Annotated in this window: 45 protein-coding genes and 2 pseudogenes; 26 read left to right on the top strand and 21 right to left on the bottom strand. The window is 66.0% G+C overall.

The genetic code is table 11. The annotated features are described in order from the left end of the window. The first annotated feature begins 82 nt into the window (after positions 1-82). On the top strand, positions 83-1,351 hold the full coding sequence (locus tag KDB67_RS00300; RefSeq protein WP_291010912.1) for a DUF4143 domain-containing protein: 1,269 nt from the start codon (positions 83-85) through the stop codon (positions 1,349-1,351). A gap of 160 nt (positions 1,352-1,511) precedes the next feature. Here KDB67_RS00300 and KDB67_RS00295 read toward each other — a convergent pair whose 3' ends face one another. The 7 genes from KDB67_RS00295 to KDB67_RS00265 all read right to left on the bottom strand — a co-directional run bounded on the left by KDB67_RS00295 (position 1,512) and on the right by KDB67_RS00265 (position 9,110). Beyond that, positions 1,512-2,282, bottom strand: coding sequence for a TetR/AcrR family transcriptional regulator C-terminal domain-containing protein (locus KDB67_RS00295; RefSeq protein ID WP_291010910.1), 771 nt, complete (start codon positions 2,280-2,282; stop codon positions 1,512-1,514). Between the two features lie 96 nt (positions 2,283-2,378). After that, the gene (locus tag KDB67_RS00290) at positions 2,379-2,744 is read right to left on the bottom strand and encodes a DUF952 domain-containing protein (protein WP_291010908.1); all 366 of its coding nucleotides are present in this window, start codon (positions 2,742-2,744) and stop codon (positions 2,379-2,381) included. A 50-nt stretch (positions 2,745-2,794) separates the two neighbouring features. Continuing rightward, positions 2,795-4,564: a TerD family protein gene (locus KDB67_RS00285; RefSeq protein ID WP_291010906.1), complete on the bottom strand. Its 1,770-nt coding sequence runs from the start codon at positions 4,562-4,564 to the stop codon at positions 2,795-2,797. Positions 4,565-4,680: 116 nt separating this feature from the next. Next, the gene (locus KDB67_RS00280) at positions 4,681-4,992 is read right to left on the bottom strand and encodes a hypothetical protein (RefSeq protein WP_291010904.1); all 312 of its coding nucleotides are present in this window, start codon (positions 4,990-4,992) and stop codon (positions 4,681-4,683) included. Between the two features lie 97 nt (positions 4,993-5,089). Beyond that, positions 5,090-6,580, bottom strand: a complete 1,491-nt coding sequence (locus tag KDB67_RS00275) for a long-chain-fatty-acid--CoA ligase (protein ID WP_291010902.1) — start codon at positions 6,578-6,580, stop codon at positions 5,090-5,092. After that, positions 6,577-7,647, bottom strand: a complete 1,071-nt coding sequence (locus tag KDB67_RS00270) for an acyl-CoA dehydrogenase family protein (protein WP_291010900.1) — start codon at positions 7,645-7,647, stop codon at positions 6,577-6,579. The genes KDB67_RS00275 and KDB67_RS00270 overlap by 4 nt, the downstream gene beginning before the upstream one ends. 248 nt (positions 7,648-7,895) lie before the next feature. Then, positions 7,896-9,110 (bottom strand): acyl-CoA dehydrogenase family protein, encoded by a 1,215-nt coding sequence (locus tag KDB67_RS00265; RefSeq protein ID WP_291010897.1) that lies wholly within the window; start codon positions 9,108-9,110, stop codon positions 7,896-7,898. A 91-nt stretch (positions 9,111-9,201) separates the two neighbouring features. On the opposite strand from KDB67_RS00265, the gene KDB67_RS00260 reads away from it, so the two are divergent. From KDB67_RS00260 to KDB67_RS00200, 13 genes are all read left to right on the top strand, one after another. Next, complete coding sequence (locus KDB67_RS00260; protein ID WP_291010895.1) at positions 9,202-9,393, top strand: ferredoxin; 192 nt, start codon at positions 9,202-9,204, stop codon at positions 9,391-9,393. A gap of 97 nt (positions 9,394-9,490) precedes the next feature. Continuing rightward, positions 9,491-10,384 (top strand): 3-oxoacyl-ACP reductase, encoded by an 894-nt coding sequence (locus KDB67_RS00255; RefSeq protein ID WP_291010938.1) that lies wholly within the window; start codon positions 9,491-9,493, stop codon positions 10,382-10,384. 82 nt (positions 10,385-10,466) lie between these two features. Continuing rightward, positions 10,467-11,234 carry an ABC transporter permease gene (locus KDB67_RS00250; RefSeq protein ID WP_040514235.1) on the top strand — a complete coding sequence of 256 codons (768 nt, stop codon included), beginning with the start codon at positions 10,467-10,469 and terminating at the stop codon, positions 11,232-11,234. A gap of 3 nt (positions 11,235-11,237) precedes the next feature. Then, entirely contained in the window at positions 11,238-12,098 is an 861-nt protein-coding gene (locus KDB67_RS00245) for an ABC transporter permease (protein WP_291010893.1), read from the top strand. Between the two features lie 61 nt (positions 12,099-12,159). Next, entirely contained in the window at positions 12,160-13,290 is a 1,131-nt protein-coding gene (locus KDB67_RS00240) for an MCE family protein (protein ID WP_291010933.1), read from the top strand. Continuing rightward, a complete protein-coding gene (locus tag KDB67_RS00235) occupies positions 13,283-14,371 on the top strand; it encodes an MCE family protein (RefSeq protein WP_291010891.1) in 1,089 nt (362 codons plus the stop codon). Before KDB67_RS00240 ends, KDB67_RS00235 begins: the two co-directional genes overlap by 8 nt. Further along, entirely contained in the window at positions 14,368-15,666 is a 1,299-nt protein-coding gene (locus tag KDB67_RS00230; RefSeq protein WP_291010888.1) for an MCE family protein, read from the top strand. The genes KDB67_RS00235 and KDB67_RS00230 overlap by 4 nt, the downstream gene beginning before the upstream one ends. Positions 15,667-15,670: 4 nt before the next feature. After that, entirely contained in the window at positions 15,671-16,966 is a 1,296-nt protein-coding gene (locus KDB67_RS00225; protein WP_291010886.1) for an MCE family protein, read from the top strand. Positions 16,967-16,977: 11 nt separating this feature from the next. Further along, positions 16,978-18,294, top strand: coding sequence for an MCE family protein (locus tag KDB67_RS00220; RefSeq protein ID WP_291010884.1), 1,317 nt, complete (start codon positions 16,978-16,980; stop codon positions 18,292-18,294). Beyond that, positions 18,294-19,814 carry an MlaD family protein gene (locus KDB67_RS00215; protein WP_291010882.1) on the top strand — a complete coding sequence of 507 codons (1,521 nt, stop codon included), beginning with the start codon at positions 18,294-18,296 and terminating at the stop codon, positions 19,812-19,814. The genes KDB67_RS00220 and KDB67_RS00215 overlap by 1 nt, the downstream gene beginning before the upstream one ends. A gap of 32 nt (positions 19,815-19,846) precedes the next feature. After that, positions 19,847-20,686, top strand: a complete 840-nt coding sequence (locus tag KDB67_RS00210; RefSeq protein ID WP_291010880.1) for a hypothetical protein — start codon at positions 19,847-19,849, stop codon at positions 20,684-20,686. Continuing rightward, positions 20,674-21,393 (top strand): hypothetical protein, encoded by a 720-nt coding sequence (locus KDB67_RS00205; protein WP_291010878.1) that lies wholly within the window; start codon positions 20,674-20,676, stop codon positions 21,391-21,393. The genes KDB67_RS00210 and KDB67_RS00205 overlap by 13 nt, the downstream gene beginning before the upstream one ends. Positions 21,394-21,458: 65 nt before the next feature. Further along, on the top strand, positions 21,459-22,088 hold the full coding sequence (locus KDB67_RS00200; RefSeq protein ID WP_291010876.1) for a TetR/AcrR family transcriptional regulator: 630 nt from the start codon (positions 21,459-21,461) through the stop codon (positions 22,086-22,088). 254 nt (positions 22,089-22,342) lie between these two features. Here the strand turns inward: KDB67_RS00200 and KDB67_RS00195 are convergent, their stop codons facing one another. Together KDB67_RS00195 and KDB67_RS00190 are read right to left on the bottom strand one after the other, a co-directional pair. After that, positions 22,343-23,758: a VWA domain-containing protein gene (locus tag KDB67_RS00195; RefSeq protein WP_291010874.1), complete on the bottom strand. Its 1,416-nt coding sequence runs from the start codon at positions 23,756-23,758 to the stop codon at positions 22,343-22,345. A gap of 55 nt (positions 23,759-23,813) precedes the next feature. Beyond that, positions 23,814-27,053 carry an Ig-like domain-containing protein gene (locus tag KDB67_RS00190; RefSeq protein ID WP_291010871.1) on the bottom strand — a complete coding sequence of 1,080 codons (3,240 nt, stop codon included), beginning with the start codon at positions 27,051-27,053 and terminating at the stop codon, positions 23,814-23,816. A gap of 251 nt (positions 27,054-27,304) precedes the next feature. Here KDB67_RS00190 and pucL point away from each other — a divergent pair, with 251 nt between their 5' ends. Continuing rightward, on the top strand, positions 27,305-28,228 hold the full coding sequence (pucL, locus tag KDB67_RS00185) for a factor-independent urate hydroxylase (protein WP_291010869.1): 924 nt from the start codon (positions 27,305-27,307) through the stop codon (positions 28,226-28,228). Positions 28,229-28,273: 45 nt separating this feature from the next. Here the strand turns inward: pucL and KDB67_RS00180 are convergent, their stop codons facing one another. From KDB67_RS00180 to KDB67_RS00160, 5 genes and pseudogenes are all read right to left on the bottom strand, one after another. Further along, positions 28,274-29,146, bottom strand: coding sequence for a hypothetical protein (locus tag KDB67_RS00180; protein WP_291010867.1), 873 nt, complete (start codon positions 29,144-29,146; stop codon positions 28,274-28,276). Between the two features lie 221 nt (positions 29,147-29,367). Beyond that, on the bottom strand, positions 29,368-32,133 hold the full coding sequence (locus KDB67_RS00175; protein ID WP_291010865.1) for a LuxR family transcriptional regulator: 2,766 nt from the start codon (positions 32,131-32,133) through the stop codon (positions 29,368-29,370). Positions 32,134-32,226: 93 nt separating this feature from the next. Further along, positions 32,227-33,512: pseudogene (locus KDB67_RS00170) on the bottom strand (MFS transporter). Between the two features lie 106 nt (positions 33,513-33,618). Then, positions 33,619-34,476, bottom strand: coding sequence for an SDR family oxidoreductase (locus tag KDB67_RS00165; RefSeq protein ID WP_291010863.1), 858 nt, complete (start codon positions 34,474-34,476; stop codon positions 33,619-33,621). Positions 34,477-34,546: 70 nt separating this feature from the next. After that, positions 34,547-34,918 (bottom strand): DoxX family protein, encoded by a 372-nt coding sequence (locus KDB67_RS00160; RefSeq protein WP_291010861.1) that lies wholly within the window; start codon positions 34,916-34,918, stop codon positions 34,547-34,549. A 79-nt stretch (positions 34,919-34,997) separates the two neighbouring features. Here KDB67_RS00160 and KDB67_RS00155 point away from each other — a divergent pair, with 79 nt between their 5' ends. Further along, positions 34,998-35,477 (top strand): MarR family transcriptional regulator, encoded by a 480-nt coding sequence (locus tag KDB67_RS00155; protein WP_291010859.1) that lies wholly within the window; start codon positions 34,998-35,000, stop codon positions 35,475-35,477. Positions 35,478-35,613: 136 nt separating this feature from the next. Here KDB67_RS00155 and KDB67_RS00150 read toward each other — a convergent pair whose 3' ends face one another. Then, positions 35,614-36,219 carry a hypothetical protein gene (locus KDB67_RS00150; RefSeq protein ID WP_291010857.1) on the bottom strand — a complete coding sequence of 202 codons (606 nt, stop codon included), beginning with the start codon at positions 36,217-36,219 and terminating at the stop codon, positions 35,614-35,616. A gap of 69 nt (positions 36,220-36,288) precedes the next feature. Here KDB67_RS00150 and KDB67_RS00145 point away from each other — a divergent pair, with 69 nt between their 5' ends. Beyond that, positions 36,289-37,170: an MBL fold metallo-hydrolase gene (locus tag KDB67_RS00145; RefSeq protein WP_291010855.1), complete on the top strand. Its 882-nt coding sequence runs from the start codon at positions 36,289-36,291 to the stop codon at positions 37,168-37,170. Between the two features lie 12 nt (positions 37,171-37,182). Here the strand turns inward: KDB67_RS00145 and KDB67_RS00140 are convergent, their stop codons facing one another. Continuing rightward, on the bottom strand, positions 37,183-38,376 hold the full coding sequence (locus KDB67_RS00140; RefSeq protein WP_291010853.1) for an MFS transporter: 1,194 nt from the start codon (positions 38,374-38,376) through the stop codon (positions 37,183-37,185). A 117-nt stretch (positions 38,377-38,493) separates the two neighbouring features. Between KDB67_RS00140 and KDB67_RS00135 the strand changes: the two genes are divergently transcribed. Continuing rightward, on the top strand, positions 38,494-39,252 hold the full coding sequence (locus tag KDB67_RS00135; protein ID WP_291010851.1) for a MerR family transcriptional regulator: 759 nt from the start codon (positions 38,494-38,496) through the stop codon (positions 39,250-39,252). Positions 39,253-39,738: 486 nt separating this feature from the next. Here the strand turns inward: KDB67_RS00135 and KDB67_RS00130 are convergent, their stop codons facing one another. Further along, on the bottom strand, positions 39,739-40,830 hold the full coding sequence (locus KDB67_RS00130) for a hypothetical protein (RefSeq protein ID WP_291010849.1): 1,092 nt from the start codon (positions 40,828-40,830) through the stop codon (positions 39,739-39,741). A gap of 99 nt (positions 40,831-40,929) precedes the next feature. On the opposite strand from KDB67_RS00130, the gene KDB67_RS00125 reads away from it, so the two are divergent. Then, positions 40,930-41,061 (top strand): hypothetical protein, encoded by a 132-nt coding sequence (locus tag KDB67_RS00125; RefSeq protein ID WP_291010847.1) that lies wholly within the window; start codon positions 40,930-40,932, stop codon positions 41,059-41,061. 705 nt (positions 41,062-41,766) lie between these two features. On the opposite strand, the gene KDB67_RS00120 is transcribed toward KDB67_RS00125, so the two are convergent. After that, positions 41,767-43,065: a Fic family protein gene (locus KDB67_RS00120; RefSeq protein ID WP_291010845.1), complete on the bottom strand. Its 1,299-nt coding sequence runs from the start codon at positions 43,063-43,065 to the stop codon at positions 41,767-41,769. A gap of 198 nt (positions 43,066-43,263) precedes the next feature. On the opposite strand from KDB67_RS00120, the gene clpB reads away from it, so the two are divergent. From clpB to KDB67_RS00105, 3 genes are all read left to right on the top strand, one after another. Continuing rightward, positions 43,264-45,816: an ATP-dependent chaperone ClpB gene (gene clpB / locus KDB67_RS00115; RefSeq protein WP_291010843.1), complete on the top strand. Its 2,553-nt coding sequence runs from the start codon at positions 43,264-43,266 to the stop codon at positions 45,814-45,816. A gap of 247 nt (positions 45,817-46,063) precedes the next feature. Next, the gene (locus KDB67_RS00110; RefSeq protein ID WP_291010841.1) at positions 46,064-46,453 is read left to right on the top strand and encodes a PPOX class F420-dependent oxidoreductase; all 390 of its coding nucleotides are present in this window, start codon (positions 46,064-46,066) and stop codon (positions 46,451-46,453) included. 38 nt (positions 46,454-46,491) lie between these two features. Continuing rightward, the gene (locus tag KDB67_RS00105; protein ID WP_333716644.1) at positions 46,492-49,863 is read left to right on the top strand and encodes a DEAD/DEAH box helicase; all 3,372 of its coding nucleotides are present in this window, start codon (positions 46,492-46,494) and stop codon (positions 49,861-49,863) included. Positions 49,864-49,870: 7 nt separating this feature from the next. On the opposite strand, the gene KDB67_RS00100 is transcribed toward KDB67_RS00105, so the two are convergent. Next, positions 49,871-51,070: a M20 family metallopeptidase gene (locus tag KDB67_RS00100; RefSeq protein WP_291010928.1), complete on the bottom strand. Its 1,200-nt coding sequence runs from the start codon at positions 51,068-51,070 to the stop codon at positions 49,871-49,873. A gap of 235 nt (positions 51,071-51,305) precedes the next feature. Between KDB67_RS00100 and KDB67_RS00095 the strand changes: the two are divergent. From KDB67_RS00095 to KDB67_RS00085, 3 genes and pseudogenes are all read left to right on the top strand, one after another. Beyond that, a pseudogene (locus KDB67_RS00095) lies at positions 51,306-52,037 on the top strand (hypothetical protein); the annotation flags it as partial. A 431-nt stretch (positions 52,038-52,468) separates the two neighbouring features. Next, complete coding sequence (gene pyrE, locus KDB67_RS00090) at positions 52,469-53,014, top strand: orotate phosphoribosyltransferase (RefSeq protein WP_291010839.1); 546 nt, start codon at positions 52,469-52,471, stop codon at positions 53,012-53,014. A gap of 174 nt (positions 53,015-53,188) precedes the next feature. Continuing rightward, complete coding sequence (locus tag KDB67_RS00085) at positions 53,189-53,830, top strand: TrmH family RNA methyltransferase (RefSeq protein WP_291010837.1); 642 nt, start codon at positions 53,189-53,191, stop codon at positions 53,828-53,830. A 7-nt stretch (positions 53,831-53,837) separates the two neighbouring features. Here KDB67_RS00085 and KDB67_RS00080 read toward each other — a convergent pair whose 3' ends face one another. Continuing rightward, a complete protein-coding gene (locus tag KDB67_RS00080; RefSeq protein WP_291010835.1) occupies positions 53,838-54,554 on the bottom strand; it encodes a VTT domain-containing protein in 717 nt (238 codons plus the stop codon). Positions 54,555-54,789: 235 nt separating this feature from the next. Here KDB67_RS00080 and fbaA point away from each other — a divergent pair, with 235 nt between their 5' ends. Continuing rightward, entirely contained in the window at positions 54,790-55,824 is a 1,035-nt protein-coding gene (gene fbaA, locus KDB67_RS00075) for a class II fructose-bisphosphate aldolase (RefSeq protein ID WP_291010833.1), read from the top strand. Positions 55,825-55,891: 67 nt separating this feature from the next. Here fbaA and KDB67_RS00070 read toward each other — a convergent pair. Further along, positions 55,892-57,671, bottom strand: a 1,780-nt coding sequence (locus KDB67_RS00070; protein WP_291010831.1) for a DUF4878 domain-containing protein, incomplete at its 5' end; no start/stop codon positions are given.

Below are 57,671 nucleotides of genomic sequence, written 5' to 3'. Positions count from 1 at the left end.
GGCAAGTTCATATCCTGCTGTATGCACAATCCATATCCTGCTATCTGTAATATAGAGTCTCTGCCAGATGTAAGATTCGAGCGTGGACTATCAGCGGCGCGCGATCGACGATGAACTCGACCTGATGCTATCGGCGCTGCCGGCGATTGCCATCGATGGCGCCAAGGCCGTGGGTAAGACCTCGACTACGCAGGCCCGGGCCGCGAGCGTCCTGCGACTCGACTCGCGATCAGTACGTGAGGTCGTCGGAGCGGACCCGGAGTCCATCCTGCTCCGCACGCGTCCCCTATTGATCGACGAATGGCAACACGTGGCCGATGTCTGGGACGTCGTACGCCGGGCAGTCGACGAGGACCGTACGCCGGGCCAGTTTCTGCTGACCGGGAGCGCGACCCCACGGGACGGCGCAACCGCGCACTCGGGCGCCGGTCGGATCACTCGTCTGCGAATGCGGCCACTCGCGTTCAGTGAGCGGGGCATCACAATTCCATCTGTGAGCCTCGAAGGGCTCCTGGCCGGAACAGCCGAGGTAGAAGGTCACACCGACATCCGGTTGTCGCATTACGTCGAAGAGATCATGGCGTCCGGCTTTCCCGGACTTCGCGGGCTGCCACCGCGTCTCTTGCGAGGTGAGCTCGACAGCTATGTGCGCAACGCCGTAGACCGCGACATCCCGGAGCTGGGACTCTCCGTACGTAAACCAGCCGTGTTGCTCGATTGGTTACGAGCCTATGCGGCAGCCAGTTCAGGAACCGCAAGCTACACAGAAATACTCGACGCATCTACTGCGGGCATTGCTGAGAAACCGGCCCGCGCAACGACGGCAGCATATCGTGACGCGCTACAACAGCTGTGGCTGCTCGACCCGCTACCGGCGTGGGCGCCGATCGGTAAGGAATTCGCTCGGCTGAGCCAGACGCCGACACATCACCTTGCCGACCCCGCGCTCGCCGCACGGCTACTGGGACTCACTCATCAGTCGCTGCTGGATGGAGCCGGAACACCACTGGGTCCACAACAGGGCACAGTACTCGGAAGACTGTTCGAATCGCTGGTCACACTCAGCGTCCGGGTGCTTGCACAGCGCGCCGAAGCCGAAGTCACTCACCTGCGCACCCGCAACGGTGACCACGAGATCGACCTGATGCTCACCGACCCGGAAGGCCGGGTGCTCGCGGTAGAAGTGAAGCTCACCAACACCGTCGCCGACCACGACGTGAAGCACCTCATGTGGCTGTCGAATGTCTACGGAGACCAGATCATCGACCGAGTCATCATCAACACCGGCCCGGCGGCCCACCGCCGTCCTGACGGTATCGCCGTCATTCCCCTCGCCCTGCTCGGGCCATGAGGCCACGCAGTCCCCGAGCGCGGCTTCGCCGACCGTACCGGGCAGGCAGATCGACGTTCCCGCGTCACCGATTTCGTCGTGCGTATCGGTTGTCGCGATATCCGATACGCGGGGCGCAGTTCAAGTCGCGGCCTTATTCGTCGCTGACGCCCCTCATGCGTCAACCGGCGAAGGGGCCCGACTTCGGTGTGCGCATGGTGAGCCGGCCGCGGTTGCCGCTATCACCGGCCGGGCCGTAGTGGTGGGTGATCGCGGCGTTCATCGTCGCGATGCCGGTGAGGATCACGTCGAAGCCGAACTCGTGGGCCGGAGCCTTGCCCGCCTGCGCCGTCACCATCCGTGCTGCGATCGGAAAGCGTTCGGCCGCACCTAGTTCGGCGAGTTTCTCCGGTAGCTGCGCGGCGTGCTCGTAGGCGGTCGTCGCGGCCGTGTGGGACCGGGTCCGGGCGAAGTCCAGTGCCAGCGTCAGGACCGCGTCCTTGGCGATGTCGGAAAACGGCAGCGATTCGACGGCCGTCAGCTCTCGCTCGTACTTGGCGAGCGCACCCGGACCCGCGACCGCGTGTATGACGGCCAGGTCGGTGAGCCAGGGATGCTCGGCGAACAGTGCAAGATTGTCGGCGACGACCGCCGACAACATGGTCTGCCAGTCGTCGCCCGGCCCGATCGAGGTGATGTCGGTGTAGGCCATGTCGAGGTATACCTGATCGACCATCAGCGCGATCAGTTGTTCGCGGCCGTCGACGTACGAGTACAGCGACATGACCGGAATCCCTACCGCCGCCGCCACATCCCGCACGGTGAACTCGGCGCCCTTCTCGTCGGCGACGGTGATGGCGGTGCTCACGATCTGATCGGTCGTGTACTTCGGGGGCCTGCCGCGACGGAGCTGCGGAGCCTCCTTGCGCCACAACAGATCGATCGTGTCCATGGTCCTCGCCGGTCGCCGGATAGATAAGCGTACCCAGTACGAATACCAGTGCCGGTGTGCGGTCCGTACAGTGGGGTCCGTTTCCGGCCGGGGCGCTCAGCCCGCGTCGGACAGCGGCGCGAACGCTCCTTCGCTGTCGGGAAGATACGGTTCGGCAGCGACGATCGCGGCGACCGGAAGTTCGCCGTACAGATGCGGGAACAGCATGCTCTCCGGGTCGGTCGGGACACCCGGTTCCCAGCGGATCTCCGCCGTCACCAGCGCCGGATCCACGTGCAGCGCCAGCAGGTCGGTGCGGGCCGCGAACAGGCGGTTGGCGGGCAGATGCACCTGATACGGCGCCGACAGGTGGATGAAGCCGACCTCGGTCAGGGACGGGGCGTCGACGTGGCCGAGGGTCTGTGCCCGCGACCATTCGGCCTCGGTGCACAGGTGAAGCAGGGGGCCGGTGGGAGAGGTCATCGGGTTATCGTGCCCGTGCTCGCGTCAGCCGTCCACTTCCACCCCAGGCGTCAGCCGTCTACTTCTACACCGTGCCGGACGGCGAACGCGGCGAGATCGTCGTCGTATCCCTGCCCGAGAATCCGCAGCCGCCACACATCGCGCCGGCGGTAGACCTCGGCGACGATCATCGACCGTTCCGAGGTGGCGGCGTCGAGGACCGCGGTGGCGATGGTGGTGGTGCCACTGTCGACCGTCACCGACAGCGGTCCGAGGTCACCGAACGTCGCCCGCTCGATCGCCGCGCCGACGCTGACGCGTGCGATGTCCTCGGGGACGGAACCGAGCTGCACCGTGATGCCTTGCTCACGATCGCCGTCGATGCTCAGCGACACCGAGCCGTCGGGGGAGGCGGGCTGGTTGAAGAATACGAACTCGTCGTCGGAGGGCACCCGGTCGGTGGTGTCGAGTTCGAATGCGACGACGTCGACCTCCGGCGCGGCGATGGCGGCGGCGCTCCATGCGACGTTGACCGAGACGCTGTGCAGGCCCGTCGGCAGGTCGATGACCATGCCGGGGGTCATCGTCACCGGTTCAGGCATGGGCGCGACCTCCGTCTCTGCATCCGGTTCGGTATCGACTTCGGTGTCGATCTTAGGGACGGCCAGGCCGAGTGCGGCGTCGACGTCGGCCATCGCGAGCAGCGTGAGCTTGCGGTTGATGATCTTGGTCATCCGCGGGTCGCCCTCGCCGCCGGACAACACCAGCACCTGGGTGACCCGTGAGGTGAGGTTGATGGCCGGAACGCCGCCCAATTGGACTATGCGCGAACGCATCACGGTGGCTTCGAGATGTGACCCACCGAGGACGAGGGTCCGCCGGCCGGCCCACGGCCCGGCCGGTTTCGGGGGCCTCGCCGGTGTGGAGATGACGTCGATGACCTCGATCTCGGCCGGCGCGGACTTGGGTACGCCCGCAACGGGATCTGCGGCCAGCCGCAGCACCGTGGCCTCGTCGACGATCGGGGTGCCGAACTCGCCCGCCCGCTCCAGTTTCCGGCTGTGCGGTGCACCTGCATTGACCACCAGCAGCCCGGTCTTCCGGCTGATACCGCTCATCACGTCCATACCGGCGTCGGCGAGCCGGTGGGCGAGTTCGGTGCGGGACACATTCGTCGGGCCGGTGATGACGATCTTGGTGCCCTGAACGAGCCCGATCGCCGGGTCGTACCTACCTGCCTCCCGCCACGGGCAGGGCACCCGGGTGACCTTGTCCGGGTAGGCACGTGACGATGCACCGCACGCGACGATGGGCAACCCGAGCCCGAGCGAGTCGGCCAGGTCGACGCTGCGCCGGAACACGTGCGTCAGCGTGCGGGCATCGTCGAGAGCATCGTGGGCGTTGTCCTGCCGGATCCCCCAATGGCGCGCCAGCGTCCCGAGTTTCACATCGGGAACGTCAAGTTGGAGTCTGCGGGCCAGGGTGACCGTGCACAACCGTTGCGCAGTAGGAAGTTTCGCACCCGCCCTGCGTGCCTCCTCGACGAGGAACCCGTGATCGAAGGCCGCATTGTGCGCGACCAGTGTGCGCCCGTCCAGCAGCTGCGTGAGCGGTTCGACGATGGTGTCGAACGTCGGTGCGCCGCGCAGCCGTTCACGGGTCAACCGGTGGATATGCACCGGACCGGGATCGCAGCCCGGATTCAGCAACGTCGAGAACTCCTCCTCGACCCGGCCCGAGGAGTCCATCGTGATCGCAGCGACGCTCAGCACCCGATGCTCGCGGGCCCGCAGCCCCGACGTCTCCACATCCACCAGTGCCCAACCCGACTCGACAGTCACCTCGCATTTCCTTTCGTTCCGACGGATTGTGCCAGAGCCGTCCGACAACGGGTGGATGGAGGGAGAACTCGGTAGGCGGTAGCCCAGGCGATCGTCGGGGCGGTTTCCGGGGAACGTCAGCGCTTGGGCGCACGATCTGTGTCCCGGCAACCCGGATGGCGGTTGATGGTTTCGGCGATGGCGAGTATCTGCGGATATTCTTCTGACAAAGGAGCATAACCGCTGTGGTGATGAGACCGGACCAGCCAGAACGCCCAACCCCGGAGAAGCTCCACCCCTGCCCATTCCGGGATCCTGCGGCTCTGCTCAAATTCCCGCTCAAGAGGCTCAATGAGCGTGGCGAGTCCCGATGGTCCTCCCGCGAGACGCTCATATCCATTGTAAGTGCGAGCCCACTCGCTTAAGCGCTGATCGTAGTCGTCCTGCATCGAATAAGTGTCCCAGAACGCTGCGTTCCCGCGCAGGCGCTTCCTTCACCGCTAAGCAGATCCGTTTAGCGGCCAAGGAAACCAATGCGCGGGAACGTTAGGTGTAGTGGTGGTTGGTGAGGGTCCAGGTGGGGGATGAGGCTTGGGGGCGCAGGGTTGTCTTGACGGTTTTGAAGGTGGCGGTTTGGGGGAGGGTGTCGAGGAGGAGGACGCGGTGGGGCCATTGTTTGGGGCCGAGATCGGGTTGGGTGGCCAGGAAGTCGGTGAGGGCTTCGGCGGTGAGGTCGTCGGCGACGAGGGCGGCGACGATCTCGTCGCCGATCTCTACCGGGATGCCGAAGACGGCGGCGTGGTGAATCCGGGGATGGCGCAGGAGGATGTGTTCGATGGGTTGGGTGCCGAGGTTTTCGCCGTCGACGCGCAGCCAGTCTCCGGTGCGGCCGGCGAAGTGGATGTAGCCGGCGTCGTCGACCCAGCCGAGGTCGCCGGTGTGGTAAATGCCGCCGCGCAGGCGGTCTTCGGTGGCTTCGGGGTCGTTGTAGTAGCCGCTGAAAAGGCCTGGGCCGGAGGCATTCACGATCTCGCCGACGGTGCCGGGTGGGACCGGCGTACCGGTGTCGGGGTCGACGATGGCGTTAGGTTCGCGGAGGGGGCCGAGGGCGTCGTCGGGGGTGTCGGGGGTGCGGGTGATCGCGACTCCGCTTTCGGTGGAGCCGAAACCGTCGACGACCCGGCAACCGAAGCGTTCGGCGAATGCGGTGCGGTCTGCAGCCGAGGCCTCGTTGCCGTACATGATCCGCAGTGGCGACGACGCGTCGTCGGGGTGGGGCTCGGTGGCCAGGATGTAGCGCATCGGGGTGCCGACGTAGTTGGCGAACGTGATGCCGTAGCGGTGCACGTCGTCGGCGAATCCGCGGGCGGAGAATCTGCGGCGCAACGCTATCGACGCGCCACCGGCCACCGCGATGGACCAGCCGGCGATGAGTGCGTTGGAATGGAACATCGGCATCGCGATGTAGGCGACGTCTTCGGGCCCGATCGAAAAGCGTTCGGCAAGCATCATTCCCGGGTCGGCGAACTTGCGCTGATTGCAGCGCACCGCCTTCGGATCGCCGGTCGTGCCGGAGGTGAAGATCAACATCAGCAGATCGTCGGGGGCGGCTGCGGATGCCGAATCGTCAGAGGGGGCGTCCGCGAGCAGTTCCGCCCACTCTGGACGATCGATATTGATAACGCGCACACCCGAGTCCGCCGCGTACAGGTGTTCGGTGGCGTCGGAGACCAGTATCACCTGGCAGTCGGAACGTTCGACGTCGGCGGCGAGCGCCTGGCCCCGGCGGGTGGTATTGAGGCCGACGAGCACGAATCCGCCCAGGGCTGCCGCGCCGAACAGATAGCTGAACTCAGGGACGTTCTCCAGCAGCACGCCCACATGGGGTGGTCGGCTCGGATCGAGAAGCGGCCCAAGCACATCGACCCGTTGTCGAGACAGGGTGACATGGTCACGCCAGGAGACGAAGTCGTCCTCGAAGTACAGACCGCGGTCGTCGACGTCGGCGAGGGCCAGTAGTAATTCCGCGACGGTCATGCCGGTTCGGCGGCAAGTGATTCACCGATGTCGAGCAGCGTTGCCGATGCGGAACCGGCGGTGAACTCGTTCTGCTTGGCGCGCAAGAAGTATCGGTGCACCGGGTGGGAGGTGTCCAGGCCGACACCGCCGTGGATATGCACGGTACTGTGTCCGATCCGGTGCCCCGCCTCGGCGGCCCAGAACTTGGCCGTCGCGATCGCGGTCGGGGCGGATGGATCATCTTGTGCGAGTAGCCAAGCCGCCTGCTGGGTGGTTACGGCCAACGCCTGCGCGTCGATGTAGCCGTCGGCCAGGCGCTGCGACACGGCCTGGAAAGATCCGATCGGACGGTCGAATTGTTGGCGTTCACAGGCATATTCGGCCGTCAGGCGGAGCGCCTGGGCGACGACTCCGGTCTGCTCAGCGGCCACGGCCAGACGTGTGCGTGCGATGATCGCGTCGACAGCTCCGGGTCGCAGGATGCGGTCCGGTTCCACGACCACACCGTCGAAGGTGACCTGTGCGGTGGGGATCAGGCCGGTGACCGGGGTGTCGGTGATGGTGACACCGTCATCGGCGGTGCCGACCAGCGCCGCGACCGGTCCGTCGGGGCCGATTGCCGTGACCAGCAACAGGGTTGCGGCCGACGCGTAGGGGACATTCACCTTGGTGCCGGACAGGGTGAATGTTGGTTCCGTTGTGGCGGTGAGTGTTCCGGATGCAAGATCGTCCTCGGCCGCGACGCTCACGATGATGGAACCGTCGGCGATGCCCGGTAGCAGAGTGTCGGGGCCGAACGCGTCGATCACCGGACCGGCGACGACGGCGTGCGGGCCGAACGGGACCCGGGCCAGGTGCCGGCCCAATTCGGTTGCCACGGCGATGTTGTCGACTGCGGTGAGGCCGTCGCAGGATTGTTCTAGGCCCAGCAGCCCGGCCTTCGCCAGTTGTTGCCACAGATTGGCGTCCAAAGGTGCTGCGGCGGCTTCGAGTTCGGCGACACGTTCGGGGGTGCTGATCGACGAGGCGATTTCGGCGGTGAGGGCGGTCAGGTCCGCGGTTGATTCGTCGGGGGTGAAGTCCATTGGGTGTCCTGTGGGGTTATGGCTGTGGTTGCGGAATGCTGTTGTGTCGCCGGACCCTTCGTGACCCTCGCTCCTTCGTCGCTTCGGCCTCAGGGATCAAGATGTGGGTCGGGTCTTGGGCAAGATGGGGGTTGGGTGTTGGGCAAGATGGGGGTTGGGTGTTGGGCAAGATGGGGGTCGGGTGTTGGGCGAGATGTGGGTCGGCCTCAGGGATCAAGATGGGGGTCGAGTTGGGGTGGTGTCCGTGTTCAGCGGCGGGAGTAGGGGAGTTTGAGGGCGGTCATGGCGATGATGTCGCGCTGGACCTCGTTGGTGCCACCGCCGAAGGTGAGAATCAGTGAGGTGCGCTGGAAGCGTTCGAGGCGACCGGCCAGGTGGGCGCCGGTGCTGCCCTGGCGCAGGGTGGCGGCGGGGCCGACGATCTCCATCAGTAGGCGGTAGGCCTCGGTGGCGAATTCGGTGCCGAATACCTTGGTGGCGGAGGCGTCGGCGGGGGACGGGGCGCTGCCCGAGCCGACGGCCGAGGCGATCTTCCAGTTGATGAGCTTGAGGAACTCGACCTTGGCGTGCACGCGGGCCAGGTTGGTGCGCACCCATTGCTGTTCGATCAAGCCGGACTCGCGGGCCCAGGCGATCGTCTCGCCGAGTGCGATCTGGATCGGGGCGGCGCTGCACAAGGCGACCCGCTCGTTGTTGAGCTGATTGGTGACCAGCGCCCAGCCGCGGCCCTCCTCACCGACGAGTGAACTGCGCGGCACCCGGACGTCGGAGTAGTAGGTGGCTGACGTGTCGACCCCCGACATCGTGTGCACCACGGTGTAGTCGAAGCCGGGAGCCGTCGTCGGGACGGTGAGCACAGAGATTCCGCGATGCTTCTTGGCGCCGTCCGCGAGCCCGGACTGGTCGGTGCGGCAGGCCAGCCAGATGTAGTCGGCGTACGGGACCAGGCTGGTCCACATCTTCTGGCCGTTGATCACGTACTCGTCGCCGTCGGTGACGGCGGTGGTGCGCAGATTCGCCAGATCGGTGCCGGCGCCCGGCTCGGAATACCCGATGGAGAAATGCAGATCGCCTGCCGCGATCTTCGGTAGAAAGTACGCCTTCTGCTCGTCGGTGCCGTAGTGCATGATCGTCGGCGCCACCGAGTTGATGGTCAGAAACGGCACCGGTGCGCCCGCGATGGCGGCCTCGTCGGTGAAGATCAGCTGATCCATCATCGACCGGTTCTGGCCGCCGTATTCGGTGGGCCAGCCCAGGGCCAGCCAACCGTCCTTACCCATGCGCGACACGACGTCCCGGTACGCGTCCCCGTACTCGCCGGTGTCCATCCCCCGTCGCTTCGCTCGCCCCGCTTCGGTTCCCCCGACGAGCGCGGCCCGGCGTTCGGGGGTCATCAGGTCGCTGAAGTACGCCCGCAGCTCGCGCTGCAGGGCTTGCTGTTCGTCGGTGTAGGCGATGCGCACTCGGGGCTCCCACTCGTCATGTTCTGAAACACGTTCTAACGTGGATGTGTACAGCCCGTCAACTGATCCGCACCCGCGGAAGGAGTTCGAAATGCGAGTCAAGGCCGACTTCGACCTATGTGAGTCCAACGCCGTCTGTGTGGGGCTGGCCCCCGACATCTTCGACCTCGACGACGATGACTACCTGCAGATTCTTCACGAAGACGTGCCAGCCGAACATGAATCGGCGGTGCGGCAGGCGGTCGCCGGATGCCCCAAGGCGGCCCTGTCGATCGAGGAATGACCGAGCTGATTCGATGAAACCCCGAACACCCGACTGCGCTACTGTGCTAGAACAAGTTCTAGTTTGTGAGCGAGAGGGTGTTGCGGTGAGTACATCGCTGGGAAGCACGTCACTGGACGGCCGCGTCGCCGTCGTCACCGGAGCCGGTGGCGGCCTCGGCCGGGCCGAGGCAATCGGCCTGGCCGAGCGCGGCGCGACGGTCATCGTCAACGATCTCGGATCGTCGCTGGAACGCAGCGACGTGATCGACGTGGTCACGGCTGCGGGCGGCCGTGCGGTACCCGTCGCCGGCGACATCTCCGATTCGGCCACGGCCACCGAGATCGTGCGTACCGCCGTCGACGATCTCGGCTCGCTCGACATCGTCGTCAACAACGCCGGCATTACCCGCGACAAGATGCTGTTCAACCTCACCGACGAGGACTGGGATCTGGTCATAGCAGTGCACCTGCGCGGACACTTCCTGCTCACCCGCAACGCGGCCGCACACTGGCGCGCACTGTCCAAGCAGACCGGCGAGCCGGTCAACGGCTCGATCATCAACACCGCCTCGGAGGCGGCGCTGCTCGGACCGGCCGCGCAGGCCAACTACGGGGCCGCCAAGGCGGGCATCACCGCACTGACCGTCTCCGCGGCCCGCGGACTAGGGCGCATCGGGGTGCGCGCCAACGCGATCTGCCCGCGCGCCCGAACCCCGATGACCGCCGAGGTCTTCGGCGAGGCACCCGACGGCGCGGTGGACCCGCTGGCGCCCGAGCATGTGGTGCGGCTGGTTAATTTCCTCGCATCGGACGACGCCGAGAAGGTCTCGGGACAGGTCTTCGTGGTCTACGGTCCACAGGTGATGCTGATGGCGCCACCGACCGTCGAGGAGGTATTCGCGGCGGACGGGGACGCCTGGGATGCCGACGACCTGGCGAAGACGCTCGGTGAGCATTTTGCGGATCGTGACCCGGGCCGGATATTCTCAGCCCTCGACCTGATCAAGTGACCCAGACTGAGTGACCCACATCACGTCACAAGTGATAGGTTTCCTCTGATGTTCGTGGGGTGAAGGAGTACAGGTGGCTACTTTGTCGGTAGCGAAGCTAACGACACCGCTCGCGGGGGTGGGTGACTTCGTCGCCCTGGGGGTCGATTCGTTCCGTGAACTGTTCCGTCGTCCGTTCCAGTGGCGCGAGACCATCGAACAGTCGTGGGCGATCGCCCGCGTGTCGATGGTCCCCACCCTGCTGGTGGCGATTCCGTTCACCGTGCTGGTCAGCTTCACGCTGAACATCCTGCTGCGCGAGATAGGCGCCCAGGATCTGTCGGGCGCCGGCGCGGCCCTGGGCACCATCACCCAGATCGGTCCCATCGTCACCGTGCTGATCGTCGCCGGTGCCGGCGCGACCGCGATCTGCGCCGACCTAGGCGCCCGCACGATCCGCGAAGAGATCGACGCCATGAAGGTGCTCGGTATCAACCCGGTCCACCGACTCGTCGTGCCGCGTGTCATCGCCTCGACCGGCGTGGCGCTGCTGCTCAACAGCCTGGTGTGCACCATCGGCATCGGTGGCGGCTTCGTGTTCTCGGTGTTCCTGCAAGATGTGAACCCGGGTGCCTTCCTGGCCAACCTGACCCTGCTCACCGGCTTCGGCGAACTCATGATCTCGATGGTCAAGGCCGCCCTGTTCGGCCTGTTCGCCGGGCTCGTCGGCTGCTACCGCGGCCTGCATGTCAAAGGCGGCGCCAAGGGTGTCGGCGACGCGGTCAACGAGACCGTCGTCTACTCGTTCATGGCGCTGTTCGTCGTCAACGTCGTGGTCACCGCGGTGGGCCTGAAAGCAACCGCCGGCTGACCGATGGCAGACGCACAATTTCCCTACACCACCCGGCTCCGTGAGGCCCGCGTCGCGGCCAAACGCGCGGGCGAGGACTGGAACCAGATCGGTGACCAGGCGCTGTTCTACTGGGACGCGATCATCTCCATCCCCCGGGCGCTGCGCCTGTACAAGAAGGAGACTCTGCGGCTGATCGCCGAGATCTCGATGGGCACCGGCGCGCTGGCCATGATCGGCGGCACCGTTGTGGTGGTGGGGTTCCTGACCCTGTTCACCGGCGGCACCATCGCCGTGCAGGGCTATAGTTCCCTGGCCAACATCGGTGTCGAGGCGCTCACCGGCTTCTTCTCCGCGTTCATCAACGTGCGCATCGCGGTCCCGGTGATCTCCGGTATCGCCCTGGCCGCCACGATCGGCGCGGGTGCGACCGCGCAGCTCGGCGCGATGCGGGTCAGCGAGGAGATCGACGCTCTCGAGGTGATGGCGATCTCGTCGATCCCGTTCCTGGTGTCAACGCGGATCGTCGCCGGTCTGGTCGCGATCATCCCGCTGTACTCGCTGGCCTCCCTCGCCTCGTTCCTGGCCAGCCGGTTCGCCACCGTCTTCGTGTACGGCCAGTCGCCCGGCGTGTACGACCACTACTTCGACACCTTCCTGATCCCGTCGGACATCCTGTGGTCGTTCGTGCAGGCCATCGCGATGGCCGTCGCCGTGATGCTCATCCATACCTACTACGGCTTCAACGCCTCGGGCGGTCCGGTCGGTGTGGGTGTGGCTGTGGGTAATGCGGTGCGTGCGTCGCTGGTGGTGGTCGTGGTGATCACGCTGCTGACGTCGCTGGCGATCTACGGTTCCGACGGCCATTTCAACCTCGCCGGGTGATGCGAAGGTGAGTAACAAGCAGGTGCGTAGCAACGCCGTTCGCAAGACCGCGGCGCTGATCATGGTCGGCGGGCTGACCGCCCTCATCGTCGGTGCGGCCGGACAGTTCATGGGGTCGTTCAAGTCCACCGAGCAGGTCACCCTGCATTCGCCGCGGGCCGGACTGGTCATGAACTCCGACGCGAAGGTGAAACTGCGCGGGGTGACCGTCGGGCGCGTCAAGTCGGTCGGCGAGAGCGACGGTCAGGCGATCCTGAAGCTGGATATGGACTCCGACCAGATGTCGTCGATCCCGGCCAACGTGACGGCCGAGATCAAATCCAACACCATCTTCGGTGCGAAGGCGGTCAACCTGACGGTTCCCGAGGAAGGGCCCCAGGGCACACTGCGCCGCGGTCAGGTGATCGCCGCCGATCATGTGGTCGTCGAGCTCAACACCGTGTACCAGCAACTGGTCACCGTGCTCGCCGACCTGCAGCCGGACAAACTCAACGCCACCCTCGGCGCCGTCGACACCGCCCTGTCGGGGCGCGGCGACAAGGTCGGCAAATCGCTGATACAGCTCACCTCGCTGCTCGGCAAGACCAACAAGCATCTTCCGGAACTGAACCGGATGTTCACCGAGGCGGCCGCCGTCACCAACGTGTACGCCGATGTCACCAACGACTTGATGCGTACGGTCGACAATTTCACCGTCATCGGCAACAACCTCGTCGACAACTCGGCCAATCTCGACGCACTGCTCATCAATGCCACCGGCATGGCCAATACCGTCAACGGCGTCGTCGCGCCGAGCGTCGACACGCTGATCCGGTCGCTGCACGACCTGAATCCGGTGGCGCGACTGCTGGGCTATCAGTCGCCGGGCATCAAGTGCTTCATCAGCACCGCGGCGTCGGCCGGCGAGCTGGCCAGACCGTACATGGGCGACGACAAGCAGTTCCCGTTCCTCAAACTGGACGCGAGCATCATGCCGGGCAAGGACCCGTACCAGTACCCGTACGACCTGCCGCAGGTCCGCGGCGACGGACCGCCGACCTGTGAGACCGGTCTGAGCAATCCGTCGTCGACCGAGCACATGAAGTTCTACGTCACCGACAACGCCAACTACCCGTACCAACCGCGCACCAAACCGAAGGCCGATTCGACCAAGTTGTTCCAGCTCATGTTCGGGGAGCCGCCACGTGGCTGACTCAACCCGCAAGAACGATCCCGGTGCCAAGCGCGCCCGTGCCTTCCGCGCCACGATCATCAAACTCGGATCGTTCGTCGTGGTGATGGTGCTGGTGTTCGTCGCCCTGGTGGTGGTGTTCAGCAAGTACCGGTCGGGCTCGACACGCGAGTACACGGCCGTGTTCACCAGCGCGTCGGCGCTCAAGTCCGGCTCGTCGGTGGAGATCGCCGGCGTCGAGGTGGGCACGGTGTCGGATGTGTCGCTCAACCGCGACAATCAGGCCGTCCTCAAGTTCACCGTCGCCGACAAGTACAGCGTCCCCAAGTCGGTGAAGGCACTGATCCGGTACGAGAACCTCACCGGCGACCGCTACCTGGAACTGCGCCGCGAACCCGGTGCGGCCGGGCCGCGCCTGGCCGACGGCGCGCGGATTCCGGTGGAGCAGACGCAGCCCGCGCTCGATCTGGACAACCTCGTCGGCGGGTTCAAGCCGTTGCTGCGCAGTCTGAACCCGGACGAGGCCAACCAGCTCACCGCGTCGCTGATCGAGGTGTTCCAGGGTCAGGGACCCGCGCTCACCCACCTGCTCAAGAGCACCGCCCAGTTCACCGATTCGCTGGCCGACCGCGATCAGCTGATCGGCGACGTGATCGACAACCTGAACACGATGATCGGCACCGTCGAGGACGACAAGAAGGGCTTTGACTCCAGCGTCGACCTGCTGCAGCAATTGGTGACCGGACTCGCGTCGCAGCGTGATGTGATCGGTACTGCGCTTACCCAGACGTCCCAGCTCACCAACGGGATGGCCGACCTGCTCAGCACCACCCGGCCCGACCTGCAGAAGGTCGTGCACAACACCGGACGGGTCTCCGAGGAAGTACTCAAGGCCGAACCGTTCCTGCGGAACCTGCTGTCGCGGCTGCCCGAGGACTACAAGAAGCTGGCCAACCTGGGCAGCTACGGTGCGTGGCTGCAGATCTATTTCTGCCGCATCCGGCTGCTCATCGGCGGCCCGGGCAACACGCAGGTGTTCTACACCGCGATCGATGTGACCGGCGACAAGACGCAGGCGCAGGGGAGGTGCGCGCCGCAGTGAGCGAACACGAGACATCCGGGGAACACCAGGCACGGGGCGAGGGCCTGTTCACGGCAGCTCGCACCGAGTCCGACGAGGCCGACGTCGCGCGCACCACCAAGCGTGGCGGCCGCAGCCGTGCCGCTGTCGGCATGATCGGCATCGTCGTCGTGACGCTGGTGGTGGTCTCTGCGCTGCAGATGGACAAACTGCCGTACCTGTCGCCCGTCAGCACCTACAGTGCCTACTTCGACGACGCCGGCGGCCTGAGCACCGGCGACGTGGTGATGGTGTCGGGGGTACAGGTCGGCGCGGTCGAGGGCGTCAAGCTGGCCAAAACACCCGACGGAACCAAGGTCAAGGTGTCGTTCCGGATGAAGGACGACGTGGTCCTCGGCAATCAGTCGCAGGCGGCGATCAAGACCGAGACCGTGCTCGGGCGGCGCAACCTGACGCTCATCCCGCACGGCGGCGAACTGCTGCGGCCGGGCGACGAGATCCCGGCCGCACAGACCTCGGAACCGTACTCGCTGCAGGATGCGCTCGACACGACCGCGCACAAGCTCAAGGACACCGACACCGACCAGCTCAACGAGGCTCTGCGCACCCTCACCGACACGTTCGCCGAAACACCGTCGCAGGTGCGGGGCGCGGTCGACGGGGTGACGCGGCTGTCCAAGGCGGTCAACGATCGCGACGTCGCCCTGCGGCACCTGCTCGGCAGGGCCGACAGCGTGTCGTCGGTGGTGGCCAAGCGCAGCGAGCAGATCAACACCCTGCTGATCGACGCCAACAGCCTCGTCGGTGAGGTGCAGACGCGCCGGGCCGCGCTCGCCAAGCTGATCACCGGCGTCCGCGACCTCACCAAGCAGCTCAGCGGATTCATCTCCGACAACAACGAGCAGCTCAAGCCTGTACAGGAGAAGCTGCAGCGAGTGCTGACGGTGCTCACCGACAAGGAGCAGGACCTCAAGAAGACGATCGACCGGCTCGGACCGTTCGCCAACTCGCTCGGCGAGGCCGTCGCATCGGGACCGAACTTCGATTCGCTGGTGGGAATCCCCACGTTCGGCGACTACACGTCCTCGTTCATGAAGGTGCTGGCGCGCAAGTATCCGCAGGCCTTCGAGAGCTTCATCAAGTACACGCAGTTCCCGCCGCTGCCGTCGAACTGGGAGCTGGCACCGCCTGCGGGCTCCGACCCGAAGCGGCCGGCCGCGCCGTCGCCCACCTATCCGAAACCGGCACCGCCGACGAACACCAAGACGGTCGAACCGCCGGCGGCGACGCTGAGCCCGGCACGGCAGGGGGGCTGAGGGCATGGTGAGCATCAACAAACGCGGCGCCACCAAAACGGTGGTGATCGCGGTGGCGCTGGCCGCGCTCGCGGTGATCGCGCTCGGCGGCTACCGGTGGTTCAAAGCCGCCACCACCAACACCTACACCGCGTTTTTCCCGGTGGCGGCCAGCCTATACAAGGGCGATCCGGTGCGCGTGCTGGGCGTGAACGTCGGCACCGTCGACTCGATCACCCCGCGTAAGGGTGATGTGAAGGTCGTGCTGCGCGTCGACAAGGACGTCGACATCCCCGCCGACGCGAAGGCGGTGATCGTCGCCCAGAGCCTGGTGACGGGCCGATTCGTACAGCTCACGCCGGTGTTCTCCAGCGGCGAGAAGCTCGCGAACAATGCGACGATTCCGATGGAACGCACCGCCGTCCCGATGGAGTGGGACGACATCAAGGCGCAGCTGAGCAAACTCAGCGAGTCGCTCGGCCCGGAGACCGATGGCAAGGGCAGCGACATCGTCGACAGGGGCGCGGCCGCCGAGGCCGTCGACGTGCTGAACCGGAATCTGGACGGCAACGGCGAGGCCATCCGGCGCTCGGTCACCGAGATGTCCGACCTGATGGGCACGCTGTCGGCGAACCGCGGTGACCTGTTCGGCACCGTGCGCAACCTGCAGAAACTCACCGAGGCGCTGTCGCAGAGTCATGAGGAGCTGGTGCAGTTCAACGGCCGGATCGCGTCGGTGAGCCAGGTGCTCTCGGACAACGCCACCGAGCTCGGCGACGCGCTGGAGGGCCTGAGTTCGGCGGTGACCGATGTGAAGTCGTTCATCGACCGCAACGGCGCCGAACTCACCGAATCCGTCGGCAAGCTCGCCGATGCCACCAAGATCGTCGCCGACAAGGACGAACAACTGCGCGGGCTGCTGCATTCGGCGCCCAACCAGCTGGCCAACTTCCAGAACATCTACAACCCGCTGACCGGATCGCTGTCGGGTGTGTTCGGTCTCGGGATGGGCACCAACCTGATCACGCTGCTGTGCGGCACCATGGACTCGACCGCCCGCCCCGGAACCACCAAGGCCGACATCGACCACTGCGTCGACGTGCTGGCGCCGGTCGTGTCATCGATTTCGATGAACTATCCGCCGTTCCTGACCAATCCGGTGTCGGCGGCCACGGCCAAGCCGAGCCAGATCATCTACCAGAACGCCGACGTGAAGGCTCGGGCCCAGGCCGGTGTGGCCCGGATGGATGAGCAGACACGCAAACACAACAGGGGCAGCCCGCTGGAAAGCCTGCTCGTACCGTTCGGGGCTGCAGGATGACGCGCGGGAGCATGACTGCGCGCAGGAAACTCGCCGCTGCGGCTGCCGCGCTGGCCATGACGGTGACCGCAGCCGGCTGCACGTTCGACGGCGTCAACTCGCTGCCGGTGCCGGGTGCCCAGGGCACTGACGACGGCGCCTACACCATCAGCGCCCTGGTGCCGTCGGCGGCGGGGCTGGTCAACAACGCCCCGGTGCTGCTGGACGACTCGACCGTCGGCAGCGTCGGCGAGATGAAGGTCGCCGACGACTGGAACGCCGCGCTGACGATCCGGCTCAACCGCGGGGTGAAGGTCCCGCGGGGTTCGCACGTGATGGTCGCGATGACCAGCGCACTCGGGTCGTCGCATCTGGCGATCGTGCAGCCGGACAAACCCGAAGGCGGGTATCTGAGGGCGGGCGACCGGATCCCGCTTGCCGCGTGTCCCGAGCAGGCCAACATCGTCACCGATCCGTCGGTGCCGCAGGTTCCCGACGTCAACGCCGCCCAGCAGGTGGCGCTGTGCACCTATCCGACGACCGAGCAGGTGCTCAGTTCGCTGTCGGTGGTGCTCAACGGCGGCGGGCTGAGCCAGCTCGGCGACATCGTGCACGAGATGAGCGACATGCTCGGCGACCGCGGTAAGACGCTGAGCAAACTAATCCCGCGTCTCGACGACCTCGTGGGCGAGCTGAACGGACAGCGCGACAACATCATCGCCGCCACCGAAGGCCTCGACAGGCTTGCTGCCGCGGTCAACGATCAGCAGCCCACGCTGCGGCAGGCGCTGAAAGACAGTCCCGAGATCCTGCGGCTGCTCACCGATCAGCGCAAGAACTTCACCGATACGCTCGGGGCGATGTCGACGCTGTCGGAGACGGTCAACAAGGTGCTCAAGGCCAACAGCGACGACATCGAGACGATCGTGGCCAACCTCGAGCCGGCCATCGACCAGCTGCAACAGACCGGTCCGGCGCTGACCCAATCGCTGAACATCCTGCTGACGTTCCCGTTCTACGAGCCGACGATCCCCAAGATGATCAAGGGCGACTACGTCAACTCCGATCTCGTGCTGGACCTGACCCCGTCGCGACTGAGCAGGTCGATGTTCGTGACGGCCCGGTTCACCGGTCCCGAAGGAGTCGTCGGCAAGCCCGCCGCGGGTGCCAAACGCGGCCTCAACCCGTTCACCGCGCCCCTGGACGGCGGTGAGGTGCCCGACTCCCGCACCGGAGAATCCAAGAGGAGCGAGTCCCAGAAGACGACCACACAGAAGACGACCGCACAGAAGACCACCACGCAGAAGACCACCACGCAGAAGACCACGCCGCAGGGAGGTGAGCGCTGATGAGGATCACGCGATTCGTCCGCACCCAGTTGATCATCTTCGGTGTCATCACCGTGATCGCGGTGATCTCGATGGCGGTCTACTACATCCGTATCCCGTCGATGTTCGGGATCGGCAGCTACAAGGTCACCCTCAACCTCCCCAGCACGGGCGGGCTGTACCAGAACGCCAATGTCTCCTTCCGCGGCGTCAACGTCGGCAAGGTGACGTCGGTCCGGCTGACCGGTGACGGTGTCGCGGCGACCCTGGTCATCGACAGCGGCACCAAGATCCCGGCGTCGATGCCCGCGGCGGTGCGCAGCGTGTCGGCGATCGGTGAGCAGTACGTCGAGTTCGCGCCGGTCCGCGACCTGTCCGGCAACCGCGACAACCTCGACGACAGGGACGGGGACGGCAGGGACGGGGACGGCAGGGACGGAGACCGGGACGAGCAGGACACCGATACCAAGTCGGGTGCGGTTCTGCGCGACGGGTCCGTGGTGAGCAGCGACAACGTGCCGATGGAGATCGCGACGATGCTCGATCAGGCCGAGGCGCTGCTCGACAACATCGGCAGCAGCGGCCTGCGGACGCTGGTCGACGAGGCGTTCACCGCATTCAACGGCACCGGCGAACAGCTGCAACGTCTCCTCGATTCGATGGCGCTGTTCGTCGACGAGGCCGACAAGAACTCGCAACCGTTCGTCGACCTCATCGACCAGACGGGTCCGCTGCTGGCGACCCAGTCCCGTACGACCGGTCAGATCCGCGCGTGGACCCGCAACGTCACCAAGGTCACCGACCAGTTGCGCGCCAACCGGCCGGAGATCACCGACATCCTGCGCCGCGGGCCAGGCGTCGCGGAGCAGAGCCGGCAGCTGTTCGCCTCGCTCGACCAGTCTTATCCGCTGCTGGTGTCCAACCTCGGCGTGATCGCCCGCACTCAGGCGGTGTATCTGCCCAACATGCGGCAGATCGTGACCATCTATCCGCGGCTGATCGGGTCACTGATCACCGCGCTGAACACCGGGTCGGTGCGGTACGGCGCCAACGTGACGTTCGCGCTCGGCATCAACGACCGCGCACCGTGCAGTATCGGCTATCTGCCGAAGGACGAGTGGCGGTGGCCGTCGGAGCAGAACGCCCGTGAACTGCCGTCGGGCATGCTGTGCCGGGTGCCGCAGAACTCCAACATCGCGGTCCGCGGCGCACGCAACTATCCTTGCGTCGAGTTCCCCGGCCGGCGTGCCCCCACCCCGGCCGAATGCCGGACCGGGTACAAACCCGATCCCGGCACCAACGACGCGTTCCGCACCAGCGACGTCAAGATCGGACCGGCGTCCGTCCGTGGCGAGGTCGTTCCGGGAACACCGTCGAACGCGACCGATGAGCCGTCCGTGTACAGCACCACCTACGATCCGGTGTCGGGGGATTTCATCGGACCGGACGGTAAAACGTACAACGCGGGTACCGGTCAGCAGAAGCCAGGAGGAAGCGCCACTACATGGCAGAGCCTGATCAGCCGGACAGTGAATCCGTGACCTCTTCGGAGTCCGCGAATTCTACGGAATCCGTGACTTCGTCGGAGTCCGGGACTTCTGCGGAATCCGGGACGCCGTCGGCGGCCACGCCGGTGCGTCCCGTGCGCAGTGCACCGCTGCGCCGGGGCACCAAGAAACAGCCGTCGACGCCGGACTCGGATACGGCAGCCGAAACCACAGAGGACACCGCGGAAGCAGAGGCAGATGCCGCGGAAGCGGACGCCGCGGAAGCCGATACAGGTGAGGCCGATACAGGGGACCAGGAGAAGGGACCGGACCCATCCGAGCTTGAGCGCTCGCGCGGGTACCGTGACCGTCGGCTGCCCCGGACCAGATCGGCAGACACATCCAAGGACTCGGCCGTCGCCTATCGCGGCAGGTCGGTCGTGCCGCTGCGGGCGATCGTCCTCGCGGTAAGCGTCGTGGTGATCGTCGCCTGTACCGTCGTGGCCGTGCTGGCCGCCGTCGGCATCGCCAGGCACGACACGAAGGACCGGTTGCGGGCCGAGTATTCGGACTTCGCCTCGCAGGTCATCGTCAACTTGACCAGCTTCAGCCCGAAGACCACCGACAACGCGCTCAAGACGCTGGAGCAGCAGACCAGTGGCCGCGCCAGGACGCAGATCTCCGATTCGATCGAGCAGGTTACAAGTCTGGTCAAGTCCACCAATGTGGAGACCAAGACGACTGTGCTGTCGTCGGCGGTCACCAACGCGACCGCCGACGAGGGTTCGGTGATCATGGTGTACGGCTGGGAACAGCGTTCCCTCGACGGCAAGGCCGCGCCGGAGTATCAGACGTTCCGCTGGCGCGTCGACATGACCCGGATCAACGGCCAACTCAAGATGACGAACTTCGAGTGGGTGACCTAGTGCCGGCGGGAAATGCCCAGACAGAGACGACACTGCCTGAGAAGCTCGGCATCGTCAGCCGTCGGGGACGGCTGACGGCGGCCGTACTGGCCGTGCTGCTGGTGGCCTCGGCCGCCTCGGCCATCGTGCTCGGCGTGCGTTACCTCGGTGCCCGTGCCGACGAGCAGGCCCGTGACTCGGCGCTGTCGTCTGCCCGTGACTACGTGACGACGATGTTCGGATACACGCCGAAAAACGTTGCCGCACATGTCGAACGGTCCAGAAAGGTGGTGACCGGCGACGCGAAGGCGCAGTACGACAAGATCATCTCCGACACCAACCTGGTGGCCGAGGTGGGCAAGCAGAAGATCATCTCGGAGGTGATCATCCAGGATGCGGGCGTGGTCACGAGCACCCGCGACACCGCCACCGTGCTGCTGTTCATCAACCAGTCGGTGACCCGGGGTGGCAACGAGCTGGTCCAGATCAATCCGAGCCGCCTCACCTACTCGATGACCAAGGACGACGGCCGGTGGCTGATCAACTCGATCGACGTCATCACCGACGACTCATTCCGCGGCAAGGTGGAGGTGACCACCTCGGTGCCGTCCGGTGCGAAGCCGATTCCAGGACTGGGCCGCGATCCCGCTTCCAATAGTGCTCCGGCACCGACCCCGTCGGCCACACCGACGACACCGTCGGGGGAGGTTCCGGTACCCACGCCGTAGGCGGTATTAGCGCGCGGCCGTAGGCGGCATTCGCACGTGGGTGCCGACCCTACTACGATGACCGGATGCCGCCTCGACAACGCCTGACTCCCGAGGAACGTCGAGCGGAGTTGCTCGACGTCGGGGAGCGGGTGTTCAGCGAACGGCCGTTCGAGGAGACCTCGATGGAAGACATCGCATTGGCGGCGGGGGTGTCGCGGCGCCTGCTGTACCACTACTTTCCCACCAGGGCCGAGTACTTCGGGGCCATCTGGCAGCGGGTGCACGTGCAGCTGCGGCAGGTGGTGGTCACCGCGGAGGCGCCGACGGTGCGTGATCGGGTGGAGGCCGCGCTGGTCGCCTACATCGACTTTTTCCGGACGTGTCTGCCACTGGTGCTGATCTCCAACCGCAGTTCGATCTCGGCCGATCCCGCGGTGCGTGGTCCGGTCAACGAGAACATGGAAGCCCTGTGTGCCGGATTTCTCGACGCCGCCGGTGTGCACGGGCCGGTTCGGGCGCCGGCCGAGGTCGGATTCGCCGGCTGGATCACCTTCGTCCGCGAGGCCGCGCTCGCCGCGCTGGTCGATGAACGGATCTCCCTGGAGACCTGCCACGACATGTGCATGCACGTGCTCGACGCCGCGGTCGGCTCTCAGGTGGACCTGCGGGTGCCGCCGGTCGACAACCCGGTCCCGGCGTCCGTCGGCGAGTAGTCGGCCGACGTCGAGGCCGCGCTTGCGGCATTGCCGTGAGGTGGTCGCGTCAGGCGCGGAAGGTCACCGGACCCTTCGCGACCCTCGCGACTTCGTCGCTTCGGCCTCAGGGATCAAGATGGTGGTCCCTTGCTCTTTTGTCGCTTTGGCCTCAGGGATCAAGATGGTGGTCCCTTGCTCTTTTGCCGCTTTGGCCTCAGGGATCAAGATGGGTGGTCGCGGCTTTGTGACGTCGTGATTCAGCGACGTCCCGATCAGCGCAGGATGCCGGCGGCGCGGGCGGCCTTGATCCAGGACGGGAACTCTTGCAGCACCCGGTCGTACAGTTCCTGATCGCTGATGCGGTCGATATCGTCGACGGCGAAGAATCCGACGTTGTCGACGCGGCGGCCGGCCATTTCGTCGAACCGTTGCAGCACACCGTAGTTGGCGTTGCCGAGTCCGATGAACTGCCAGAAGACGGGTTGTTCGACGGCATCTCGCAACTGTCGTTCGATCTCGTCGTTGCGGTACACACCGCCGTCGGAGAAGAACAGGACGAGGGTGGGATGCGGAATCGGGTTGCACGCCACGTAATCCCGGATCTCGCCGATCACCTTCTGTTCCTCGTTGCCGAAACCCACCTTCGACATGTCGATCTGTCCGGCGGCCATTTCCTTCTGGCGCTTCTTCTTCCGGAAGCCGCCGAACATGGTGCCGAGCCGCACGTGCAGCGGAATCCATTGCGGCAGATCGCCGAGCTGGACGTCGGGTAGCCGGGCGGGATTGGTGGCGAAGGTCCACGCCTGCATGGTGGCGTCGTCGTCGAGGACAGCGGACACCGCGGCGACGCGTTCGACGCAGGTGGCGACGGTGCCACCGGAGTACAGACCGGCCATCGACCCGGACGCGTCCAGGACCAGGATCACCCGGGCCACGATCGGTTCGGTGGCGCCGGCTTTGCGTAGGGAGACCGCGATCTGCTCTTTGCGCAGGCTGAGCCGCTTACGCATGTCGACGGGCAGCCGTTCCTCGCCTTTGGAGAAGTTGATCTGCGACGGTGCCTGGTTCGCGGCGGCCGGTGGGGGTGGAACGGCCACAGCCGGCTGATGCGTAGCCGGAACAGCCTGCCGGGGTGGAATCGGCGCAGCCGCGGGGGCCGGTTCGTCGTCGATGCTGATGCCGAAATCCGTTGCCAGTCCGTCCAGTCCGGAATCGTAGCCCTGCCCGACGGCCCGGAACTTCCACTGCCCCCCACGCCGGTAGAGCTCGCCGCCGACGAATGCGGTTTCGGTGGTGGCGGTCATCGGGAAGCGCGCGACCTCCCGGCCGGTGGCGTCGACGAGCGTCAGGCACAGGTCCGGGACCTGCCCGAAGGTGCCGCCGTCGGCCGATGCGGCGAGCACGATCCGATCGATCGCCGGTTCGATGCGGGCGAGGTCGATGTCGATCACATCGAAGCATCCCGATTGGACCGCCCCGGACTTGCCGACATGCCGCACCGCACCGGAGGCGTGGTGCGGTTGGTTGTAGAACACGAAGTCGGCATCGTCACGGACCGAGCCTGCCGCAGTGAGCAGGAGTGCCGACGCGTCGACGTCGGGACAGCCCGGTCCGGGCCGCCAGCCCAGCGCCGCGCGGACCTGCAGGACGTCGAGGCTGATGTTGGCGCCTTTGCTGAGGGTCGTCACCGCTCACATCTTGCCAGGTACGGGCCACGCCGGGTACGTACGAATGACGGACTTGTCACAGCCGGACGCCGCTGAAGACGACCTCGCGAGTGATGCCGCCGGTCTCGACGGTCTGCGTGACGGTGCCGTCGGGAGCGATGTGGACGCCGGTGGTGGGCCGGCCGTCGAAGGTGAAGTGGTAGATGAAGAGATTCCCGTTGTAGGCGATGACCGTGGTCCGGTAGATGCCGGCATCGGTGTCGTATCGCACCACGGTCTGGTACTTGGTGCCGTCCGCGCCGATGACCGGCGTGCCCACCGGGATTCCGTCGACGGTGTAGGAACCCTGGGGACCGAGCGCGATGTTGATCCGGCGGATATAGGTCTTCCCCGTGGACTCGTCGCCCTCGGTTGTCGTCACCCACAGGTATGTGTCGTCACCGACGACCTGGCTGGTGGCGGTTCCGCCGACCTGATAGACATCGGAACCGTTGAGCCGGCGGACAATGGTGTTCGTCCCGGTGATCACCTGATACAGATTGCCGTCGGCCGCCAGGACGGGGCCGCCGATAGGTTCGCCCGGGATGACGACGGTGCTGCTGGGCGGAAACGCGTCGAAATTGACCGAGTGGATGTGGGTCACGTAGGTGCCGGGGGTGGCGCCGTCGGTCCTGGTGACGAAGTACCCCTGGTTGGTTCCGGGAAGAAAGACCACATCGCCTGACGGCGTGCCTTCGACGTCGAAGTAGCCGACATAGCCCCAGTCGTAATTGAATCTGTTGATCTGCGTGTTGCCGTTGTCCAGCCTGGTGAGGATATAGACGGTGCCATCATCATCGAAATAGGCTCCACCGTAAGGGCTTCCGTCGGCATCGAGGTCATCCGGCGAGGTCAGCGTGGCCGAGTAGCGGTACAGCGTCGTCTCGTCGGTGTTCGCTATGTAGCCGACCTGGTACACCGACCCGTCGGGGCCGACATACACCGTCCCTACCGGAACCCCCGCTGCGTTGACGGCCTTGACCACACCGGCGGCCGGGTCGAGGATCGACACTCGGGTCTTCATGTTGCCGGCCACCACCCGTTCGGTGGTGAGGTAGATCTTTCCGTTCGGTCCGATCACGACGGGACCGACCGGCTTTTCGTTGGTGATGGAGTGGAGCCTGCCGATGCCGTCGGCGCCGATCACGTAGACGGCGGTGTCGTTGGCGGCGGACATTACTTGGTAGGCATTGCCGGTCGAGTCGAACCGCAGGTTCCCCACCGGGGTGTGGCCGGCGCGATAGTAGTAGTACGGCATGACCTCGGTGAGTGGCCCGCCGAAGCTGGTGATGTAGGTCCGGCCCGCGTTGTCGGTGCTGGTCTGGTAGGCGACTCCGTTGGGGCCCAACTGAATCCCGCCGAGCGGGCTGCCGGCGACGACGTTCGTGGTGGTGGCCCGGGTCACCGGATCGATGTAGGTGACATATGTTGTGCCCGTTGCCAAATCACGGGTGGTGAAGTAAGTGCGGCCGTTGGTGGAGGTGGCCGCCTGTCCGACGGGTTCGCCGGGGACGGCGATCGGGGCGATACCGATGGTGACGGTCTGGGTGTCGGTGCCGCCGTTGCCATCGTCGACGGTGATGCTGAGCGTTTCGGCATGTGTGGCCGGGTCCTCGCCGGCGAACGACGCGTTCCACCGGGCCGCCGCAGTGGGGGTGAAGGTGTACGTGCCGTCGCCGTTGAGGGTGAAGGTGCCCCTGTCGGTGGTGAAAGTGTTTGCAGTGCTGGTATTTCCGTTGACGGTGTAGGTGAGCGGATCGTTGTCGGGGTCGGTGGCGGAGATGGTGCCGGTGGCGATTCCGGTGATCGGGTTGACCGTGGTGGGCGGATTGACCGTGAGCGTCGGGGCGTCGTTGGTGTGGACGGCATCGACGACCACCGAGACGGTGGTGGTCGTGGTGTGCCCGGTCTGCCCGAGCCAGAACGGAATGGCGAAATGATGGTGATGTGGCCCGGTCGCATCGGAGACGGTGACGGTGAATGTGTCCGTCCCACCGTTGTCGAGGAGTCCCTGGCCGGGGGTGTAGACGAAGGTGCCGTCGGCGTTGACGACGACGCCGCCCGCGGTCGGGCCTGTGGTGACCTGGTAGCTGATCGGATCGCCCTCGTGGTCGGTGGCGTTGAGATTGCCTGTGACCACGCCTGTTTCGGGATCGGAGGTGGTGACGACGGGTGCGGCGACCGGCGCCTGGTTGTGCCAGTGCTCCTGATGCCGCCGGATGATCCACAGCAGCGTCCAGGCGATCGGATTGCTGGGTGCCGGGGAGTTGCCGCCACTGAGCAGCGGAAGGCCGAACAATGTCAGGAGACCGAGTGCGGAACTGAGCGGGGCGCTACTCAGTGATGGTGAGACCGGTGCCATCGGCATGCTTGATGGCGACGAAAATGATTGCGGTGCAACGGGTAAAGATGACACCGTTGCCAACGGTGGGGTGATCGCAGTGATCTTCCCGTTGTCGGCGCCCTCTGCACCGGGGCCACCGGGGCCTGGGTTGTCGGATAGCAGTGCGTCATCGGTCAACTGGGCATCATCGGTCAACTGGGCACCATCGGGCGAAGACTTTGCATCCCGTGATGTGGTGGATCCGGAATCGACCGGTTCATCGGCGGCGCCGCCGGTCACCGGTGGCTGCCACAGCGGTGTCGAAGGTCCGTCAACGGCGCCGACGGACGGCGCAGCCGGATTCTGCGGTGCTTCCGGCTTTGTGGCGGGCGTCAGCGGGGTGTCGGTGCCTCCGGTGTTGGTGCCTCTGGTGTCCGCGTCGCCGGAATCGCCTGCGTCAGAACCTTGTTCTTGTTCACTCTCGCCGGAAATGGCACCGTCGACGGTCTGCCCGGTGGCGTCGGTGGAGCCGGGGTTCGTGGAGCCGGGGTCGGTGTCATCTGATTCGCCGCCCGCAGTCCCCGAATCCCCGGATTCCGAGCCCCCGGAGGCGGGCTCGCTGCCACCCGAGCCGGTGCCTCCCGAATCGCCTGTACCGGAACCGTCACTGCCGGAACCGGATTCAGCGGATGCGGATTCGCCGGACGATGGTGCGCCGGACGTGGCGGATTCGCCGGACGATGGTGCGCCGGACGTGGCGGATTCGCCGGACGACGGTGCGCCGGACGAGGCGGATTCGCCGGAATCCGTCACCGACGTGCTGGTGGACGTGGCGCCCGTCGACTCGCCGGAGCCGTCGGAGTCGGCCCGGGCGGTGCCGTTGCCGCCGAGCAGGACGATGCTCACGCCCGCCGCTGCTGCGATCAGTCGGGTTCGGTGGCTGTAGGTTCTCATGGCTGGGGACCTTCTGATCGGGGCCTTCGTATCTGGGGACCTGGCGCGTTCGGAGATCTGGCGCATTGGGTAAGGCTGCACGTTCACTGTCCGCCTCCGCGCCGTCGCGGTCGTCTGTGTCATGACGGAGATCGCAGCGCCAAACAGGTTCGGTGTTGTTCCATCCCGCTAACGACCAGGACACATCCGTTTAACGGGTGCGGTCTGATATGGATACCGAACTTGGGGACACCACAGAGAGGTCGTGACCGATGTCCGAAAGCCTGTCCGGAAAGATCGTCCTGTCCGGAAACCAGTACGGCAAGGCCGAGAATCGGGTGGTCCGGATCGTCCGCGACACCGCTCGCCACGAGATCCGGGATCTGAACGTATCATCTTGTCTGCGTGGTGATTTCACCGACGCCTATCTGACCGGTGATCAGAGCAAGGTGCTGCCGACCGACACGCAGAAACAGACCGCGTACGCCTACGCCAAGAAGGTCGGCATCAGTTCGCCCGAGGAGTACGCGCTGGCGCTGGCCACGCACTACGTCGACGACATCGAACCGGTCGACGAGGCGCTGATCGAGGTGGAGGAGTTCGCGTGGGAGCGGGCGATCGTCGACGGCGAGGAACATCCGCATACGTTCGTGAAGGCGTCGGCAGAGGTGCGCACCGTGGCCGTCACCCACAACAAGGAGCACACCTGGGTCGTCTCGGGTGTGAAGGACTTCGTGCTCCTCAAATCCACGGGCAGCGAGTTCAAGGGCTTCTTCGTCGATCCGTACACGATCCTGGAGGAGACCGACGACCGCGTGATGGCGACGTCGCTGGTGATGCAGTGGCGGCTGGTGGGTACCGATCCAGGTGAACTCGGCTTCGACGGTCTGTTCGCCCGGATCCGCGACATCGCGATCGCCAAGTTCGCGACCGTCCACTCACTCGCCCTGCAGCAGACGCTGCACCGCATCGGCGAGGCGATCCTGGAGGAGTTTCCGCTGGTCGCGGAGGTGCGGATGTCGGCACCCAACAAACACCACTTCGTCTACGACTTCTCCGCGTTCGACGACGTCGAGAACAACAAGGAGGTGTTCCACGCCGACGACCGCCCGTACGGCCTCATCCAGGCCGCGGTCTCCCGCGAGGACGCTCCCGACGCCGGCCCGGCCTGGGTCACTTACCGCAACTGGCTATAGATTCGTGGAAGTTCGTCGGCCGGGCACCGGAGTTCTGGATCGAGGTCAGATCCGGTTTCCGTCGAGGATTACGTAACGGGTGATTCCGTCGGCGTGGACGACCTGGATGATCGTGCCGTCGGATAGCCGTTGCGGCGGGCCGGTGTGTTTGCCGGGAATGGAACGGACGTCGAGCAGATGATCGCCGTAGCGCACGACGTTGGTGGTGTACCGGTCGGTGCCGGGGTCATAGCGCAGCAGGGTGAGGTAGTACGTGCCGTCGGCACGGGTCACCAATGTGGGAGTACCACTGCCGGAGGATATCTGGGGTACGCCGAACTGAAGGTCGGTGAAACTCATGGTGCCCCCGGCCACGAAGGAATGCGGGTTGAACCACACCAGGCTGGTGCCGTCGGTCGCGGGATCGCCGCCCGAACTAAGCAGGTAGACGTTGCCGTCGCGGAAGATCGCGGGCCCGGCGGGTGCGTTGGTGGAGATCGTTCTGCCCACCGCGTGGGTTGCCCGGTCGATGATCACCAGTGTGCGGCCGCCGCTACCGGTTGCGACGTTCTGATACAGATAGCCGTCCTCGCCCTGTCCTTCCAGTACGGCCAGTTGTATTGCGCCCAAGGCAGTTCCGTCGATGGTGACGGTCTTGTTCCGGCCCGAGGGGTCGACCGCGTTGACGATGGTGCTGCCGTCGTACTCGGTGGTGACGTATATGCGGGGACCGGCTGCCGGGTCGGCGACGGCGTCGCCGATCGGCCTGCCGAGCAGGTCTGTCGTCACGGCCGCGGATACCCCGAGCGGATGTTTGTGCTGATGGAGTGCGCTGTTGCCGTCCGGAGTGGTGGTGACCAGATAGAGGACCTTCCCGACGCTGCTGAACCGCGGCTTTCCGTGCGGCCGTCCGGCGAATGCGCCGATAGGGTCCGTCATCGAGACTCTCATGCGGTGTCCTCAGGGCTCAGAAGCGTGGGGGCTCAGAAGAGTTGGCGGGCTCAGGACGGTTGGGTCACTGGAACGTCAGGTGGTCGTCGCGCCGCGGGACACCCGGGGTAGCCTCCCGCGGTGCGACGACTCACACAACTGTGCCAGCCAACGGACGCACAGAAATCCGTCACATGACGGATATTCGAGCGCCAAAGGCGCGCGGATCGCTATCGTCCTGCGACGAAAGCGGCCAGTTCGACGCGCGTGCGCAGACCGAGCTTGGTGAGTGCGTGCGACACGTGCGTTTGCACGGTGCGTGTCGAAATATGCAGGCGTTCGGCTATTTCCGGTCCATTACACCCGTCGCCGACCAATTCGGCAATGGCCCGTTCGGTCCGCGTCAGGGCATCCCAGCCTGTCTGTGGCCGCTCCCGGGTGGCGCTGGGGGTCAATCGCAGGCCGTGTGGGCGCAGCCGCGAACACAGGCGTTCGGAGATTGTTACCGCACCCATCCCCTGGGTCAGAACCAGTGTCTCGTGGGCGATGCCGCGGGCGAGGGCCTTGTCGCCGGCCGCCGCCGCGGCGCAGGCGGCCTCCTCGAGCGCCCGGACCCGGCCGACCTGAAAGCCCACCGCGTCATGGGCTTCGGCGGTGCTGCGCGCGGCAGCGACAACCGTCATCGGGTCGGCGCCCGAGAGCGCCGTGGCCGCGATGGCGTTTATGAGATCGACATCGCTTGCAGCCCAATCTGATTGCGGGTAAGGCTGCGAATCAAGGTCGTCGACCAGGCGGTGCAGCAGTGCCTCGTCGCCGGCGCGCAGCCCGATGCGGGCGCATTCGAGGCCGAATTCGGGCATCCACATGTAGGCGCCATGCGTGTGCGCGCGGTCCCACACCTTCATCGCCGCGGTGGCCGCCGGCCGCAGTTTGCGGGTCGCTTCGAGCAACTGGACGGCGGTGGCGTCGATCATCGGGATGCCGAGCTGGTCGGGGAGTCCGCGGGCGTTCCACTCCTCGATCCGGGTGGCGGCATCGGCGAACTCGCCGGTGAGGATCGCGGCGTGGATGCGTCCGCCGACGGCCAGCGATGTCCAGCCCATGTCGGCGGTGGCCACCCGTTCGAGTCCGGCGTCGAACGAGGCGGCGGCGTCGGTCACCCGCCCCAGGTCCAATTCGATTCCGCCCTGGATGAATTCGTGGTAGGCGATCATCCAGTCGGTGCCCCGGTTGACGCGCAGCCCGGCCACCGATCGCAGCAGGTCGGCGGCCGGTCCCGCGCCGTGGGCATACTGCTCGATCAGCGGCACCCAGATGTCGGCGTCGGAGGCACTGTGCTCGCCGCGGGCGCCCTCGTCGGCATCCCGGCGGGATGCGATCAGGATCAAGCGCAGCGACTCGTGCAGGTCGCCGAGCATCATGCGACGCAGCGACTCGGCCACCACCCCGGACAACGGCCGGGAGTGCGCGTGGGCCACGTCGAAAAACGGTTGGCGCGGAACAGGTTCGGCACCTTCCATGATGCCGACGTACCGGCGCAGGTCGGTGAGTTCGGTGATGGTCTCCTCGTCGAGGGGTAGCGCCAGGGTCTGGTCGATCAGCTCGCGGGCGCGCACCGTGTCACCTTTGGTGATGACGGCGAACAGCAGCACCTGGTGCAGGTCGGTGATCTCCTCGACGGTGGTGGCGTGGGCCAGGCCCTCTTCGGCGACCTGTGCCGCGCGGGTGAATTGTCCGGTGCGGGTGAGGGCCGTGGCGAGGTTCAGATGCATCGCCCGCAGGTTCTTCGAGGCCGTCACGTCGGCGGGCAGGGTGTCGAGCAACTCGACGGTCATCGCCGGGACATGGCCGAGTTCGCGCTGGGCGGCCGCGACTGCCGCCGCACTGCGGTCGGCGTCGGTGCCGGCGGCGACCGTGTGATGCGCCACGACCTGCGTTCTGCGCCCGGCGCCCGGGTGATCGGCAACGGCCTGATGCAGGACGGTGCGCAGTGCCGGCGCGAGCCGTTCGTACGTGACGTCGGCGTACAGATCGTGGGTGAAGTGCAGCGTGTCGCCGGGACCGGTGCCCACCACACCGGCGTCGATGCTGGTCTGGGCGGCACCGACGAGGCCGACCGGGGACGAACCGTCGAGGGCGGCGATCTCGGCGAGCGTGGCCGGACCGCCCCATACGGCGAGCTTCTGGGTCAGTTCGCGGGCCGCGGGATCCAGTAGCGCCAGATGAGATCCGATCGCTTCCTTGATACCGGCGTGGACGCCCGCGACGCCGTCCGGATCGACCGTGGCGACACCGTCGATCACATGTAGGCCGCCGGTTTGGCGCAATGACCGCAGCAGCGAGAGTGCGTGCATGGGATTGCCGCCCGAACGCTCGAGGACCGCCCCGACACCGGCACCGGGAGTGGCATGCAGGGTCCCGGCAGCCAGGCTGATCAGTTCCGCCTTCGACATCGGCGGCACGTACCATTCGCGGACATCCGGCAGGGACAACAGGCGGGTCAGCTGTTCGCGGGCAGGTAGCTGCCGACGGGTCAGGATCAGCACGAGCGGCAGATCGCGGGCGGCGCCGGTGAGCCTGGTGAAGAGTTCGAGGCTGGCGGCATCGGCGTGGTGGGCGTCGTCGACGGCCAGCACGACGGGCCCCAGGGCACACATGTCGTCGACGCACGTGTAAAGGTCGTCAGCGAGATCGTCGGGGACGGGGGCGTACATGTCACGGCCGAGCAGGGCCGCGGCGACGGCGTAGGGCCTGCGCCAGGACAGGTCGTCGGCCTCCGCGCGGCGCACCGTGCAGACTGCCCCGCCGAGTCGTAGCGCGGATTGAGTGGGCAGGGCGTCGAGCAGCTCGCGCAGGATATGGGATTTTCCGGTGCCGGGCCCTGCGGTGATCACCAGCGTCCGGTGCGCGCGGGGGACGCCGTTGAGGGCTGCGGTGAGCGCGTCGGTGAGTTCCGCGATCGTCGCCGACCGGCGGGAACTCTGCGGCGCGGGCACGCGAACAGTGTAGTCACCGTTCACATTCGGCCGGTGCATACCTGCAAGTTTGTGATAGCGAATCGAAAGTGGGGACGATCACAGTGGCGCAGGTCACAAGGTCCCGTCGCTGTTCCGGGGGATCAGCAGTGCGATTCCGAATCCCAGGAACGAGGCGCCGGCACCGATCACGAAGCACCAGCGGAACGCCGACTGGTCGGGGTAGTGGTGGCCGGCGACGGTGACCGTGGAACCGGTCAGCACCATGGCCATCACCGCCGACGCCGATGTCGTTCCGATCGACCGCATCAGGCCGTTGAGGCCGACGGCCGCACCGGATTCGGCGGCGGGCACGTTGTCCATGATGAGTGTGGGCATCGCCGAGTAGGCGACGCCGACGCCCGCCGCGCAGACGACGGTGGCGGCCATGATCTGCAGCGGTGTGTCCATCAGGAACAGGGCCAGAACATATCCGGCGCCGAGCAGCGCGGCGCCGATCAGGAAGGCGGACCGGCCGCCGATCCGCCGGATCAGCGTCCCCGACACCGGCGACATCAACAGCATCATGCCGCCGAACGGCGCCATCCACAGACCGGCCTGCAGTACGGTCTGGCCCAGCCCCGCGCCGGTAGCGGTCGGTGATTCCAGCAGCAGCGGGATGGCGACGGACTGCGCCATCATCCCGAATCCGACGGCGATCGAGGAGATGTTGGTGCACAGAACCGCCGGACGGGCGGTGGTGCGCAGGTCGACGAGCGGGTCGTCGTGGCGCAGTTCGTACCAGCACCACACCAGTAGGACGACCAGCCCGCCGGCGAGCAATGCCAAGGTGATCGGTGCCGACCAGCCCCAGTGGTTGCCTTTGGTGATCGCGGTCAGCACAGCGATGAGACCTGCCGACAATCCGAGCGCGCCGATCAGATCGAGCCGTCCGCCGACGGCGTCGTCGATGTGCGGGACCACCACCAGCGTGAGCGCCAGGACGATCACACCGAGTCCCCCCGACATCCAGAACAACACATGCCAATCGGCGGACTCGCTGATCCATGCGGCCAGCGGCAGGCCGATGCCGGCACCGACACCCATCGTCGCCACCGCCATCGACGTCAGATGCTCGGGGCGGCACCACCGAGCAGCGTGGCGGTGATGACCCACGACGCGTTCTCGATGGTCGTGCCGAGGGTGGTGGGCAGTTCCGGCTGGATCGGGATGATCAGTGTCTGCATCACCGCCGCGACCAGGCCACCGAAACACAGCACCGCGACAATCGCGAGGGCCCGCCCGGCACTGACATCTGCGCGCGGGACAGCCACGTCGTCGGGGTGGTCTCCGGTCGGATTCTTGTCGGCGAGATTGCTTGGTGCCGACGCTATTTCGGGGTCCCGTGCTGGTAACGACATGGCACCTCCTGGCAAGCACACTACACAGGGGTCGTCATCGCGCCCGGCGCAGTGTTCGGCCGTCGTGCCCGCGCCGGGTGACGGGCTGGGCTACACCCGGGTACGCCTATGCCCAGGACCGCATGGTGTCGACGATCGGGGTGGTGGGCCGGCCGAGAATCCGGGACAGGTCGCCGGTGGTCAGGGAGAGCTGATCGTCTCGGGTGCCCTCGTTCAGGCCCACGACGAGATCGACCACCGGTGCGGGCAACCCGGCGGCAGCCAGCGCGACCCGCTCCTCGTCGACGGTGATCGCCTTGTATTCGATCGGCTTGCCCAGCACCTGCGATGCGGCCTCGGCGAACTCCGGCCACGTCCAGGCTGTGTCTCCGCTGACCTCGTACACCTTGCCGTCGTGGCCGTCGGTGGTGAGGACGATGGCGGCGGCCTCGGCGAAGTCGGTGCGCGGGGCGCTCGCGATACGGGCGGTGGCGCCGACGCTGTTGGCGATGACGCCGGTGGCCTGCGCGACACCGAAGTCGGGCTGGTAGTTCTCGGTGTACCAGCCGTCACGCAGGATGGTGGTGGTCAGGCCCGATGCGGCGAGGTATTCCTCGGTCGCCTTGTGTTCGGGCGCCAGGACCAGGGTGCTGACGTCCGCCCGCGGGGCCGACGTGTAGGTGATGCGGCGAACCCCGGCGGCGACGGCGGCATCGATGGCGGCCCGGTGTTGCGGAAGCCGTTTGCCCACTTCGCTGCCCGAGATGAGGAACACCTCGTCGGCGCCCTGCAGTGGCGCGGCCAGCGTCGATGCGTCGTCGAGGTCGATGGTGAAGGTGGCCACGCCCGCGTCGGCGAGTTCGGCGAGGCGTTCGGGGTTGCGTCCGAGGGCGCGGATCCGGTCGGCGGCCACACCGCGGGCCAGCAGTGCGTCGATGGTGAGACGGCCGAGTTGTCCGGTGGCTCCGAAAACGGCGATGGTCATGATTGCTCCTTACTGTGCCGCTCGGGCGGCGCGGATGGATGGGGTGTGGCGGGCCCAGAATGTGTTGGGCTCAGAATGCGTTGGGGCCGAACCGCATGACGGCGACGAACAGCGCGAGCGCCAGCAGTACGACGTTCACGACGATCGCCTGCGTTTCGCCACGACGGCCGTGGACCACCGCGGCAAGCACCATGGTTACGGCTAGGCAGACGGCGGCGATCGGGGTGAGGACCGCGGCGATGCCGGTGGCGCCGGGCAGGATCAGGCCGATGGCGCCGAGGATCTCGGCGATCCCGATGAAGCGGATGGTGCCGAGCGAAAAGTCGTTCACCCATGGCAGACTCGCGGCGAGCTTCTCCTTCGGCTGGGTCGCCTTCATCAGGCCGGACGCGACGAAGACCGCGGCGAGCACGCCGGCGATGATCCACAGAAGAATGTTCATATCGAGCTCCCTACTTGAATGTTCAAGATGAAACTCTAGCAGATCTTGTTGAAGCGTCAAGTAGCGTTAGGATGTCGGTATGACCGCAGAAGACGACACCCCGTGGCTCACCCCCGAGGAGCGCGGCGCGTGGCTCGCCGTCGCTGCGTTGATGGTCCAGTTGCCCACCGCCCTCGACGCGCAACTCGAACGAGATTCCGGGCTGAGTATGTTCGAATACATGGTGCTCTCGGTGCTGTCCGAACAACCGGACCGGACGATGCAGATGACCGAGATCGCGCGGTTCGCGTCGTCGTCGCTGTCACGTCTCTCGCACACCGCCAAAAGGCTGGAAAACGCCGGCTACCTGACCCGGCGCCAGGTCCCCGGCGGCGGACGACGCACCAACGCCACCCTGACCGACGCCGGCTACGCGAAGGTCCAGCTGACCGCCCCCGCCCACGTCCGCGAGGTGCGGCGCCTGCTCATCGACACCCTCGACGCCGACGAGATCCGCGTGCTCGCCGGAATCGGCCGCAAGGTCGTCCACGCCATCGACCCCGACAGGAAATGCGGATAAGTCACTCTGAGGCGACATGTGCTGACTCAATCGTGACGGCTCTGACATCGATGAAGGCTTGCTTCCGGTTCCGGAATCCAGAGTTGTCGGCAATGTGTGTGCGTTGCGCGGTCACTGCGCAGGGGTGGTCGGCAGATCAGCGAGCCGTCGAGCCGGGTACGGCCTCAGGTACTTTGTCGTTGGCTCGTGACAACACCAGAAAGCGGGCGCGGAGAGTCTCGACGGATCGGTCGTACGCGTCTTCCAACTCGACCACCCTGGTTCCGTGCGCCGGACATTCCCGAGATTCTTCGGTGCACTCGGGACCTGAACATTCACGCCATGCGCGGACTTTCGAGTCACCGGCACGCCGAACGGCGAGAAGTTCGTCATCGAGCAGGAAGTCGACGGGGGGTGCGGCGGGGTGGCTTTCGAGCCAGGCCAGCGCGCCCCGTTTGGTCTGGGCGGTCGACCCCCAGGCACGGGCCTCGATCAGATGCACCTCGACCTCGTCCGGGTCGCCGCCGACGTTGCGTACGTGGAGCGCCGATTCGCTCCACACCGACGACTGGTCGTCGTCGTGCGCGATCAGCGCGTCGATGTAGTCGGGATCGTTGCCGAGGGCGAACGCGATCTGCGCGGGTGTGAGGCACCCCGGTGGTTGTTCGAGATGCATGAGAGTGAGCGCCTCTCGACCGACGTTCAAGTCGATGTCGTCGGGGTCCGCGGCGGGACCGGCCTTATAGACGTTGTTGTCCTTCACAGTCGCAATGTAGCTGCGGCCTCGGACATTCTCCTCAATGATGCTCTCGGGTCTGATAGACCCGAAGGCATGGTTTCGGATCGGGTGTTCGGTGCGGTGACGGTTCTCGAAGGGCAGGAGCGTGGGGCGTTCCCGTATGGCAATTCGGTGCTGGTGGCCGGGTCGGCGCAGCAACTGTTGATCGATCCGGCACTAGGTGTCGACGGGTCGGTGCGGGCCGATGCGGTGGTGATCAGTCATGCGCACGAGGACCACATCGCCGGGCTGCGGTACTTTTCCGCGCCGGTCTACACGCATCACCGGGATGTCGAAGCTGTTGCGTCGCTGGAGGTTCTGCTCGATTCGTACGGCCTCGACCCGGCCGACCGTCCGGAGGTGGCACGGATCATCGATGAGCAGTTCGGGCTGCCGAGCCGTCATCACGGGGTGCAGGGCGTCGACGACGGCGAGGTACTCGACCTGGGGGATCGCACCGCAACGCTCGTCCACCTACCCGGGCACACGCCGGGACACAGCGGTGTGCTCATCGAACCCGACGGCTTCTTCTATGTCGCCGACATCGATCTGACGTCGTTCGGGCCGCTGTACGGCGACCTGCATTCCAGCGTCGATGACTTTCTCGCCTCGATCGACCGGGCCGGGGCGATCGATGCGCGCTGGTACGGCACCTTCCACCAGAAGGGCGTCGTGGAAGGCGCTGATGAGTTCCGCAAGCGGCTGCGCGCCTACCGCGAGATCATCTTCCGGCGCGAGGAACGGCTGCTGGAGTTCCTGACCGAGCCACACACCATCGGCGAGATTGCCGACTACCGGCTGGTGTACCGCCCCCACGTCGACGCCCCGTACGTGAGTGCCGTCGAGCTACGTACCGCACAACTTCATGTGGAACGTCTGGTCGGTGTGCAGCAGGTGGAACTCGCCGAGCCGGGGCGGTACGTCCGGGTTCGCTGAGGTGCGCGGTGCTCACTCGGCCGTCATATGGACGTTTCGTCCGGCCACCCATCCGCCCCAGGTCTGGGTGCACAGGGCCACCGCGATCACCGAGAATGCCGCCGCCCACGACCCGGTGACATCGTGGACGACGCCGAGCCCGAACGGTCCGGCCGCCGCGAGTACATAGCCGAGACATTGCGCCATCCCCGACACCTGGTTGGTCTGTTCCGCAGACCTGCTGCGGCGCACCATGAACAGCAGGGCCAGGCCGAGCGCCGAGCCGGGGCCGAACAGCACGAGCATGCACCAGAACGCCGCCCATACGTCGGTGCAGAGCAGTCCGAGCAGTCCGGCCGCGCTGCTGCAGACGGTGACGATCCCGGCCCAGCGCTGATCGGCGAATCGGCCGGCGACGATCGGTATCACCAGCGAACCGACGATCGCGGCGAACTGACCGGCGGCGAGGACGGTGCCGGCCTCGGTCCGGTCGTAGCCACGATCGGTGAGGTATGTCGGGATCCATGCCACGAAGGTGTAGAAGACGAACGACTGCGATCCCATGAAAATGGTGATGGCCCAGGCGATCTTGTTTCCCCACAGCGGGGCGGGGCGGATGTATGAACCCGAATGCGTTTGCCGCAGCTGAGGTATCCATACGACGACGGCGACCATCGCCAGAATCACCCACGACGCCAACGCCTTTCGCCAGTCGCCGCCGAACCGGTCGTCGATGGGGACGGTGAACGCCGCCGCCACCGCGGCTCCGCCGGTCATCGTCATCGAATACAGCCCGGTCATCATGCCGGCGCTGTGGGAGAAGTCGCGTTTGATGAGACCGGGCAGAATCACATTGCATACACCGATGGCCGCACCGACTACCGCGGAACCGGCGAACAGCCAGGGCGTTCCGGGGATCGCGCGCAGCATGATGCCGGCGATCAGCACGACCATCGATCCGAAGACGGCGCGTTCGAACCCGAATCGGGCCGCGAGCCACGGCGCGAACGGGGCGACGAGTCCGAAGAACAGGATCGGCAGCGTCGTCAGCAGGCCGGCGGTTCCGCTGCTGAATCCGGTCGAATGCCGGATGTCGGAGACCAGCGGTGCCACGGACACGACCGCGGGCCGTAGATTCGCCGCGACCAGCATGACGCCGACGGCCGTGACGACGATCCACACCGTCGACGGTCTCGACGGTGACTCGTGAACACGCTCCGGCGGCATACCTGCGAGCCTCTCATACCCACGGGTGGTCAGATGGTCAAGCTTGCGCTTGACGCGGCGTCAACCGGCAGGGTGAGTGAGGTACCGAAGAGATGACACTTGATGAAGGGCGGCGACATGACCGGCGAGCAGTGGACGATCCAGGAGGTCGTGCGGTCGTCGGGCGTGACGAGCCGGACGCTGCGTCACTACGAGCAGGTCGGGATACTGCTTCCGACGGGAACCGGCGCCGGTGGGGTGCGGCTCTACGACGAGGATGCACTGGTGCGCCTGCAACGCATTCTTGTGTTGCGGGAGTTGGGAGTTGGGCTCCGCGAGATCGGGGACGTACTCGACGCGGGTGTCGACGCCGTCGAGGCGTTGCGTGCTCATGTCGAGAAGCTCGAATCCGAGCGTGCCCGGCTCGCGGCTGTCGTTGAATCGGTGCGGTCAACCATCAAAGCACTGGAGAAAGGGGAACAGCTCGTGGCTGACACGATGTTCAACGGATTCGACCACACGCAGTACAAGGACGAGGTTGTGGATCGGTGGGGCGAGGAGGCCTATACCGCTTCCGACACCTGGTGGCGGTCGCTCGACGGCGCCGGCCGGAAGGCTTTCGAGGACGAATCATCCTCGCTGATCAAGGGTTTCGCCGATGCTTCGGCGCGCGGGCTCGATGTCCACGGTAGTGAGGTGCAGGCGCTGGCCCGGCGGCAGTACGAATGGATTCGGGCGAGTTGGGGCGGCACGGCCCCGTCGGCCGAGGCGTTCACGGGTCTGGGCCAGATGTACGTCGACGACCCGCGGTTCGGCAAGACCTACTCGGTCGACGGCCGGGAGTTCGCGGCGTTCGTCCGCGACGCGATGGTGGCGTTCGCGGAGAAGGAGTTGTAGTAGGTTTGCAGGTCCTGGGGCAGTGGGGCTCGGGACCTGCGCACTGAATGTAGCCCGGCAGTCCGTCCGAAATCTATTGCTAGACAGTCTAACCCAGGTGGCATGGCCCTGTCTGGCAGTGCGGTACTTCCATTGACGGCGTAGCGGTACAGTTCGCCGTCGAAGAACGCGGTCTCGGTGGCCACCGACGTCGGGAAACGCATCATTCTCCATCCGGTCGCATCGATCAGGGGCAGGCACAGGTCGGGGACCTGACCGAAGGTTCCACCGTCGGCGTAGAACACGAAATCGGCTTCGTCCCGGAGGGTTCCGGCCGTGATGAGTAGCGGTGCCGATGAGTCGATCGCCGGACACCCAGGACGGGACGTCAGCTCAGGGCAACCCGCATTTGCAGGCCGTCGGGATCTTTGGCGACTGTCGTCACCCGTCAATGATGCCGGCTACGTTGCTGGGTGGGGCGGCTGATCAGCCGCCCGGATATCGGCGTCATCGCCTCCCAAGCAGATCGACTATGTGAGGACCCATGGAGTGATCTGACGCCAAAGCTACGGCCGCATCCGCTCTGGTGGCCAGTTCGAGCGGTTCGATGCCGAGAACGATATGAGCATGTGTGATGCGGTCGAGCGTCGCCCCGACCAGCGGAGCAACCACTCGAAGCGTCGAGTCCAAGACGTCTCCCCGAGTTGATCCTCCGTGGACGATGACGTTGCGACACCGGTACATACGACGCAGTGATCCCTCCACGTAGTCGCTGACCTGGGTGAGCATTCCTGTGGGATTCGCGAGAAGTCGGTTCATTCGGGTTACGGCGGCCGCGTCGCTGGGTAGTCGCCAAGTTCGGAGCAGTGGGATCTGTCCAGTGTTACGCAACTGGTCGGCGATGATCTGGGATCTATCCCGATTCGTCTCCGCGACATCAAGACGCGCGGACAACTCGCGGCCGGTTCCCCTTTCTGGGTCGATTCGGTACGACAGGGCGGTCAGTTCAGCTCTTGGCCACGAACATGCGACCAACCGGGCCGCGTGAGTGGCAGCGCCGACTTTGCCCTCCTTCTTGTCGCTGTCCTGAGAGTCGGTCAACAACGCCTCCAGCGCTGCCCACGCACCTGAGATCGCGGGAGCCAGCCCTCCTGAGTTGAGTGGTGCCGCCAGTTCCAGCGCGTCATCGATGGCATGCCGTTCTGCCGCATAGGTTTTCGCGGGGATGACATCGAGCAACTGCCCTTCGGTCACCAGAGACATGATTGCGGCATTGCGGTCGGGAACGCGTAGCTCAATGAAGCGATCTTCTGTCTCGACATACACCTCGCTACTAAACACGATGTGACGGTTCGAATGAGCAAACCGCGCTCGGGCACGCATCCGCTCGATAACCTCGGAAACCAACTCGACGGCGCGCTCAGCATCGCGGGCCTCCACGGTGTAGTTGAATGCGCCGAGCGCCGGTATGGAATCGAGACTTCTCAACTTGTCGGCGATCGGACCCGGTAGACTAGCGTGACGTGTGAAGTGGGGCAGGGGATCTGCCAAGCGGACGATTTCTGGAAGATCGTTCACTCGTACCCAGATACTGAACATGCGGGGACCTTTGTCCGCGAGTTCGGCAGCTTGTACGAGCAAGTCGACGGCGGAGCACTGTGAGTGCTCGCCCAACCAGCGTCGTAGGCCCACGAGACTGTGGCCGGAATCGAGGAGATGGGCCGCAGTTGCGCGAGCCGCACGTTCAGCACCGGGAGGCTCGTCAAGGGCGACCTGCGCTGCCCACCGGTCGAGATATCCGGGCCGCGCGACGTCGATGACATGACGTAGGCGGCGCCGACCATCAGACCGGACGGTGAGGTCTGACCGGAGACACTGGGTCAGCTGCTGTCGGAGCTCTTTGGAGCCGAACGCCGCGTCCTGGCCAAGCCGCGCCTCTAGGCTACGTTGCAACCAGTTAACGGCAGAGGGGCTGAGTACCTGCCGGTCAAGCCATTGTCCGACTTCATGAAGTTCTTCAAGTGTCAGGAATGTACCCACATCCCACAACCGTCGTGACCAGGGAGTTCTCGGGTTGGTGAAGTCCCGGAATCTGGCATTGACGTGCCGACTGTACGCTGAAGCAGGATCAGTACCTGGGCTGCTCAACGACTATCCCCCTGAGTCGTGGAAAAAAGAAGGGGCGCGACCGAAGCCGCGCCCCTTGAGGGTTACTACCCTTGTTTAAGTTCTATGTCCGTTCACTCGGACTCAGCCACTATAGCACGTCAGTGCGCGGGGCCGAAAACTCCAGTCCGGGTAGTCCGGGCCTTGGTTGGGTGGAGTTCTGGTCGTCCGTAGGATCGAGCGCTTGTTGAGTCCTGATTCAGACAAGTCAGGGGCTGCCGGTCACGCCGCGAGCCCCACCCATCACTGTGCACGATTACCTGTGACGCTCAGGCAGTTCCCCATCGACCGATCCACCTGAACCAGCGGTCTGGGACCCGCCCGCTGCACAAAGGCCCATGGCGCCCACACACTCTGATGGCGGCTTGCCTATTCCCGTGTCGGTGGTCGCGCGGGAGCCGGTCGGGACGGTGGTGAGGTGCGGGTGTCGAACTGGGTGCTCGCGAGACGGCGTTCGGTGATGCCGACGAGATCGAGGATGTCGTGGGCCAGGTAGCCGGTGGTTCCGCGTTCGATGACCTTGCGAGTGAGTACTCCTGCGTCCGCGAGTTCTTCGAGTGCGTTGCGGGCGGTGTTGAAGGAGGCGTCGATCAGTCGTTCGGCTGAGCGTGCAGTGAGCACGGGTGCTTCCGGGAGGAGCGACAACATGCGTTGCGCTGCCGAGTTGGCGCGCAGAGTCGTCCGCAGTCCGCGCTCAGCTCTGTTCTGGTGGACCTTGTGATGCCATGCGGTTTCCAGTGCCGAGACATCGGCCGCGAGCTGTGCGGCCTGGTCGATGGTGATGGATGCCGCTTCGACGAAAAACGTCAGCCACGCCGTTTGTCCGTTACCCGCCTCGGCTCGGTCTGCGGGTCCAATGTATCGGTAGCTGTTCAGGCCTTCGACGTATCGGTCACTCAGCGTTGCCAGCACGAGGCTGACGGGCAGGACGGCGTCGGGCGATAGCCCGCCACGCGCCAGGACCGTGTGAATCAGGGCCCTGCCGACTCGTCCGTTCCCATCGGTGAACGGGTGGATCGTCTCGAACTGCGCGTGAGCCAGGCCCGCCTGGATGAGTGGCCCGTGCGAGGCGCCGTTCATGTACCGGACGAGATCATCGACCAGGGTGGGGACCATCTCCGGTGGTGGCGGAACAAACTGCGCGCTCAGTGGATTCCAATTCGAACCTCCGATCCAGTTCTGGACCGTGCGGATTCCTCGATGCCGGTCGTCCGGCAGCAGACCATCGTGCAGCGCCTCGATGTCGGTGATCGTGATGGTTGGTGAGCTCACGAGTTCACCGGACGCTGTGCGCAGGACGGCGATGTTGTTTGCGACCAGTTTCGCCTTGTCGCTGAGACCCCGGACCTTCTCGGTCAGGCCCAGTTCGGCGAGCGCCACCTGCTGCGGCGACGGTGCGATGCCTTCGATCATCGAACTGGAGATGGCCTCCGAACGGGTGAGGAGCCGGGAGATCGCCGCCAGGCCACGTGAGCCGGGGAGCACGGAGAGGCCCCGGATTGCCCGTTCGGCGGCGGCAGCTGATGCTCCGAGGGCGCCATCGAGGGCCAGTGGGCGTCCGCACAGCATGTCGGGGACGTACGCCGAGTATCGGCCACCACGACGGTCTGCCGCGACCAGGCCTGACTGGTCAGCGGGTTGCCAGTGCCGGTGGATGAGTTCGGCCATCGTTGAAGGTTGTGACCTTTCTGTGAATCGTCAGGCGGATCATTGAAGTTTATAGGTCAAACTTCAATGAGCAGACGGTTCGTTGAAGGTTAAGTGCCGAATCATGAGTTGAGTGGAATACGCTCAAGTCTGTTGGTGTTGTCGACTCTGTAGGCTCATACTTGAGTCTGTTGGACTAAAGAGAAAGGCAGAAGCGAAGTGGACAGCTTCACCCCCACGACCAAGACGCAGCAGGCGCTGAGCGCCGCCGTGCAGGCCGCGACCGCTGCCGGCAACTCGGACGTGCGTCCCGCTCACATCCTGGTGGCACTGCTCGATCAGTCCGACGGTATCGCCGCGCCGCTGCTCAAGGCTGTCGGAGTGGACCCGTCGACGGTTCGGACACTGGCCCAGGCGATCGTCGACCGCGCGCCCACCGTCGCCAGTGCCAGCGCGACCCCACAACTTTCCCGCGAGTCGATCGCGGCTGTCAGCGCCGCGCAACAGCTCGCCGGCGAACTCAACGACGAGTACGTCTCCACCGAACACCTCGTCGTCGGCCTGGCGACCGGGGACTCCGACGTCGCGAAACTCCTGCACAACCAGGGTGCGACCCCGCAGGCGCTGCGCGAGGCGTTCGTGTCCGTACGGGGTACGGCACGGGTGACCTCCGCAGACCCCGAATCGACGTATCAGGCGCTGGAGAAGTACTCCACCGATCTCACCGCCGCCGCCCGCGAAGGCAAGCTCGACCCGGTCATCGGCCGAGACTCCGAGATCCGCCGCGTCGTGCAGGTGTTGAGTCGGCGTACCAAGAACAACCCCGTGCTCATCGGCGAGCCCGGAGTCGGCAAGACCGCCATCGTCGAAGGGCTCGCCCAGCGCATTGTTGCCGGCGACGTGCCGGAGTCGTTGCGCGGCAAGACCGTCATCTCCCTCGACCTCGGTTCGATGGTCGCCGGTGCCAAGTACCGTGGTGAATTCGAGGAACGCCTCAAGGCGGTCCTCGACGAGATCAAAGGCTCCGCCGGACAGGTCATCACGTTCATCGATGAGCTGCACACCATCGTCGGCGCCGGTGCCACCGGCGATTCGGCGATGGACGCGGGCAACATGATCAAGCCGATGCTCGCGCGCGGGGAACTGCGCCTCGTCGGTGCGACGACGCTCGAGGAATACCGCAAGTACATCGAGAAGGACGCCGCCCTCGAACGGCGCTTCCAGCAGGTGTACGTCGGTGAGCCGTCCGTCGAGGACGCCATCGGTATCCTGCGCGGCCTCAAGGAGAAGTACGAGGTGCACCACGGCGTGCGCATCACCGACTCCGCATTGGTTGCCGCCGCAACACTTTCCGACCGGTACATCACCTCGCGGTTCCTGCCCGACAAGGCCATCGACCTCGTCGACGAGGCCGCCTCCCGGCTGCGGATGGAAATCGACTCGCGCCCCGTCGAAATCGACGAGGTGGAGCGGATCGTCCGCCGCCTGGAGGTCGAAGAGCTTGCGCTGCAAAAGGAAACCGATGCGGCATCCAAGGAACGGCTGGAAAAGCTGCGGCAAGAACTGGCCGACCAGAAGGAGAAGCTGAACGAGCTGTCAGCCCGCTGGCAGGGTGAGAAGACCGCCATCGACTCGGTGCGTGATCTGCGTGAGGAGCTCGATCGTCTTCGTGGACAGGCTGATCGGGCCGAACGCGACGGTGACCTGGGTAAGGCCGCCGAACTGCGGTACGGCAAGATCCCCGGCCTGGAGAAGCAACTCGACGCCGCCGTCGAGAAGACCGGTGCCGCACCGGGGCAGGACGTGATGCTGCAGGAGGAGGTCGGCCCTGACGACGTCGCCGAGGTCGTCTCGTCGTGGACCGGTGTGCCCGCCGGTCGCATGCTCGAAGGTGAGAGCGCCAAGCTGCTCCGCATGGAAGATGAACTGGGACAACGGGTCATCGGGCAGAAGGATGCTGTCACCGCGGTATCCGATGCCGTCCGCCGGGCCCGTGCCGGTGTGGCCGACCCGAACCGGCCGCTCGGGTCGTTCCTGTTCCTCGGGCCCACCGGTGTCGGCAAGACCGAACTGGCGAAGGCGCTGGCGGAGTTCCTGTTCGACGACGAGCGTGCCATGGTGCGTATCGACATGAGTGAGTACGGCGAAAAGCACAGCGTTGCACGGCTCGTCGGTGCACCTCCGGGGTATGTCGGGTACGAGTCGGGTGGTCAGCTCACCGAGGCCGTCCGTCGTCGCCCCTATACCGTCGTCCTGTTCGACGAGGTGGAGAAGGCGCACCCGGACGTGTTCGACGTGCTGCTGCAGGTGCTCGACGAAGGCCGGCTCACCGACGGGCAGGGCCGCACCGTCGACTTCCGCAACACCATCCTCATCCTGACGTCCAACCTCGGGTCGGGTGGCGACAAGGACTTCGTGATGGCCGCGGTGCGTTCGGCGTTCAAACCCGAATTTGTCAACCGCCTCGACGACGTCGTCATCTTCGACGCACTGAGCGCCGAAGAGCTGGTGTCCATCGTCGACATCCAACTCGGGCAGCTCGGCAAGCGTCTGGCCCAGCGCAGGCTGCGGCTGGAGGTGTCGGCGAACGCCAAGAAGTGGCTGGCCGACCGCGGATTCGACCCGCTGTATGGCGCCCGGCCGCTGCGTCGGTTGGTGCAGCAGGCGATCGGCGACCAACTCGCCAAGTTGTTGCTGGCCGGGACGGTGCGCGACGGGGATGTGGTGCCCGTCAATGTGTCCGCCGACGGGGAGGGGCTGGTCCTGGGGTAACCGGCCGATCTACGGACTGCTGATAGCCGGCGGTGCCCGCGAGGTAATTCCTGCGGGCACTGCCGTCGCCTCCGGGGTGGTCGCGTCAGGTGTCGAATGGTCGCCGGACCCTTCGTGACCCTCGCTCCTTCGTCGCTTCGGCCTCAGGGATCAAGGAGGTGATTGGTTCGTTCGTCGCTTCGGTCTCAGGGGTCAAGGTGGCGGATTGCTGGGAAGTAGGTCGGTCTTGGGCGCGTAGGGTGGGGGGATGTCTGGATTCGGTGAGGCCGGGACCGCGAAGTATGTTGCGCTGACGACGTTTCGGAAGGACGGGACACCCGTGTCGACGCCGCTGTGGGCGGCGCTCGACGGGGATCGATTGGTGATGTGGACGCGCACCGAGTCGTGGAAGGTCAAGCGAATCCGGCGCAATCCCGAGGTGATCGTGCAGGCGTGCGACGCCCGGGGCAAGGTCCTCACGGGCGAACCTGTGTCCGGACGGGCCGAGATTCTCGACGCCGCCGGCACCGAACGGGCGCGCGGACTTATCATCGCGAAGTACGGGGTCGCCGGGCGGATCACCGTGCTCGGCAGCACCCTGCGACGTGGCAAGGGTGGCACGATCGGCCTGTCGATCAGTCTTGCGAGCCCCGCCTGACCGTCACTGATGTCGTAGTGGGCACGTAGTCTGGCCGGGTGACCGGGGACCTGCTGCGTATCGCGCCTGCCGAACTGCTGCGGCGGTTCGGCGGTGGTGCCATGAACAAGGGCACCCGATACTCCAACACCGGCATGGTCCTGGAGTACGGCTGGAACCAGCGCGGCGAACTGACCGGCACGTGCCGGGGTTCGGGGCGGGAGATCTACCAGGTCACCGTGACGTTCAACGGTGTCCCGTCGTCCCGCACGATCGCGAACGCCAGGTGTACGTGCCCGGTGGGGATGTTCTGCAAACACGGGGTGGCGTTGCTACTGGTGGCGGCCCGCGGCGGCGCGACGCGCCCCCCGCCCACGGTGTCCTGGCGGACGATGTTCTCGGGAGTGCTGGCGGAGACCGAACCCGGGGTCGCGGACACATCGTCGCAGGTTCGTCCGCTCGCGCTGTGCTTCGGCGTGGAAACACCGAACGGCTACTTCGCGCAGTTGGCCGGCAGCTCGGACCCGATGCTGATGCTGTATCCGATGACCATGGGCAAACGTGGCAAGTGGATCAAGACGGGAGCCTCGTGGGCGAACGTGCTTGATTCGCGGGGCTGGGACTTTCCACCCGCCCAGGAGATCGCCGTCACCGCATTGCACAGAGCGCTCACCGGCAACTCGTACTCCTATGGCGCCGAGCGGGTCGGTCTGTCCCAGGCACCTGTCACGTTCTGGACGTTGCTGGAGGCGGCGCAGCGGGCTGGGGTGACACTGATCGCCGATCCCGCGCTGCGTGCCACGTCCGTGCGGGTGACCACCACCCGGCTCAGCTACACGCTGCGGGCGCACGCGACGGGGGCGCAGCTGACCACGGTGTTCGAGATCGGTGACGCCGACCCGCTGCCTGCCGGGGAGGTGCGCGGACTGCTCGGTCCGGCACGTAAGACGCATGGGCTGTGGACCGTTCGCGACGGCACGCTGCTCCTCGCGGCCTTCGACCCGGTGCCCAGTACGGCTGAGCTCGACGCCGCCCGCACGGGGGAGGACGTGCTCATCCCGGCCGACGATCTGCCTGAATTTTCGGCCGAGGTGCTGCCGCGGCTGTCGCGGGCGCGCAGTGTGCACGTGCACGACGAGCAACTGTTCGCCCCACCCCGCATCGAGGGTCCGTTCGCGGTGCTGACGCTGTCGCCGGGAACCGGTGGTGGTGCGCGGCTGTCGTGGAGCATCGGATACCAGGTAAACGACACGCGGCACGTCTTCGATCCGGCGGAGGCGGTGACCGTCGCCTATCGCGACAAGGCGGCCGAGGCCGCGCTGTGGGAGTCGTTGCGGCCGGAGTTGTCGGCGACGGCCTGGATGTGCCGGGCGTGGGCGGTGCATGCGAGGGAATACTGGCAGCGCCGGTTGTATCGTGAATCCTCGGTCGCTGTGCTGGACGAGCTGGACCTGCTGCTCAGCGGTCAATCGGCCGAGGCGCTCATCGCGGCGTCGAGCATCGTGAGTCTCCTTGTACCGATGGAACTTTCCGGTGTCGAGACGGCTGTTCTCGTGGTGGAGGCGCTTCCCGAACTCGACGAACATCCCGATGTGATCGTCGACAACCGGCTCGACATGGACTACCGGCCCGCCGGTGCTGCTCCCAGCATTGAATTCTCCTCGGAGGACGGCGAATTCGGCAACGACTGGTTCAGTCTCGGGATCACCGTCACGGTGGGGACCACGGCGGTGCCCGTTGCCGATGTCATCCGCGAAATTGTCTCCGGTGCAACGCATATGTTGCTCGCCGACGGTGTGTATTTCTCCCTCGACACCCCGGAACTGCGCAAGCTGGCCGACCTGCTGGCCGAGGCGCGGGCACTCGGCGAGATCGAATCGGGCAAGGTGCACTCCGGAACGCTCAACGCGACCTTCTGGGAGGAACTGCTCGCACTCGGGGTGGTCGACGAACAACTGGCGCGCTGGCAGGAGCGGATGTCGGCGCTGGCATCGGCCGTTCCGCCCCATCGGCTCGATCCGCCGAACGAACTGCGTGCCGACCTGCGCGACTATCAGCGGTCGGGATATGACTGGCTGAACTTCCTGTGGGACAACGAACTCGGCGGTATCCTGGCCGACGACATGGGCCTGGGCAAGACTGTGCAGGCGCTCGCGCTCATCAGCCGCGCGGTGGCCGAGGATCCGCACACGAGTTTCCTGGTGATCGCACCGACCTCCGTCGTCGCCAACTGGGCCGCCGAATGCCGAAAGTTCGCACCTGAATTGGAAGTGGCCACCGTGACGGCCACCCGGGCAAAGACCGGGAAGAGCTTCGATCAGCAGGCGACCGGTACCAATGTGGTGGTCACCTCATACACACTACTGCGCCTACTGTTCGACGAGATCAACGAATACTCCTGGAGCGGAGTGATTTTCGACGAGGCGCAGTTCATCAAGAATCACACCGGGAAAACTCATCAGTGCGCGCGGCGGCTCGATTCGGGATTCAAACTCGCCATCACCGGCACCCCGATGGAGAACAATCTGATGGAATTGTGGTCGCTGCTGAGTGTTACCGCGCCCGGACTGTTCCCGTCGCCGGTGGCGTTCACCGACTACTTCCGCAAACCCATCGAATCGCATTCGACGCCCGAGCGACTGGGGGTGCTGCGCCGGCGGATCAAGCCGGTCATGTTGCGGCGCACAAAGGATCAGGTCGCCATTGATCTGCCGCCCAAGCAGGAACAGGCGCTGGTGCTCGATCTCTCGTCGCGGCACCGCAAGATCTACGACACCCGGCTGGCCCGCGAACGGCAGAAAGTGCTCGGGCTGCTCGGTGACTGGGAGAAGAACCGCTTTCAGGTGTTCCGTTCGCTCAGCCTGCTGCGTCAGCTCAGCCTGCACGCCGCGCTCGTCGACGAATCGCACCACGGGGTCTCCTCATCGAAGGTCGACTATCTCACCGAACAGTTGCCCGAACTGGTCGCCGAAGGCCACAACGCGCTCGTGTTCAGTCAGTTCACCCGCTTCCTGCATATCCTCACCGCGCACCTGGACAAGGTGGGTATCGCCTACAGCTACCTCGACGGGTCGATGAATGCCGCCGAACGTGCCGACGCCGTGCGGCGGTTCACTTCGGGGGAGACCAAGGTGTTCCTGATCAGCCTCAAGGCCGGCGGATTCGGGCTCAACCTCACCGAGGCCGACTACTGCTTCGTATGCGATCCGTGGTGGAACCCGGCCGCCGAGGCGCAGGCCGTCGACCGCGCCCACCGGATCGGCCAGACGCGCCCCGTCAACGTGTACCGGCTGGTGTCGGCGGGCACCATCGAGGAACGGGTGGTGGCGCTGCAGGACCGCAAACGCGCCCTGTTCGACGCGGTGGTGGACGACGGCGAACTGTTCGGCACCACGATCAGCGCCGACGACATCCGCGCGATGATCGGCTGAGCCCGCGTCAGCCCAGCATGCGCAGGGCCATGAGGGTGTACACCCTGGCGGCGATGAGCAGGTCGTCGACGACCACCGATTCGTCGGGCTGATGGGCCTGGGTGTTGATGTTGCCGGGGCCGAGGACGACGGCCGGGATGCCGAGGTCTCGGGAGATGAAACCGCCATCGCAGGCGGCCGTCCAGCCGCCCACGCTGGGCGCCCGGTCCTGCGCGGTGATCGCCGAACGAGCCGTGTCGATCAGGGGATGGTTCGCATCTGTGACGAAGCCGGGCATCTCCATCGTGACTGTGACTGCGACGTCGATGCCGTCGCAGTCGATGCCGGTCTCTGTGATGCGCCGGCGTACCTCCTCGGCGATCTGCTCCGCGGACTCGCCCGGCATGAGCCTGCGGTCGACGCCGAGCGAACACATCGGTGCGACCACTGAGATGCCCTGTCCGCCGTGGACAGTGCCCACATTCCAGGTGCCGAAGCCGAGCAGGTCGTCGGGGTCGGCGGCCAGTCGATCCTGGTCGTCGGAAAGCAACCCGATGATCCGGGCCGCGGCGTTGATCGCGCTGCGGCCGTCGGCGGGTCTGCCGCTGTGCGCGGCGCGGCCGGTGACCTCGATGTCGATGTACGACGCCCCGCGGCAGCCGCGCACGATGGTCAGGTCGGTGGGTTCGGCCACCACACAGCCGAGGAACGTGTGGTCGGGGGGACGAGTGACGAATCGGCGGACGCCGAGGCCGTGTTCCTCCTCATCGACGGTGCATACCAGCCGGACCGGGCCGGTCAGGGGTACGTCGTGGCGGCGCAGCACGTCCATCGCGGCGAGCACCGCGGCCAGGCCGCCCTTCATATCGGTGGTGCCGCGGCCGACGAGCAGGGTGCGGCCGGCGTCGTCGACGGCGCGCCGCACCCGGTACGGGTCGCCCGTCCAATTCGGGCCGGCCGGCACCACATCGGAATGGCCGAGGAACATCAGGCCGGGTCCGGTGGCGGCGGGTGGCAGCCAGGTGACGGTCACGTTGGGCCGACCCGGCGCCACCTCGTCGGTCTCGGCGATCAGGCCCAGGCCGGTCGCGGCCTCGATGAGCACTCCGGTGGCCGCAGCCTCCGAGCCACCCGGATTCTCGCTCGGCGCCTGCACCAGTGCGCACGTGAGCCCTTCGATCAGGCCGGTGTCGATGTCGTCGCAGATCAGCCGCTCGGTGTCTGTCAGCCGGTCTGGGTCTGTCAGCCGGTCTGGGTCTGTCAGCCGGTCTGGGTCGGTCAGCGGGTCTGGGCAGGGAACTTCGGGGCTCACGCGGCCATCTTCTCACCGGCATTGACCTAAACCCCACCGATGGCGGCAAGCATCGCAACTATTGTCGCGCCGGGGGCTATCGGTGGGGTTTGGGTCGGGCGGTGGTGGCAATCGGTACGTCCGCGGGCGCCCGATAGTAATGTGGGGCCCGATGACCATCATCTATCTAGTGCTCGGCGTTCTGGCGCTGGCAGGTGCGGCGGTTCTGCTGTACCTCGACCGGCGGCGATCGGTCGTGTCCCATCATCAGCGTGCCGCCTGGGGTGAGCAGCACGGATTCAAGTTCCGCGAGTCCGACAGCAAACTCCGCAAGGTGTTCGTCAGGGCCGGGATGAACGTCCCCGAGCACGTCGAGGTGGCCGCTGTGGCCTACGGCGAGTACGACGGCGCCGAAGCGGTGGTGTTCGACCTTCAGGAGACGGCCACCGTCATCGCGGTGCGTAGGTCGTTCCCGTCCCGCGTGGTCGTCGACCTGCGACACGAGGACGTGCTGGCCCCCGCTGAAGATGACGTGGAGTTGCTCGGCGCGATGGGGCAGCGCGTGATGTTCTCCAACAACCTCGACGTGGCCCGCAGAGTCTGCGACCGGCGCATGGTGGTACTGGCCAACACCGCCCCCACCTACGTCGAGGTGCTGTGGAACGAGGGCCACTGGGCGCTCGGTTCGCTGCCGCTCACCGACGACGGCGAGGAACTCGACACAGCGCTGGAGGTGGTGCGGCGATTTGCTGACCTGCTACGGGTGCTGCCGCCGCTGCAGGGCCCACAGGACACGCCCGACCCGCGCGATCCGCATGGCCCGTCCCGGCCCGAACTGGCCGACAAGAAGACAGAGATGCTACGCGACAGTGAGCGGCGGGCCCGGGCAGAGGCATCCAGGTCCGAGTCGTCCAGATCCGCCGTCGCCGCACCCGCTGAAGGCAGGCACGGAGCCGGTAGGCACGAGGCGGGTCGTCACGATGCGGGCCGGGGAGGCGACCGGCATCCCGGGCGCCCGACCACCAGCCCAGGCATACCAGTTGCCGGGCAGCAGGCACATCGTCGCCCGCCACCCGTCCGGCCGGGACTGGCGTCCAACACATCCGCACCAATCGCCGTGCCCGTGACGTCGACCGGTGCGCGGTCGGGACCACGGCCACAGCCGATTCGGGCCGGTGACACAGGCGGTAGGGACACAAGCGGTAGGGACACCGGCGCTAGGGACACAGTCGGTGTCGATCCTGTCGATGACGCGGTGGCCCCACCCGTCCCCGCCCGGCCCATCCCCATCAACCGGCCCGGTCGGCGCCGCCAGGAAAGTGAGTAGCTCCCGCGATGAGTCTCGATGCAGCCAAACGTGAACGGCTGGCCCGGCTCGTCACCGAACTGGCCGTCGTCCACGGCCGGGTGACCCTGTCGTCCGGCAAGGAAGCCGACTATTACGTCGATCTGCGCCGGGCGACTCTGCACCACGAGGCGTCACCGCTGATCGGGTCGCTTATGCGGCAGCTCACCGATGACTGGGACTACGACGCCGTCGGTGGCCTGACCCTGGGCGCAGACCCGGTCGCGACGTCGATCATGCACGCGGACGGCCGCCCCATCGACGCGTTCGTCGTGCGTAAGGCCGCGAAGGCGCACGGCATGCAGCGGCGCATCGAAGGCCCCGACATCGACGGCCGCCGGGTACTGATCGTCGAGGACACCTCCACCACCGGTGCGTCGCCGTCCGAAGCGGTGCGTGCGGCCCGCGAGGTGGGGGCGATAGTGGTGGGCGTGGCGACCGTCGTCGACCGGGCCACCGGCGCCGACGCGGTGATCGGGGAGCTCGGTGTGCCGTACCGGTCGCTGCTCGGGCTCAGTGACCTCGGTCTTGGCTGATCCGGGTCCGTTGGGGCCGTCGGGGGTGGGCGCGTCAGGCGTGGATCGTCACCGGACCCTTCGTGACCCTCGCTTCTTCGTTGTTTCGGCCTCAGGGATCAAGATGTTTGGTTGCTTCTTGGTTGTTTCGGTCTTGGGGGTCTAGATGTTTGGTTGCTTGTGACGGGGGAATCTGTGGGCGGGCCGACTGAGTGGCAGGCGGGGGAGCCTGTCGGGGTCGGGCCGTGGGAGGGGGCGTGGCCGGAGGGGGCGCGCTATGATCCTGAGCTGCTCACGGCCGGTGACACCCGCAATGTCGTCGACGCGTACCGGTACTGGACGCGGGAGGCGATCGTCGCCGATATCGACGCCCGGCGGCATCCGTTTCACGTGGCCATCGAGAATTTCGCGCACGACGCCAACATCGGGACCGTGGTGCGCACCGCGAACGCCTTCGCGGCCGCCGCGGTGCACATCGTCGGGCGGCGGCGCTGGAACAGGCGCGGGGCGATGGTCACCGACCGCTACCAGCATCTGATGCACCACGAGACCGTCGACGAGCTGATGGTGTGGGCGGGGGAGCAGGGGCTGGCAGTGGTGGCCGTCGACAACACGCCCGGATCGGTACCGCTGGAGACCGCGGACCTGCCGCGCGAGTGCGTGCTGCTGTTCGGTCAGGAGGGACCCGGCGTGAGCGACATCGCGCAGCGGCACGCGGACCTGACGGTGTCGATCGCCCAGTTCGGGTCGACGCGCAGCATCAACGCCGGGGTGGCCGCCGGGATCGCGATGCACGCGTGGATCCGGCAGCACGCGGACCTGAATCAGGCCTGGTAGCCGACGCTCAGACGGTGTCCTCGGCGGCCGGGGCGTCCTGTGCCGCGGTCTCCGGGTTGTTCTTGGCGGCACGCTTGCGGCGGTACCACTCGATCGCCATCGGCGCCACCGACAGCACGACGATGAGAATGAAGATCGGCTCGATGAGTTTCTGGACGATCTCGAACCGGCCCAGCCAGTAGCCGAGCAGTGTGATCCCCGCACCCCACACGATGGCGCCGAGCACGTTGTAGAAGGTGAAGACGGCGAACTTCATCTTGGCGGCACCGGCGACGATCGGGGCGAGCGTGCGCACGATCGGCACGAAACGTCCCAGGAAGATGGTGATCGGGCCGTACTTCTCGAAGAACTCGTGCGCCTCGGTGATGTAGCGCTCCTTGAGGAAGCGGGCGTCGGGTTTGAACATCTCCGTCCCGACGTACCGGCCGATCCAGTAGCCGATCTGGCCGCCGATGATCGCGGCGATCGGGATGAACAGCAGCAACTGCCACAGCGAGGCGAACTTGTCGATGTCGTCCTTGCCGCCGGCGGCGACGACCATACCGGCCACGAACAGCAGCGAGTCGCCCGGCAGCACCGGGAACAGCACACCCGACTCGATCAGGACGACCAGCAGCAGACCCCAGAAGGCCCATGCGCCGAACCAGCTGAGCACATTGATCGGGTCGAGGATGCCGGGCAGGGCAACCGTGGTGGTGGTCTGGGCGAGAACGGTGTCGATCACGGGGCTCGAGCCTACCGGTAGTGCCTGAGAAGTCGCTCAGGGTGAGACGCGGATCAAACGGACACCCCGGTGTGCAGGCGTGCACGCACACGAACGCGCACCGCTTGCCATACTGAGTGGGTAGTGAACCCACTCGACAGGCCGGTCCCCGGCGCCCCAAGCAGAGCGATGATCGTCGCACGCCTGCGCCGTCCGCGGGAAACCTGAACCACCTACACGGTTGGAGGACAGAAAAATGCCCATCGCCACTCCCGAGCAATACGCCGAGATGCTCACCAAGGCCAAGGAGGGAGGCTACGCGTTCCCCGCGATCAACTGCACCTCCTCGTCCACGATCAACGCCGCCATCAAGGGCTTCGCCGACGCCGGCAGCGACGGCATCATCCAGTTCTCCACCGGTGGCGCCGAGTTCGGTTCCGGCCTCGGCGTCAAGGACATGGTGACCGGCGCGGTGGCCCTGGCCGAGTTCGCGCACGTCGTCGCCGCCAAGTACGGCGTCACCATCGGCCTGCACACCGACCACTGCCCCAAGGACAAGCTCGACACCTACGTCCGGCCGCTGCTGGCGATCTCCCAGGAACGTGTCGACGCCGGTAAGAACCCGCTGTTCCAGTCGCACATGTGGGACGGCAGCGCGGTACCGATCGACGAGAACCTGCTCATCGCCCAGGAACTGCTGAGCCTGTCGGCCGCCGCCAAGATCATCCTGGAGATCGAGATCGGCGTCGTCGGTGGCGAGGAGGATGGTGTCGAGGCCGCCATCGACGACAAACTGTTCACCACCCCCGAGGACTTCGAGAAGACCGTCGATGCGCTCGGCGTCGGCGAGAAGGGCCGCTACCTGCTGGCCGCCACCTTCGGCAACGTGCACGGCGTGTACAAGCCCGGCAACGTCAAACTGCGTCCCGACGTGCTCAACACCGGCCAGGAGGTTGCCACCAAGAAGCTCGGTCTCGCCGAAGGTTCCAAGCCGTTCGACTTCGTCTTCCACGGCGGATCGGGCTCGCTCAAGAGCGAGATCGAGGAATCCCTCAGCTACGGCGTCGTCAAGATGAATGTCGATACCGACACCCAGTACGCCTACACCCGGCCCGTCGCCGGCCACATGTTCAGCAACTACGACGGTGTGCTGAAGGTCGACGGCGACGTGGGCAACAAGAAGGTGTACGACCCGCGCAGCTGGTCCAAGCTGGCCGAGACCTCGATGAGTGAGCGGGTCGTCGAGGCGTGCACCGACCTCAAGTCGGTCGGCAAGTCGATCAGCGCCTGACCGTTGGTGAACGGCAGCGGCCCGGACAGGAATACTCCTGTCCGGGCCGCTTGCCGTTTCGCTGCTGCTACTCGGCGTTACACACCTTCCACTCGCCCTCGACCTTGCGCAGCACGATGATCACATCGTGCTGCTCGGAGGGCCTGCTGGTGTTGACGGCCTCCACCTGCACGTTGGCGGTGCCGTCCTCGTTGATCATCGCCGCGGTGACCCGGTTGATCCGGATCAGCTGATCGGCTTCCTTCTGCTGCTCGTAGATCGCCCGGTACTGGTCCTCTTTGCCGTCCCACTGGGTGAACTCCTGGCGTTTGGGATCGCAGGTGATCTCCCGCAACGTGCTCAGGTCACCCTTGTACAGCGCCCGGCCGTATGTTTCGGCGGTCTGGGCGGCCCGATCGACATCGGCCGTCGATTTGTTGGCGCTCCGCATCGACGTCACCAACATCACCAGGGCGATGATGGCCGCCACCGCTACGAGTGCGCCTACCAGCCACCACTTCTTCTTGCCGCCACCGGCCGAGGCCGTGGCACCGACCGTCGTAGGCGTACGGGGTGTCGTCGACCAGCCGTCGGTCTTTGCCGCTGCGGCCGCCCCAGCGCCCGCGGCCGTTCCAGCCCCTGCGACTGCCCCTGTTCCCGTGACGGCCGCAGCGGGTTTGACCGGTGCCGCCACTGGGCGTGCCGCCGCCGGGCGGGGCAGTTTCTCCACAGGGGCCTTGACCCCGGGCATCTTCGGGGTCTTGACCGTCGGCGCCTCGGACGCGGCGACGTCCGGACCCGCGGCCGGCCGGGGTTTCGAGACAGGGGGTTTCGGGGTTGGGGGTTTCGGGGTTGGGGGTATTGAGACCTGGGGTGCCGGGGTCTGCTTCGGCTTGTCGAGCTCGAGGGTTACCGGTTCCTCGGCGGGCTTGGTGCCGGGCTTGGCGATGTCCGGCACCGCGGCGGCTGCGAACTTCTTCGTCGCCTGGTCCGGGGGCTCCACTTCGGTGGTCGCGTCGGCGTCATCGGCTTTCCCGGCCTCGGCGACGACCTCGGTGGTCGCGTCCGGTGCGATTTCCGTGGTCGCGATTTCCGTGGTCGCGATTTCCGTGGTCGCGATTTCCGGAGTTGCTATCTCGGCAGTTTCGATTTCGGCAGTTTCGAGCTTGCCGGGTTCGATTTCGGCAGTTTCAAGCTTGCCGGGTTCGAGTTCGGTAGTTGCGAGCTCGGGGGTTTCGTCCTTGCTCGACACGTCTGTGGTGGTGTCGGGCTCGGCGGTGGGGGAGTCGGCTTCCTCGGCGGCGGTATCGTCTGTGCTCGGATCGTCGGTGCCAGCGGCCTCTGGTTCGGTGGCCTCTGGTTCGGACTCTTTTGCGCCCGACTCTTCTGCTTCCGGTTCTTCTGCTTCCGGTCCTTCCGCTTTGGCTTCTTCCGCTTTGGCTTCTTCTGCTTTGGCTTCGTCGTCTCCGGTGATCGCCGCGGTGGCCACGGCTCCCGCGATAACCGCTCCTGCCGCGACCGTGGCTACTCCCGGTCCGTCCGCGCCAGTGTCGGTGCTGTCGGTTTCTGGGCTGTCGGTTTCTGGGCTGTCGGACTGTGTGCTGTCGGACTCAGCCACGTCTGCCGGTCGCGTGACGATTTCGGCGGGTGCCGTGTTCTCGGGCTCGGTGGAGGTTGCGGGTTCGGTGGTGGCGTCGGGCTCGGTTTCGGACTCTGCCGTCTTTTCGGACTCTGCCGTCGCTTCGGGCGCTGCGGTCGCCTCCGATTCGGCGGTCGCCTCGGGCTCTGTGGGCTTTTCGGGCGCTGCGGTCGCCTCCGATTCGGCGGTCGCCTCGGGCTCTGTGGGCTTTTCGGGCGCTGCGGTCGCC

Source organism: Gordonia sp. (in: high G+C Gram-positive bacteria) (genome assembly GCF_020438995.1).
In the GTDB taxonomy this organism is placed as follows: domain Bacteria; phylum Actinomycetota; class Actinomycetes; order Mycobacteriales; family Mycobacteriaceae; genus Gordonia.
The sequence above is the reverse complement of the archived record's forward strand: the minus strand, read 5'-3'. Positions and strand labels throughout refer to the sequence as shown.

Excerpts from the sequence above, each read along its gene's own strand:
- KDB67_RS00160 (WP_291010861.1), bottom strand. The coding sequence starts at position 34,918 with ATGAACATTCTTCTGTGGATCATCGCCGGCGTGCTCGCCGCGGTCTTC.
- KDB67_RS00245 (WP_291010893.1), top strand. The coding sequence starts at position 11,238 with ATGGCAGACGCACAATTTCCCTACACCACCCGGCTCCGTGAGGCCCGC.
- KDB67_RS00145 (WP_291010855.1), top strand. The coding sequence starts at position 36,289 with ATGGTTTCGGATCGGGTGTTCGGTGCGGTGACGGTTCTCGAAGGGCAG.
- fbaA (WP_291010833.1), top strand. The coding sequence starts at position 54,790 with ATGCCCATCGCCACTCCCGAGCAATACGCCGAGATGCTCACCAAGGCC.
- KDB67_RS00180 (WP_291010867.1), bottom strand. The coding sequence starts at position 29,146 with ATGACGGACCCTATCGGCGCATTCGCCGGACGGCCGCACGGAAAGCCG.
- KDB67_RS00260 (WP_291010895.1), top strand. The coding sequence starts at position 9,202 with ATGCGAGTCAAGGCCGACTTCGACCTATGTGAGTCCAACGCCGTCTGT.
- KDB67_RS00295 (WP_291010910.1), bottom strand. The coding sequence starts at position 2,282 with ATGGACACGATCGATCTGTTGTGGCGCAAGGAGGCTCCGCAGCTCCGT.
- KDB67_RS00130 (WP_291010849.1), bottom strand. The coding sequence starts at position 40,830 with ATGTTCAGTATCTGGGTACGAGTGAACGATCTTCCAGAAATCGTCCGC.
- KDB67_RS00270 (WP_291010900.1), bottom strand. The coding sequence starts at position 7,647 with ATGGACTTCACCCCCGACGAATCAACCGCGGACCTGACCGCCCTCACC.
- KDB67_RS00215 (WP_291010882.1), top strand. The coding sequence starts at position 18,294 with ATGAGGATCACGCGATTCGTCCGCACCCAGTTGATCATCTTCGGTGTC.
- KDB67_RS00220 (WP_291010884.1), top strand. The coding sequence starts at position 16,978 with ATGACTGCGCGCAGGAAACTCGCCGCTGCGGCTGCCGCGCTGGCCATG.
- KDB67_RS00200 (WP_291010876.1), top strand. The coding sequence starts at position 21,459 with ATGCCGCCTCGACAACGCCTGACTCCCGAGGAACGTCGAGCGGAGTTG.
- KDB67_RS00275 (WP_291010902.1), bottom strand. The coding sequence starts at position 6,580 with ATGACCGTCGCGGAATTACTACTGGCCCTCGCCGACGTCGACGACCGC.
- KDB67_RS00190 (WP_291010871.1), bottom strand. The coding sequence starts at position 27,053 with ATGAGAACCTACAGCCACCGAACCCGACTGATCGCAGCAGCGGCGGGC.
- KDB67_RS00140 (WP_291010853.1), bottom strand. The coding sequence starts at position 38,376 with ATGCCGCCGGAGCGTGTTCACGAGTCACCGTCGAGACCGTCGACGGTG.
- KDB67_RS00240 (WP_291010933.1), top strand. The coding sequence starts at position 12,160 with ATGGTCGGCGGGCTGACCGCCCTCATCGTCGGTGCGGCCGGACAGTTC.
- pyrE (WP_291010839.1), top strand. The coding sequence starts at position 52,469 with ATGAGTCTCGATGCAGCCAAACGTGAACGGCTGGCCCGGCTCGTCACC.
- KDB67_RS00165 (WP_291010863.1), bottom strand. The coding sequence starts at position 34,476 with ATGACCATCGCCGTTTTCGGAGCCACCGGACAACTCGGCCGTCTCACC.
- KDB67_RS00225 (WP_291010886.1), top strand. The coding sequence starts at position 15,671 with ATGGTGAGCATCAACAAACGCGGCGCCACCAAAACGGTGGTGATCGCG.
- pucL (WP_291010869.1), top strand. The coding sequence starts at position 27,305 with ATGTCCGAAAGCCTGTCCGGAAAGATCGTCCTGTCCGGAAACCAGTAC.
- KDB67_RS00135 (WP_291010851.1), top strand. The coding sequence starts at position 38,494 with ATGACCGGCGAGCAGTGGACGATCCAGGAGGTCGTGCGGTCGTCGGGC.
- KDB67_RS00155 (WP_291010859.1), top strand. The coding sequence starts at position 34,998 with ATGACCGCAGAAGACGACACCCCGTGGCTCACCCCCGAGGAGCGCGGC.
- KDB67_RS00110 (WP_291010841.1), top strand. The coding sequence starts at position 46,064 with ATGTCTGGATTCGGTGAGGCCGGGACCGCGAAGTATGTTGCGCTGACG.
- KDB67_RS00290 (WP_291010908.1), bottom strand. The coding sequence starts at position 2,744 with ATGACCTCTCCCACCGGCCCCCTGCTTCACCTGTGCACCGAGGCCGAA.
- KDB67_RS00120 (WP_291010845.1), bottom strand. The coding sequence starts at position 43,065 with ATGGCCGAACTCATCCACCGGCACTGGCAACCCGCTGACCAGTCAGGC.
- KDB67_RS00280 (WP_291010904.1), bottom strand. The coding sequence starts at position 4,992 with ATGCAGGACGACTACGATCAGCGCTTAAGCGAGTGGGCTCGCACTTAC.